Here is a 57671-nt window from a genome sequence, read left to right as displayed (position 1 = left end):
GGCGCGAGGTACTTGAAGCCGGCCGGGTCGGAGGCGGGGGCCGCGACGATGGTCGTGTACTCCATCGCGCCGGCCTCCTCCAGCGAGCGCTTCACCGAAGCGATCGTGGAGCCCTTCTGACCGATGGCGACGTAGATGCAGCGGACCTGCTGCTTGGGGTCGCCCGAGGCCCAGTTGTCCTTCTGGTTGATGATCGTGTCGATCGCGATCGCGGTCTTGCCGGTCTGGCGGTCACCGATGATCAGCTGACGCTGGCCGCGGCCGACGGGGATCATCGCGTCGATGGCCTTGATGCCGGTCTGCAGCGGCTCGCGGACCTCCTGGCGCTGCACGACCGAGGGGGCCTGCAGCTCCAGCGCACGGCGGGTCTCGGCCTCGATCGGGCCCAGGCCGTCGATCGGCGCACCCAGCGGGTCGACGACGCGGCCCAGGAAGTCGTCACCGACGGGCACGGAGAGGACCTCGCCCGTGCGGTGGACCGGCTGGCCCTCCTCGATGCCGGCGGCGTCACCGAGGACGACGACACCGATGTCGCGCACGTCGAGGTTCTGCGCGAGGCCGAGGGTGCCGTCCTCGAAGCGCAGCAGCTCGTTCGCCATGACCGAGGGCAGGCCCTCGACGTGGGCGATGCCGTCGCCCGCGTCGGTCACGCGGCCGACTTCCTCACGCGCGGCGGTGCCGGGGTCGTACGACGCCACGAAGGCGTCGAGAGCGTCCCGGATCTCCTCCGGGCGGATGGTCAGCTCGGCCATGGGATGCCCTGCTCTCCTTCTCGGGTCCTGCGGTTCTCGAAGTCCATCATCCCCCGCGTCCCGCGGGGTGGGGTGTTCAGGGCGGTGCTCAGCCGGCCAGGCGGCGACGCGCCTCGTCGAGGCGGGTCGCGATCGACCCGTCGATGACGTCGTCACCGATGCTCACGCGGAGCCCGCCGACGAGGTCGGGGTCGACGTCGACCGTGACGCTGATGGCCCGGCCGTACTGGCGCGACAGCGAGGCCGCGAGGCGCTCGCGCTGGGCCTCGCTGAGGGGGGTGGCGCTCACGACGTGGGCGACGAACTGGTCGCGGCGCGCGGCCACGACCTCGACCCACTCCTCGAGCAGCCGCTCGGCGCGCACCCCGCGCGGCGAGACCGCCGCGCGACGGGCCAGCTGGACCGTCTCGGGCGCCGCCCTGTCGAGCAGCAGCCGGGAGACCAGCGAGGCGCGGTTGGCGTCCGGTGCGCTGCGGTCGGCGAGGGCGTCGCGCAGCTGCGGGTTGCCGGCGATGGTGCGGGAGAACCGGAAGAGCTCGTCCTCCAGCGCGTCCAGGTGCCCCGACCGCTCCGCCTGCGTCACGACCGCGACGACGGCGAGCCGCTCGGTCGCGTCCGACAGGTCGCGACCGGCCGTCCAGCGGGACGACGCCAGCGCGGCGACCGTCTCGACGGCGGCCGTGCCGATCCTGCCGGTGAAGGTGCGGCGGACGAACTCGGCCTTGGCCGAGCTCTCCCGCGACGGGTCGGTCAGGGCCCGGCGCAACCCCACCGAGGAGTCGAGCAGGCTGGTGACGGCGAAGAGGTCCTCCCCCGTCCGGCCCGCGTCGGCCCCCCCGGTGGCGAGCTGCGCGTCGAGCACCTGCTGCGCGGCGGCGAGGCTCGCCTTCGCGACGCCGGAGTCGAGCTCGCTCATCGGGAGGTCGCCCCCGACTCGCTGCGCTCGAGGTCGGCGAGGAACCGGTCCACGACACCGCTCTGGCGAGCGGAGTCCTGCAGCGACTCACCGACGATGCGGGAGGCCAGGTCGGTCGCCAGGCGACCCACCTCGGCGCGCAGCTGCGCCGTGGCCTGGGCCCGCTCCGCCTCGATCGTGGCGCGAGCCGCGGTCGTGATGCGGTCGGACTCGGCCTGCGCCTGCTCGCGCATCTCGGCGAGGATCTGCGCACCCTGCTGGCGCGCGTCCTCACGGATGCGGTTGGCCTCGCCGCGGGCGTCCGCGAGCTGGGCCTTGTACTCGGCGAGGGCGGCGGCGGCCTCTTCCTGGGCCTTCTCCGCCTTCTCGACGTTGCCCTCGATCGCGGCGCGCCGCTCCTCGTACACCGTCTCCAGCCGCGGGACGATCTTCTTCTGCACGAAGATCAGCAACGCGATGAAGACGATGGCGCCGAAGATCAGCTCACCGATGTGAGGGATGATCGGGTAGCCCGTCGGGTCGACGAGGCCCTCGTCGGCAGCGGCCTGTGCCGTTACTGCGAGCTGCACGGCTCCTCCTTCAGGTCAGCGCTCGGTGGGTGGGAGGTGAGCGCCTGTCAGCGGAAGACGAAGGCGAGCGCCAGACCGAAGATCGCCAGCGCCTCGGTGAGGGCGAAGCCCAGGAAGGCGATGGTCTGCAGCATGCCGCGCGCTTCGGGCTGGCGCGCGACGCCGTTGATGTAGGCGGCGAAGATCAAGCCGACGCCGATACCGGGGCCGATGGCCGAGAGGCCGTAGCCGAGGATTGCGATGTTGCCGTCCATCAGTCTCTCTGCTTCCTTCCGTTGCCGACGCGCGGGCCGCGCCGATCTGCTGGTGGGTGGGTCAGTGCTCGTCGGCGAGGGAGCCGGCGATGTAGAGGGCGGCGAGCAGCGTGAAGATGTACGCCTGGAGGAACTCGACGAGGAGTTCGAACAGCGTCATCACGATGCCCATCGCGAAGGTCGGGATCGAGAAGATCTGCAGGCCCAGGCTCCCCGAGTGCAGGAGCATGTACTCACCGCCGGTGATGAAGAGCACCAGCAGGATGTGCCCCGCGAACATGTTCCCGAAGAGTCGCAGCGCGAGGGTCACCGGGCGGGTGATGAAGTACGTGATGAGCTCGAGCAGGAAGACGAGCGGCTTGATCCAGCCCGGCAGCCCCGGGGGGATCATGTGGCCGATGTGACCCCCCAGACCGCGCTTCTTGATGCCGAGGTAGTGGTACACGCCGTAGACGACGAGGGCCAGCACCAGCGGGAACGCGATGCGGCTCATCGTCGGGTACTGGACCGGCGGGATGATGCCGAAGAGGTTGTTCACCAGGATGAGGGCGAACATCGTGAACAGCATCGGCACGAACTTCAGGAAGTCGCGGGACCCGATGATGTCGCGGGCGATGGAGTTGCGGACCAAGCCGTAGGTGGCCTCCATCCCCATCTGCCGCTTGCCGGGGACGACTTCAAGACGCTTCGTGGCCCAGTTGAGCAGTGCGGCGATGAGGACGGCCGACAACACGAAGACCAGCGCGGGACGCGTGACGTCCAGCCACCCCGAGCCCGAGCCGATGAGGGGCTGCCAGAAGATTGCCTGGGTCGGGGTCTCGAACCCCTCTTCGCCTCCTGCGGCGGCGAGCATTCCGAGGCTCACGTCAACTCCTCCGTGCGAACGTCGTCGTGGGTACGGGTCGGTTCCGCGAGCACACGCGAAAGGACGACCACAGGGACTTCACAAGTGGCCGTCACGCTTTACCGTACCGGAACCACACGTAGTAGATCGCCAGCGCCATGCCGCCGACGATGCCGATGGCGACGATGAAGTCCGTGCCGATCAGGCGGTCGATCAGGTACCCGATGCCGCCGAAGCCCAAGACTCCGGCGAGCAGGTACGAGGGGATGTTCCAGGCCCGCGACTCCTCGAGGCGGCCGTGCTCGCGCTCCTGGTCCGCGCCGGGGCGGGCAGGAGGGGCGGGGTGGCCGTCGTCGGTCATGTCGCGGCGAACGGTAGCAGGGCTCTCGCTCACGACCCACCGTCCGGGTCGCGCGGCGCGGGGGCCCCGAACACGGGGACGCGGAGCTTGACGAACGCGCGCATCTCGGCTGCCAGCCAGCCGACGGCGCACGCGATGACGGACAACCCGAGGGCGGGCCCGTCGATCCACGAGACGCCCATGAGCAGGACCATGGCGACCCCGAGCAGGACGATCTTCACGGTGTAGACGCCGAGCGCGGCGATGAGCACGAGCTGCGGGTTCGACCGGGCGGTGCGCCGCATGACGACGAGCCGCGCGCCGAAGAAGACGAGGACCATCACGGAACCGACGAGCGCCGAGAGGAGCCCCTCGACGCCGGCCAGGACCGCCGCGGCGACGACGCAGACGGCGGCGACGGCAGCCCCGACGGTCAGCGACCGGCGCAGGAGCACGCGGTAGGCGTCCTCCACGTGCGCGGTGGCGACACTGTCACTCAAGGCTGGTCTGCTCTCTGCTCGTCGGCGGGTCGTCCGAAGGGTTCGGCTCGTCGGCGTTCCGGTCCGGCCGCGTGGCGGCCCCGGGAAGACTTCGTGAAAGCTATCACGAACTCAGGGACCTCCTACGCGGCGTCGTGGACGACCTGAGCTCATGTGCGCGACGTCTCAGTCGGGGCCCCGAGGGAGCCACGCTGCGCAGTGTCCTGCTCACCCGGGCCGGGGTCCACCACCGGCCGCTTCCGCCGCCAGTACAGCGGCAGGAAGGTCAGGGCGAGCACGAGGCACCCGGCACCGAAGGCGACGGCGAGCGCCTGAGGCAGCGGCAGGAACGCCGAGGTCGCGGCACCGAAGCTCAGGAAGGCCGCCCAGGAGTACATGGTCAGGACGGCCACCCGGTGGGAGTGGCCGATCTGCAGGAGGCGGTGGTGCAGGTGCTTCTTGTCGGGGTGCCAGAAGGCCTTGCCCGCTCGCGTCCGGCGCACGACGGCCAGCAGCATGTCGCTGAACGGCACGAGCAGGACGGCGATCGGCAGCAGCAGCGGGAAGAAGGCCGGAGCGATCTGCTCGTTCTCGACCGTCGTGGGGTCGACGGTGCTCGTCGCCGCGATCGTCGAGCTGGCCATCAGCAGCCCGAGCAGCATCGACCCGGAGTCGCCCATGAAGACGCGCGCCGGGTGGAAGTTGTGCGGCAGGAACCCCAGGCACACCCCGACGGTGATGGCGGCGATGAGCGTGGCGAGGGAGGAGAAGTCGTCCGGCACGCTCCCCCGCTGCAGCGCGTAGGAGTAGCCGAAGAAGGCGGTGGCGCCGATGCCGACGATGCCCGCGGCGAGGCCGTCGAGGCCGTCGACGAAGTTCACGGCGTTCACCGACACGAGCACGACGAGGATCGTGATGATCATCATGGTGCGCCCGGACAGCAGCGTGACCCCGCCGATGGGCAGTTGCAGCAGGCTCACCCCCTGCCAGCCCATGATCCCCGCGGCGAGCACCTGACCGGCCAGCTTGGTGACGGCGTCGAGCTGGACGATGTCGTCGGCGACCCCGACGGCGACGACCACCGCGGCGCCGACCAGCACCCACAGGGGGCCGGGGTCGGTGTCGAACACCCGGGACAGGAACGGGATGCGGCTGGCCACGACCAGCGCGGCCCCCATCCCCAGGAGCATCGCCAGCCCGCCGAGGCGCGGGATCGGGACGGTGTGCACGTCCCGGTCCCGCAACGGGGTCACGGCCCCGACGCGCTGGGCGAGGCGCCGCACGAGCGGCGTCGTCAGGTACGTCACGGCCGCGGCCACGACGATGACGAGGAGATAGGCCCTCATCCGCTGGTGAGCGGCGCCGTCCCGGACTCCTGCTCCGGCGCGGACCCGGCGGGTCGGTCGTCGGGCCGGTCCGGTTCGGCCCAGCCGTCCGGGACGGCCGCGCGCAGCTCGGCCTCGCTGATCGCCCCCACGCGCAGGACGCGCAGCGGGCCGTCGGAGGCGTCGACGATGGTGGAGGGTGCGCCCTGGGGGCTGGCGCCGGCGTCGAGGTAGACGCGGACCGACTCCCCGAGCTGCTCGACGGCCTCCTCGGCGAGGGTGGCCGCGCGCTGCCCGGACTTGTTGGCGCTGGAGACCGCCATCGGGCCGGTGCGCCCGAGCAGTTCCAACGCCACGGGGTGCAGCGGCATGCGCAGGGCGACCGTCCCGTTCGTCTCCCCCAGGTCCCACGTCAGCGACGGCTGGGCCCGGCACACGATGGTCAGCGCGCCGGGCCAGAACGCGTCGACGAGCTCGCGGACCGCGAAGGGGATCGAGCTGGCCAGTCCGTCGATCGTGCGGACCTCGGGCACGAGGACCGGCGGCGGCATCTCCCGCCCGCGGCCCTTGGCCTCGAGCAGGCGCTGGACCGCGGCGGGGTTGAAGGCGTCCGCACCGATGCCGTAGACGGTGTCGGTCGGCAGGACGACGACCTCACCGCGCTTGATCGCGTTGTGCGCGGCGGACAGGCCGCGGTCGCGGGTGACGGGGTCGGCGCAGTCGAACGGGGGTCTCACGGGGCAAGAGTCTCCCACCGACGGGCCGGCGCGGAACGGCAGCCGTGCGTCGGCGCGTCAGCGACGGCGGGCCGTGGTCGCCCGGGGACGGTCGGTCAGGTCGCGGTGGCTCTCGACGTCCGTCCACGTCCCGGCCGCGAACATCGCCCGGGCCGAGCGTTCCTGCACCTCGGCGTGCTCGACGACCACGCAGCCCCCCGGCCTCAACAAGCGCGCCGCCGTGGCGACGACGCGGCGCGGCACCTGCAGACCGTCGTCGCCCAGGCCGTACAGCGCGACCTCGGGGTCGTGGCGGGCCACCTCCGGGTCCACGGGCACCGCACCCGGCGGGACGTAGGGCGGGTTGCTGACCACGACGTCGACGGTCCCGTCGAGGTCGGCGAACGCCGTGGCGGCGTCACCGAGCCGCAGGTCGACCGAGGGTGAGAGGTCGTCGACGTTGCGCCGGGCCCAGGCGTGCGCCATCGGGTCCAGCTCGACGGCGTGCACGCGCGCGGAGGGGACCTCCGTCGCCACCGCCAGGGCGATGGCCCCGGACCCGGTGCAGAGGTCGACGACGACGGGGTCGGTCAGCCGCTGCGCCTCGGCGACCGCCAGGCCGGCGACGGTCTCGGTCTCGGGCCGGGGGACGAAGACGCCGGGGCCGACCCGCAGCTCCAGCGAGCGGAACCCGGCGCGGCCCGTGAGGTGCTGCAACGGCACCCGCGCCGCGCGCTGGTCGAGCAGGTCGGCGAAAGCCCCCGCCTCCACCGGGTCCCCCAGGGCGGCGAGCACCCCGAGCCGGGAGCGGGTGACGCCCAGCGCGTGCGCGAGGAGCGCCTCGGCGTCCGCAGCGGGGGTGGGGACGCCGGCCTCGGCGAGCCGCCGCCCGGCCTCGACGAGCAGCTGACGCGCGGTGACCACCCGCGCAGGCTAGGCCAGCCCGAGCAGCCGGAACGCCACGGTCTGCGTGTCCGCCTCCCCCGTGCCACCGCTCGGTGAGGTGACGGCGACCCACCGCCCCGTCGCCGGGACGGCCCACACGGACGTGCGCACCCCGGTCGTCGCGCCGTTGACGCCGACCACGGTCCGTCCCGCGAGCTCGGCGGACAGCCAGCCCCAGCCCACCCCCGCCCCGGGGGTCTGCACCACCGCGTCGAGGGCGCGGGCCCCGGGCACGTCACCCCGCGCCACGGCTGCCGCCAGCTCGCCCAGGTCCTCGGCCGTGGAGTAGACCCCGGTGCCCGCCGGGGTGCTGCCGCTGGAGCGCCAGGGGGTGCTGGGCCGGCCGTCCGGACCCAGCTCGCGAGCCCGTCCGGCGGGCAGCGGGTCCGGCGCCGCCTCCGTCGCGGTCGTGCCGAGCGGGTCCAGGACGCGCTCGCGCAGCAGCTGCGGGTAGGGCTGCCCCAGCCGCTGCGCGAGGGCGTTGCCCAGCAGTGCGTAGCCGAGGTTGGAGTAGGCGAACTCGCCCCGCGGTCCGCGCAGGGGCGTCCACGCGGCGTCGCGCAGCAGGTTCTCCGGGGTGTCCCACCGGTACGGATTCCCGTAGGTGAGAGCGGTGATCGGCGCGGCGAGGGCGGCCCGCGTGCTGAGCCGCGGCAACCCGGACGTGTGCGTGGCCAGCTCCTCCAGCGTCGTGGAGGCGAGGGGCCCGGACAGCCACGGGTGGACGTCCCCGAGCGTCGTGGTGGGGGCGACCTCCCCGCGCTCGACGGCGTCGGCGAGGAGCAGACCGGTGAGCCCCTTGGTCACCGAACCGATCTCCTGCGGCGTGGCGGCCGTCAGCGCCCGCCCGGGGGCGGCGGTCCCGATGGCCGCGGACGTGCCGCCGGTGGCGTCGCCGGCGGCCACGGCGAACCCCTGGCCCGCCAGGTCCGCCGTGGCCGCGCGCAGCCGGGCGGCGAGGACCGGGTCCCCGGTGGTGTCGGCGGACGGTGCCGGCGGGGCCGGCGCGGCTGCCCCGGTGAGGGCGAGGACCGCGGCCGTGAGGACGGCGAGCAGGCCGCTCGTGCGCAGTGCGGATCGGAACGGGTCGGCGGGCAACGCGATCACCTCAGTCCAGCGGCGGCGAGCAGGGTCAGGAACGGCACCACGCGCTCGGCCGGGACGTCGTAGCGACCCCGGCCGGACGTGGTCAGCCAGCCTTCGGCGACGAGCTGGCGCAGGTGGTGGTAGAGCTGCCCGGAGGTGCCGAGGCCCTCCCCGAGCTCGGGGACGGTGTGCCGGCCGTGCAGCACCTTGTGCAGCAGCTGCAGCCGGACCGGGTGGGCCAGCGCGGACAGCGCGGCGACGGCCTGCGTCGGGTCGGCCTGCAGCATCGAGGAGACCTCGACGGTCTCCTGCCACTCGAAGGACGCCCCCGTCGGCAGCGTCACGCTGCCGGTGAAGAGGACGTGCGAACGTCCCTCCGCCTGCCGCTTCAGCTCCCGCAGCGCCCAGAACCGGTCGTCGTCCCGCGGGTCCGCCCCGTCGGCGACGCGGGCCTCGAGCGCGGCGAGGCGCTTCTCGAGGAGGGCCCACCGTTCCTCGTCCACCCGTCGATCCTACGCACATCCGTAGTAGCTACGCATCCCCGTCGTGTCTCCCGTGCGCGCAGGACGGGGACGGATCAGTGGGCGGCGAGCTGAGCGGCCTCGTCGGCGTCGATCGCGGACTGGATGACGGGGTCGAGCTCGCCGTCGAGCACGGTGTCGAGGTTGTAGGCCTTGAAGCCGGTGCGGTGGTCGGCGATGCGGTTCTCGCCGTAGTTGTAGGTGCGGATCCGCTCGGAGCGGTCGACCGTGCGCACCTGGGAGCGGCGGGCAGCCGACGCCTGCGCGTCCGCGGCCTCCTGCGCCACCGCGTGCAGCCGCGCGCGCAGGATGCGCAGCGCCTGCTCCTTGTTCTGCAGCTGGGACTTCTCGTTCTGGCAGCTGGCGACGATGCCGGTGGGCAGGTGGGTGATGCGGACGGCGGAGTCGGTGGTGTTGACGCTCTGGCCACCGGGTCCGGAGGAGCGGAAGACGTCGACCCGCAGGTCGTTCGGGTCGAGGTCCACCTCGACCTCCTCGGCCTCGGGCACCACGAGGACGCCGACGGCGGACGTGTGGACGCGACCCTGGGACTCGGTGACGGGCACCCGCTGGACGCGGTGCACGCCGCCCTCGTACTTCAGCCGGTGCCAGACGCCCTCGGCCGCGGCGGCGCGGCTCTTCACGGCCACCGACACGTCCTTGTACCCGCCGAGGTCGCTGGGGGTGGCGTCGAGCAGCTCGGTCGCCCAGCCGCGCTGCTCGGCGTAGCGCAGGTACATCCGCAGCAGGTCGCCGGCGAAGAGGGCGGACTCCTGCCCGCCCTCACCCGCCTTCACCTCGAGGATCACGTCGCGCGCGTCGTCGGGGTCGCGCGGCAGCAGGACCCGGCGCAACCGCTCCCCCGCCGCCGCGGCGGCCTCCTCCAGCGCGGGCAGCTCGGCGGCGAAGCCGGGGTCCTCCGCGGCCAGCTCGCGGGCCGCCTCGGCGTCGTCGACGGCCGTGCGCCAGGCGGTGTGCGCCTCGACGACCTGCTGCAGCTCCGCGTAGCGCCGGCCCAGGCGCCTGGCCAGACCCGCGTCGGCGTGGACGGCGGGGTCACCCAGGCGGCGTTCGAGCTCGGCGTGCTCGTCGAGCAGCGGCTGGACGGTCTCGAACACTCAGGGCTCCTGGGGGCGAGGTGGCGGGAACGCGACAGCGCCGGCCCCGCCACCCCGGAGGGCGGTGGGACCGGCGCTGGGAGCGGACTACTTGGCGGTCTTCTTGCCGTAGCGCTGCTGGAAGCGGGCCACGCGGCCACCGGTGTCCAGGATCTTCTGCTTGCCGGTGTAGAACGGGTGGCAGGCGCTGCACACGTCGGCGCGCATCTCCCCGCTCTTCTCGGTGCTGCGGGTGGTGAACGTCGCGCCGCAGGTGCAGGTGACCTGGGTCTCGACGTAGTCCGGGTGGATGCCAGCCTTCACGGTTCTCTCCTCAAAGCGCTCAGTCGGCACCGGGTCGCCTGGGTCGAGCTGGCGTGAGCCGGTGCCTGCGGTGTCGAAGCAGTCTCCCACAGGAGCCGCCGGTGGTTGACAACCGGCGACCCCCGCGGGTTGTTCCCGTCAGTCCTTGTTGACCAGCGGGGTGGACGTCTGGACCTGGTGCAGGAACTCGAGGTTGCTGCGGGTCTTCTTGAGGCGGTCCAGCAGCAGCTCGATGGAGGCCTGCGCGTCGAGCGCGGTGACCACGCGGCGCAGCTTCCAGACGGTCTGCAGCTCCTCGCGGGACATGAGGATCTCCTCGCGCCGCGTGCCGGAGGCCGGCACGTCGACGGCGGGGAAGATCCGCTTGTCGGCCAGCTGGCGCGACAGGCGGACCTCCATGTTCCCGGTGCCCTTGAACTCCTCGAAGATGACCTCGTCGGCCTTGGAGCCCGTCTCGACCAGGGCCGAGGCCAGGATCGTCAGCGAGCCGCCGTTCTCGACGTTGCGGGCCGCGCCGAAGAACCGCTTCGGCGGGTACAGCGCCGAGGCGTCGACACCACCGGACAGGATGCGACCGCTGGCCGGCGCCGAGATGTTGTACGCGCGGGACAGGCGGGTCAGGGAGTCCAGCAGCACGACGACGTCGTTGCCGAGCTCGACGAGGCGCTTGGCCCGCTCGATGGCGAGCTCGGCGACGGCCGTGTGGTCCGACGCGGGGCGGTCGAAGGTGGAGGCGATGACCTCACCCTTGATCGTCCGCTGCATGTCGGTGACCTCTTCGGGCCGCTCGTCGACGAGGACGACCATGAGGTGGCACTCGGGGTTGTTCGTCGTGATGGCGTTGGCGATGGCCTGCATGACCATCGTCTTGCCGGCCTTCGGGGGCGCGACGATGAGACCGCGCTGACCCTTCCCCAGCGGCGACATCAGGTCGATGATGCGCGTGGTCAGGACGTTGGGCTCGGTCTCCAGGCGCAGCCGCTCCTGCGGGTACAGCGGCGTGAGCTTGGTGAACTCCGGGCGGTGCCGGGCCTGCTCCGGCGGCGCGCCGTTGACGGTGTCGACGCGGACGAGGGCGTTGAACTTGGCCCGCGCCCCCGACTGCTCGCCCTCGCGGGGCTGGCGGACGGCGCCGGTGACGGCGTCGCCGGGACGCAGGTTGTTCTTCTTGACCTGGCCGAGGGAGACGTAGACGTCGTTGGCGCCGGCGAGGTAGCCCGACGTGCGGATGAACGCGTAGTTGTCCAGGACGTCGAGGATGCCCGCGACGGGCAGCAGGACGTCGTCCTCGGAGACGTTCTCGTCGACCTCGGGCGCACCCCCGCCGTCACGGCCGCCGCGGCGGCCCTTGCGGTCGCGGTAGCGGTTGCGCCGGCCGCGACGGCCACCGTCGCCGTCGAAGTCGTCCGGGCCGTTGTTCTGCCCGGCCTGCGGGCGCTCACCGCGCTCGGAGCGCTCACCCCGCTCGTCCCGATCGGCGCGGTTCTCGGTGCGCTCGGGGCGGTCCTGCCGGTCCTGGCGGTCGCGGCGGGACTCGCCCTCGGCGCTCTCGCGTCGGGGCATCGAGGGCAGCTCGACCTGCTGGTCGGGTTCGCGGACGCGGTCGCGGCGCGCGCGCTCGCGGCGGGACAGGCGCGGCTGGGCGTCGTCCTGGCGCTCGGACCGGTCACCCCGGTCGCCCCGGTCACCCCGATCACCCCGGTCGTTGCGCTCCGGACGGTCCCCGCGGCCGCGGGTGAAGTCGTCCAGGGTCGGCTCGCTGCGCGTCGCGGAGGCGGTGTCGGCCTCGGGGGCCTGGGCGGCGGGCTGCTCGTCCGGGACCGGCGCGGTGACCGGCGGCGCACCGGCGGGGGCACCCGCCCGGCGCGAGCGGGTGCGCGGGGCCTGGGCGGGCGGCTGCTCCACCGGGAGCTGCTCGGCGGCGGGCTGCTGCGCGACGGGCTGCTCGGCGGGCTGCTGCGCACCGGTCTGCTCGACCGCCGGGGCGGCGGCCTGCGCGGGGGCCTCGGTGCGGGCGCTGCGCTGCGCCGTGCCGGACTGGTGCTCACGGATGGCGGCCAGCAGGTCCACCTTGCGCATGCGCCCGGTGCCGGAGATGCCCAGCTCGGAGGCCAGGGCCTGCAGCTGCGGGAGCCGCAACGCGGACAGGCTGCCCGTGCGGCGCGCGGGCGCCTCGGACGAACCGCCGGTGGCGGCGATGTCGGTGGTGTCGGTCACGAAGGTCCTTCCCCCTCGTCGGTGCGACTGACCGGCGGATCCGGCGCTTCGTCGGGTCCGGGGGTGTCGCGGTGACTGCCCGATGGGCAGGATGGGAAATCCACGGCCACACGCAGAGGCGCGGCGAGAACGTGGAGACGCACCCGGAGACGGGGAGCGGACGCAGCAGGGACGGTTCTCGACTCGGAAGAGCCCCACCGTGAGTGTCCCGCCGTGGGTGCTGTCGTCGATGCTAACACCCGCCCGGGCGCCCGCGTTCCCGGTCCCCCGTTCGGCGCACGGCGCGTCGCGACCGGACGGTCAGGACCAGTCGACGCCCGCGGCGTGCACGGGCCGGGCGTGCACGTCCCACGCGCCCTGCGCGGCGAGGCCGGACACGCGCCCGACACCCGCCTCGTCCGTCAGCACGAGGACGCTGGGCCCCGCCCCGGACACGACGGCCGCCAGGCCCTCGGCGCGCAGCGCGCGCAGCAGCTCGGCCGACCGCGGCATCGCGGGGGCCCGCTGAGCCTGGTGCAGACGCTCCTCGGTGGCGTCGAGCAGGAGCGAGGGGTCGGTGGTCAGGGCGTGCACGAGCAGACCGGCCCGGCCGGCCGTCAGCGCCGCGTCCCCGTGCGGGACGGTGGCGGGCAGCAGGGCCCGCGCCCTCGAGGTCGCCAGCTCCTCGGCCGGCACGCACACCACGGCGCGGACGTCGGGGTGGACGGCGAGGCGCACCGACCGCACGGCGTCGGGGTGGGTGGGGTCCTCCCCCCGCGTCCAGGCGATGGTGAACCCGCCGTGGACGGCGGGTGCGGCGTTGTCCGGGTGGCCCTCGCGGCGGGACGCCTCCAGCAGGACCCGCGCCCGGGTCTCCTGCTCGTGCTCGGCGACCGCCCCGGCCGCCAGCAGCAGCGCGCGCGCCGCGGCCAGCCCCGCGACGATCGCCGATGCCGACGACCCCAACCCGCGCCCGTGCGGGATCACGTTGCGGCACAGCACATCCAGACCGGGGGCGGTGAACCCGGCGGCGGCCAGCTCCTCGCGCAGCACGCGGACGACGAGGTGACGCTCGTCCGTCGGCACGACACCGGCGCCCTGCCCCTCGACGCGCACCCGCAGGCCCGCGCCGTCGACGACCTCGGCCCGCACCTCGTCGCACAGGTCGAGGGCGAGGCCGAAGGCGTCGAACCCGGGCCCGAGGTTGGCGCTCGTCGCGGGCACCCGGACGGTCGCGGCGGTGCCGGCGGGCAGCGCCGCGAGCCGCTGCGGGCTCGTCACGGGACCGGGGACGGGGCCCACGCGGGTCAGACGTCCACGCCGATGGCGCGGGCGATGGTGACGGCGTCGGGCTGGACGCGGACCGGCTCGACCGACCCCTCGGAGCCGGCGGCCAGCTGCAGCGCCCACTGCGGGTCCTTCAGGCCGTGACCGGTGACCGTGATGACGATCGTCTGACCGGGTTCGACCTCACCGGCCTCGTGGGCGGCCAGCAGACCGGCCACCCCCGCGGCCGAGGCGGGTTCGACGAAGACGCCCTCGCGCGCCGACAGCCAGCGGTGCGCGGCGAGGATCTGCTCGTCGGTGACGGCGTCGATGCGACCGCCGGAGTCGTCGCGGGCCGTGGTGGCCCCCGTCCAGGACGCCGGGTGGCCGATGCGGATGGCCGTGGCGATGGTCTCCGGCTCGTCGACCGGGTGGCCCTTGACGATGGGCGCGGCGCCGGCGGCCTGGAAGCCCCACATCTTCGGGGTGCGGGAGGCGACCCCGTCCTTCGCGTACTCGGTGTAGCCCTTCCAGTACGCCGTGATGTTGCCGGCGTTGCCGACGGGCAGGGCGTGGATGTCGGGGGCGTCGCCGAGGACGTCGACGACCTCGAAGGCCCCGGTCTTCTGGCCCTCGATGCGGTAGGGGTTGACCGAGTTCACCAGCTCGACGGGGTAGGCCTCGGCGAGCTTGCGGGCCTGGTTCAGGCAGTCGTCGAAGTTGCCGTCGACCTGCAGGATCGTCGCGCCGTGGGCGACGGCCTGCGACAGCTTGCCCATGGCGATCTTGCCGTCGGGCACGAGGACGGCGCAGCGGATCCCCGCGGCGGTGGCGTAGGCGGCCGCCGAGGCCGAGGTGTTGCCCGTGGAGGCGCAGATGACGACCTCCGCGCCGTTCTCCTTGGCCTTGCTCATGGCCATCGTCATGCCGCGGTCCTTGAAGGACGCGGTCGGGTTGCAGCCCTCGACCTTGATGAGGACGCGCCCGCGCACGAGCTCGGACAGGTGCCGCGCCGGCACGAGCGGGGTACCGCCCTCGCCCAGCGTGACCACCGGGGTGGCCTCGGTCACGGGCAGCCTGTCCCGGTACTCCTCGACGAGACCTCGCCACACGTGCGCCATCAGGCGTCCCCTCCCTCGACCCGCAGCACACCGGCCACGGAGTCCACGATGTCCAGCTCTCCGAGTTCGTCGACCGTGCCCGACAGGGCCGCGTCGGTGGCGCTGTGCGTCACGACGACGAGGACGGCGCGGCCGGCGTCGTCCTGACGCTGCTGGACGGCCTCGATGGACACGCCGTGCCCGGCGAAGACGCCCGCGACCTGGGCGAGCACGCCCGGCTTGTCGGCCACGTCGAGCCGCACGTGGTAGCGCGTGACCGTCTCGGCCATGGGCTGGACGGCCAGCTGCGCGTACGCCGACTCCCCCGGGCCGCGTCCGCCGACGACCTTGTGCCGGGCCACGGCGACGACGTCACCCATGACCGCGCTGGCCGTGGGCTGCCCGCCGGCGCCGGGGCCGTAGAACATCAGCTGCCCGGCCGACTCGGCCTCGACGTAGACGGCGTTGAACGCGCCGCGGACACCGGCGAGCTGGTGCTCGCGCGGCAGCATCGCCGGGTGCACGCGCACCGAGACGGCCTCGTTGCCGTCGGCGTCCGCGCCGCGTTCGCAGATCGCCAGTAGCTTCACGACGCAGCCCTGCAGCTGGGCCGCGCGCACGTCGGCGGCGCTGACCTCGGTGATGCCCTCGCGGTGCACGTCGTCGAGGCTGACGCGCGTGTGGAAGGCGAGGGAGGCGAGGATCGCGGCCTTCGCGGCCGCGTCGAACGCCTCGACGTCGGCGGTCGGGTCCGCCTCGGCGTACCCGAGGGCCTGGGCCTGCTCGACGGCCTCGGAGAAGCCCATGCCCGCGGTGTCCATCTGGTCCAGGACGTAGTTCGTGGTCCCGTTGACGATGCCGAGCACGCGGGTGACGCGGTCGCCGACGAGGGACTCGCGCAGGGGACGCAGCAGCGGGATGGCGCCCGCGACGGAGGCCTCGTAGTACAGGTCGACACCGGCCTTGGCGGCCGCCTCGTACAGCGCCGGGCCGTCGGCGGCCAGGAGCGCCTTGTTGGCGGTCACGACGGAGGCCCCGTGCTCGACGGCGCGCAGGATGAGCGAGCGCGCCGGCTCGATGCCGCCGATGACCTCCACGACCACGTCGGCGCGGGTCACGAGCTCCTCGGCGTCGGTCGTGAACAGCGAGGGGTCCAGGCCCAGCCCGCGGTCGCGGCCCAGGCGGCGCACCGCGATGCCCACCAGCTCCAGCGGCGCGCCCACGCGCGCCGCCAGGTCGTCGGCCTGCGTCGTCAGCAACCGCGCCACCTCGGTGCCCACGACACCGCACCCGAGCAGCGCGACCTTCACCGGCTCCACCGCGTGTGCTCCCCACATCCGTCCAGCATCGTCCCGCCCGTCCGTCTCGACTCGTCGTCCCGGCCCGTCCCGCGGGAACCCGGGCCAACCCTCTCACCCGCCCGCGGCGGGCCCGCTCAGCCCGCGTCGAGCGCGAGCAGGTCCTCCGGCGTCTCCCGGCGGACCAGCAGCGAGGTCACCCCGTCGCGCACGGCCACCACCGCCGGTCGCGGCACCTGGTTGTAGTTGCTCGCCATGCTGCGGCAGTAGGCCCCCGTGCCGGGGACGGCGAGCAGGTCCCCCGCACCGGCGTCGTCGGGCAGGAACTCGTCGCGCACGACCACGTCCCCGCTCTCGCAGTGCTTGCCGACGACGCGGGACAGGACCCCGGTGGCGGTCGAGGCGCGCGAGGCGATCGTCGCGGAGTAGTCCGCGTCGTAGAGCGCGGTGCGGATGTTGTCGCTCATCCCGCCGTCGACCGAGACGTAGCGGCGGCGCGTCCCGCCGTCCAGCTCGACGTCCTTCGTCGCGCCGACCTCGTAGAGCGTGAACGTGCTCGGGGCCGCGATGGCCCGCCCCGGCTCGACCGAGACGCGCGGGACGGCGATGCCCTGCACGAGGCACTCCCGGGCCACGATCTCGGCCAGCCGGCCGGCGATCTCGGTGGGCGCCAACGGCTTGTCCTCGGAGGTGTAGGCCACGCCGTAGCCGCCGCCGAGGTCGACCTCGGGCAGCTCGACCCCGTGCTCGCGCTCCACCCGGCGGTGCAGCTCCAGCAGCCGGCGGGCCGAGACCTCGAACCCGCCGAGGTCGAAGATCTGCGAGCCGATGTGGCTGTGCAGGCCGAGCAGCTGCAGCTCGGGCCGGGCCAGGGCCCGGGCGACGGCGACCTCCGCCTGCCCCGAGGCCAGCGAGAGCCCGAACTTCTGGTCCTCGTGCGCCGTCGCGACGTACTGGTGGGTGTGGGCCTCCACGCCCACCGTGACCCGGAGCATGACGGGGGCCACGACTCCGCGCTCGCGCGCCAGGTCGGCGACCAGGTCGATCTCGCCGAGGGAGTCCACGACGATCCGGCCCACCCCGGCTTCGAGCGCGGTCGCGATCTCACGACGCGACTTGTTGTTGCCGTGCAACGCGATCCGCGCGGGCAGGACGCCACCGCGCAAGCCCAGCGCGAGCTCGCCGCCGGAGGCGGTGTCCAGGTGCAGACCGTCCTGGGCGATCCAGCGCGCCACGCCGGTGGCGAGGAACGCCTTGGACGCGTAGTAGACGTCGGCCCCCCCGCACAGGTCGGCGAAGGCGTCGGCGAAGGCGTCGCGGAAGGCCAGCGCCCGCGAGCGGAAGTCCAGCTCGTCGACGACGAACAGCGGCGTGCCGTGCTCGCGCGCGAGGTCGGCCACGCCCACGCCGCCGACGCGCAGCGCCCCGTCGGCGTCGCGGGCGACGGTGCGCGCCCACAGCTGCGGGAGCAGTTCGTTGACGTCGGCCGGCGGCGTGAGCCACGCGGGGACGACGGCGATGTCCGCCACGGGTGTCCCTCTCCTCACATGCGTTCCGGCGCCGAGACGCCGAGCAGGGCCAGACCGTTGGCCAGCACCTGGCGGGTGGCGTCGTTCAGCCACAGCCGGGTGCGGTGCACGTCGGTGACGTCCTCGCCCGCGCGGGGCGTGACGCGGCAGGCGTCGTAGAACTTGTGGAACCGGCCGGCCAGCTCCTCCAGGTACCGCGCGACGCGGTGCGGTTCGCGCAGTTCCCCGGCGCGGCGCACGACCTCGCCGAACTCGGCGAGGGCGGCCAGCAGCAGGGACTCCGTCTCGTCGGTCAGCAGGGCGGGGTCGAAGGCGTCCTCGCGGCGCACCCCGGCCGCCGCCGCGTTGACGGCGACGTTGGCCGTGCGGGCGTGGGCGTACTGCACGTAGAAGACGGGGTTGTCGTTCGTGCGCCGCGTCAGCAGGTCCAGGTCGACGTCGATGCTGGAGTCCACGCTGGAGCGCACGAGCGAGTACCGGGCCGCGTCGACGCCGACCGCCCCGACGAGGTCCTCCATCGTCACGACCGTGCCGGCGCGCTTGCTCATCCGGACGGGCACGCCGTCGCGGACGAGGTTGACCATCTGGCCGATGAGGATCTCGAGGTTGACGCCGGGTTCGTCGCCGAACGCCGCGCACATCGCCATCATCCGGCCGACGTAGCCGTGGTGGTCGGCGCCGAGCATGAGCACGCAGCGGTCGAAACCGCGCTCGCGCTTGTCGAGGTAGTAGGCGAGGTCGCCGGAGATGTAGGCCGGGTTCCCGTCGCTCTTGAGGACCACGCGGTCCTTGTCGTCGCCGAAGTCGCTGGTGCGCAACCAGGTCGCGCCGTCGGCCTCGTACATCCGGCCGAGGTCGCGCAGCCGCTGGACGGCGCGGTCGACGGCACCGGAGGTGTGCAGGGAGTCCTCGTGGAAGTAGACGTCGAACTCGACGCCGAACTCCGCCAGGGACTGCTTGATCTCGCCGAACATGAGGTCGACGCCCTCGCGGCGGAACGCCTCCTGCTGCTGGTCGCGGGGCAGGTCGAGCAGGCCGGGGACGCGGGCCAGCACGGCGTCGGCGATGTCGCCGACGTAGTCGCCCCCGTAACCGTCCTCGGGGGCGGGTTCGGAGTGGGCGCGGGCCAGCAGCGAGCGGGCGAACCGGTCGATCTGCGCGCCGTGGTCGTTGAAGTAGTACTCGCGCGTCACCTGCGCGCCGGCGGCCTCCAGGACCCGGGCCAGGGAGTCGCCGACGGCGGCCCACCGGGTGCCGCCGAGGTGGATGGGGCCGGTGGGGTTGGCCGAGACGAACTCGAGGTTCACCTTCTCGCCGCTGGGCACCGCGGCCCGGCCGAAGGCGGCACCGGCCTCGACGACGACGCGGGCGAGGTCGCCGGCGGCGGCGGCGTCGAGGGTGATGTTGAGGAACCCCGGGCCGGCGACGTCGACGGCCCGCACGCCCTGGACCTGCACCAGGCGGCGCTGCACGACGGCGGCGACCTCGCGCGGCGCGGTCCCGGCCTTCTTGGCCAGCTGCAGGGCGACGTTGGTGGCCCAGTCGCCGTGGTCGCGGTTCTTCGGGCGCTCCACGCGGACCTCGGCCGGGACGTCGGCGGGGTCGAGGGACAGCTCTCCGGCCGTCACGGCCGTGGTCAGGGCGTCCCTCAGGGCAGCTGAGAGCTCGGCGGGAGTCACGAGTGGCAAGCCTACCGGCGCACCGCCTCACCTCCGTCCGCCACCCGCGGGGCCGACCAGGAGCCGGTCAGGGGGGCCGGGGGGTGGTGCTGGTCGGGGCGGGCGCCCATCGCTGGTAGTGTCGGCGTCGCACCGCAGGGCCCCCGTAGCTCAGCGGATAGAGCATCGGCCTCCGGAGCCGTGTGCGCAGGTTCGAGTCCTGCCGGGGGCACCAGCGCGAAGGGCGCCGCACACCGTGCGGCGCCCTTCGGCGTTCCCGGGCCGCACCGCCGCTGCGGTCCCCGTGTCCGACGGCTGTGCTCGGATGTGGCGCGGGATCGGGCCGGGGCGGGACGGGCGAGGGGTGCGGGTGGACGTGCGCGAGGCGCTGGTGGTGGCGCGGGAGCTCTGCGCCCGGCACGGGCTGGACGACTGGACGGTGGTGCTCGACCGGGCCAGGACCCGGGCCGGGGTCTGCCGGGCCGACCGGCGCGAGATCGGGCTGAGCGGCCCGCTGACGGCCCTGCACGACGAGGCCGAGGTCCGGGACACGGTGCTGCACGAGATCGCCCACGCGCTGGTCGGGCCCCGGCACGGCCACGACGCGGTGTGGCGGGAGACGGCGCTGCGCATCGGGTGCTCCGGGGAACGGACGTCGCGGGCGCCCCGCCCGCCCGGGCCGTGGACCGGCACGTGCCCGGCCGGCCACGTCGTCACCCGCCACCGCCGCCCGACGCGGGTCCTCGCGTGCGCGCGCTGCGGACCGTGGTTCGACCCGGACCACGTCGTGAGCTGGAGCCTGCACGGCCGGCCGGTCGCCCCGTCGGCGCTGCCCGCCAGCTACCAGGAGGACTGGGCCCACCTGTCCGCCGGGAGCGTCGGCCCCGTGGTGCGGGACCGGCTGCCGGTCGGCACCCGCGTGCGGGTCGGGGGCGGCGGTCCGCACGCGGGCAGCACCGGGGAGGTCGTGAAGGTGGGCCGGTCCCGGTACCACGTCCGGGTCCGGCGGGGCGTCCTCGCGGTGCCGTTCGCCCTCGCCGAACCCGTGCGCCCGTGAGCGCGGCTCAGCCGGGCAGGGTCGCCTCGACCGCCGACCGCAGCGCCGGGTCCTCCGGCGTGGTGCGCGGGCGGAAGCGGCCCACCACCTGCCCGTCGGGGGCCACGAGGAACTTCTCGAAGTTCCAGGCCACGTCCCCGGCCTCGCCGTCGGCGTCGGGCGTGGCGGCCAGCACGTCGTACAGCGGGTGGCGGTCCGGCCCGTTGACGTCGGCCTTCGCCGTCATGGGGAACGTCGTGCCCCAGGTGGCCGAGCAGTACTCGGCGATCTCGGCGTCGGTGCCCGGTTCCTGGCCGTTGAACTGGTTGCACGGCACGCCGAGCACGGTGAACCCCCGGCCGGCGAACTCCCGGTGCAGGGCCTCCAGCGCCTCGTACTGCGGGGTCAGCCCGCACCGGGAGGCGACGTTGACGACGAGGACGGCGCGGCCGTCGAGGGCGTCCGCGGGCAGCGGTCCGCCGGCGAGCGCCGTGAGGGGTACGGAGAAGGGGGAGCTCATGGGCGCAGAACGTACCCGCGGCGCCTCAGCGTCCCGCCAGCACCTCGTGGACGGCCTGGCGGGCGGCGCGGCTCGCCCCGACGGTGCTGGCCGACGGGCCGTAGCCGATCAGGTGCAGCCGCGGTTCGCGCACGACCCGGGTGCCGTCGACGAGGATCCCGCCGCCGGGTTCGCGCAGGTGCAGGCTCCGCAGGTGGTCCAGGGCCGGGCGGAACCCGGTCGCCCACAGGATCGCGTCGGCGCCCTGGCGGGAGCCGTCGGCCCACGCGACGCCGTCGGGCGCGATGCGCGAGAACGCCGGGTGGCGCTTGAGCACGCCGCGGTCGCGCAGGGCCGCGACCTGCGGGGTCAGGACGAGACCGGTGGCCGAGACGACGCTGCCGGGCGGCTCCCCCGCCGCCACCCGGCGGGCCACGACCTCCACGGCCGTGCGGCGCGCGTCGACGTCGAAGTCCTCGCGGAAGACCGGTTCGCGGCGCGTGACCCACGTCGTGCCCACGCCGTGCGCGGCGAGGTCCTCGAGGTGCTGCACGGCCGAGATGCCGCCCCCCACGACGACGACGTGCTGCCCCGTGAACTCCTCCGGCCCGGCGTAGTCGGCGGTGTGCAGCTGCCGGCCGCGGAACGTCTCCCGGCCGGGGTAGGACGGCCAGAACGGCCGCGTCCACGTCCCGGTCGCGTTGAGGACCGCCCGCGCGGCGAAGGTCCCCGCCGAGGAGGTCACGAGCAGCCGGGCCCCCGCGGGCCGGACGTCGCCGACGACGACGGGCCGGCGCACGGGCTGCCCGAGGCGCAGCTCGTACTCGGCGAAGTAGGCGGGGACCACGTCGCGGGCCGCCGCGGCGGGGTCGATCGCGCCGAGCGGGAAACCGGGCAGGTCGTGGACCCCGTTGACGCGGGCCATGACCAGCCCGGGCCAGCGGTGGCGCCAGGCGCCGCCGGGTTCGTCGTCGGCGTCGAGGACGACGTACCCCCGCCCCGGGTCCAGCCCGGCGCGGTCGAGGAAGGCGGCGGCCGACAGGCCGCCCTGGCCGGCGCCCACGACGACGACGTCGACCGTGTGCAGGGCCGGGCTCACACCCGTCCCCCCGGTCGACGCGGCGCACCAGTGGTCACAGCCAGTGATCGTAGTGTCCCGGCGCCCGGCGCGTCGGGAAGCGGGCGCCCGGGGTCCCCACCGGCCGTGCTCAGGACGACTAGCCTCGCCGCGTGACCGACGCCCCCGCCCCCGCGCCCGCCGACACCCGGACGCGGGAGGTGCTGACGTGGTCGACCTTCGGCGACGCCGTCCGCGACCTCGCCACGAGCATCGCCCGGGACGGCTTCCGGCCCGGCGTCGTGCTCGGCATCGCCCGGGGCGGGCTCCCCCTGGCCGCGGGCCTGGCCTACGCGCTCGACGTGAAGGAGACGGCCACCATCAACGTCGAGTTCTACACGGGGGTCGACTCCCGGCTCCCCGAGCCGGTCGTGCTCGCACCGTCGGTGGACCTCGCCGAACTGGCCGGCCGGGACGTGCTCGTCGTCGACGACGTCGCCGACACCGGCCGCACCCTGGGGGTCGTCGTCGAGATGTGCGCCGACGCCGGGGTGCGGGCACGGTCGGTCGTCGTCTACCGCAAGCCGACGACGACCCGGGAGCCGGACTGGGCCTGGCGCGGGACCGACCGGTGGATCGAGTTCCCCTGGTCCTCGCAGGGCCCCGTCCCGGGGGTCGCCTCAGCCTGAGCCGCGGGCGGAGCGCGCCGTGCGGGCCGTGGGGACGGCCGTCAGCGGGTCCTCCGGCCACGGGTGCCTGGGGTAGCGGCCGCGGTTCTCCGCCCGCACGGACGGGTAGACGCCGCGCCAGAACGACCCCAGGTCCGCCGTGACCGCGAGCGGGCGGCCCGCGGGTGAGAGCAGGTGCAGGACGACGGGCACCCGCCCGTCCACCAGCCGGGGGGTGGCCGTCCAGCCGAACACCTCCTGCAGCTTCACCGCGAGCACGGGGGCGGCCGGGTCGGCGTAGTCGAGCGCGACGCGCCGCCCGGCCGGCACCGGCAGGTCGGTGGGGGCCAGCTCGTCGAGGCGGCCGGCCCACGGCCAGGGCAGGAGCGCGCGCAGCGCCGTCAGCACGTCGACGCGGGCGAGGTCGCGGCGCGAGCGGACCCCCGCCAGCGGCCCGCCCAGCCACTGCGGCAGGGTCGCCAGCAGGTGCTCGTCCCCGAGGTCCGGCCACGGGTCCCCCTGCGCCGCGCGGCAGCACGCGACGCGGGCGCGCAGCGAGCGGGCTGCGGCGCCGAACGTCAGCAGCTCCAGCCCCTCGCGCCGGACCCCGTCGGCGACCGCCGCGGCCACCGCGTGCGCGGGTGGGTCCGCCAGCGGGCGGGACGACAGCTCCAGCGCCCCGAGGCGCTCGACGCGGCGGGCGCGCACGTCCCCGTCCCAGCCGACCTCGTCGACCACCTCGACGCCGACGACCTCGCGGGCGGTGCCCTCGTCGAGGGGTGCGGCGGCCCGCACGCACGCGGCGGCCCGGCCGGGGGCGCGGTCGGCGACGGCCACCGCCAGCCACGGCGCGCCGCGCAGACCGCTGCCGGACCCCAGTTCGACGCCCGTCCCGCCCGCGGTGGCGTAGGCCGTCCCGTCCCGGTCGCCGTCACGGGTGCGGCGCCGCGCGACCCGTTCGGGGTGGGCGAGCGCGACGACGAGGCCGGCCGCCAGGTCCCGGGGCACCGCCGCCGCCGTCCGGCCCGCGCCCCCGGGGAGCGCGGCGAGCAGCCGCTCGACCTCGCGGCGCCACTGCGGCCACCGTTCCCGGCCCGCGGCGCGCCAGCGCGCGACGAGGTCGTCGCCGGACCCGGGGCCGCCGTCCTCGGACAGCAGGGCGACCACCTCCGCGGCGGGGCGGCGCCCGACCCGGTCGGCGCCCTCGAGCAGGGCCCGGGCCAGCCGCGGGTGCAGCCCGACGTCGGCCATCCGCCGGCCCAGCGGCGTGAGCGCCCCGTCCGCGAGCGCCCCCAGGCGGTGCAGGGTCTCCCGGGCGGCGGCCAGGGGTCCCGGTGGCGGCGCGTCGAGCAGCGGGAGGTCGGCCACGTCGCCCCACCCGGCGCACAGGAGGGCGAACCCGGTGAGGTCGGCCGTGAGGACCTCCGGGACCGCGTGCGGGGACAGCAGGGCGTGCTCGGCGCCCGACCACGCCCGGTAGACCGTGCCGGGGGCCTCGCGGGCGGCGCGACCGGCGCGCTGGTCGGCTCCGGCGCGCGAGACCCGGACGGTGTCGAGCCCGCCGAGGCCGCGGGCGTGGTCGAAGCGGGGGACGCGGGCCAGCCCGGCGTCGACGACGACGCGCACCCCCGGGACGGTGAGGCTGGACTCGGCCACCGCGGTGGCCAGCACGACGCGGCGCCGGGTCCCCGGCCGCAGGGCGGCGTCCTGCTCGGCGGCGGACCGCCCGCCGTGCAGCGAGACCACGTCGACGTCGGGGGCGGTGCCCGCCAGCCGCCCCTCGACGGCACGGATCTCCCCGGTGCCCGGCAGGAAGACGAGGACGTCCCCGTCCCGCTCGGCCAGCGCCCGGCGCACGAGCGCGCCGACGTGGTCGAGCAGCGCCGGGTCCACGCGCAACCCGTCGGGCGGGCGCACCGGCCGCGCGGGCGGGCACCACTGCACGTCGAGGGGGTGGACGGGGGCGGTCGCGGTGACGACGGGCGCGGCGAGCAGCTCGGCCAGGCGCGGGACGTCGAGGGTCGCCGAGGCGGCCACCAGGTGCAGGTCCTCGCGCAGCAGCTCCCTGGCCTGCAGCGCGAAGGCCAGGGCGAGGTCGGCGTCGAGCTGGCGCTCGTGCACCTCGTCGAGCAGGAGGACCGACACGCCGGGCAGCTCCGGGTCGCGCAGCAGCCGGCGCAGCAGCAGCCCCGTCGTCACGACCTCGACGCGCGTGGAGGGCCCGACCCGCCGGTCCCCGCGGACGGCGTACCCGACCGTGGCGCCCACCGGTTCACCCAGCAGCGCGGCCATCCGGGCGGCCGCCGCGCGGGCGGCGACCCGGCGCGGCTCGGCGACGAGGACCCGCCCCCGGTCCCGGTGGGCGGCGAGGGCGAGCGGGACGAGCGTCGTCTTCCCGGTGCCCGGCGGGGCCTGCAGCACCGCGGTCCCGTGCGCGTCGAGGGCCGTGAGGAGCCCGGGGACCGCCGCGGCGACGGGCAGCGCGTCGCGGTGGGCGGCCAGGAGCCGGCCCACCACGGGCCCCGGGGGGTCGGTCGGCGGTCCCGTCGGCACGAGGTCATCCTGCCCCGGCGGGGTCCGCGCGCCGACGGCGGCGGCGTCGTCGGCGGGCCCGGCGCACCGCGAACGCCGTCACCGCGGCCCCGAGCGCGGCGAGGACCACGACCTGCGGCGCACCCAGCACCGGGCCGGTGCCCTCGGGCTCGTACCCGCCCTCGGCGAGGCCGGCGAGGCGCTCGAAGTGGTTGCGGGCGCCGGGGAAGAAGAAGTCGTCGACGCCGTAGGCGAGCGGGAACGCGGCCGGGCCGGCCAGGACCGTGGCGACGGCCCACTGCGGGCGGTGCCGCGACTCGTGCCGGGCCAGCGCGGCGGCCTCGGCCGGGACCGTCGGGAAGCGCGGGGAGACGACCATGTCGCCGAAGTTCGTCGTGCGCTTGCCGGCGACGGCGACGGGCACGACCCCCACGTAGTAGTCCGCCGCCGCGTAGCGGCACACGGACAGGCCCCGGGCGTCGGCGTAGAGCATCGCGAGCCCCGTCTCGGGCCAGGTGGCGACCTTCTGCGCCAGGACGCTCGGCGTCAGCGCCCCGACGTCGGCCGTGGACTCCCACTCCTCCCCCGGCGGGGCCGAGCAGACGGGGGCGTCGCCGAGGTCGGTCACGCTGCGCCAGGTGGTCCCGACGAGGACCAGGCCCACGGCGAGCCCGGCGGCGACCCCTTGCGCCACCCGCACGGGCGCGGACCGCAGGGGCGCGTGCCGGCCGCGGGACCACCACCACAGGGCGCCCACGACCCCCGTGAGCAGGACCCAGAAGGCGAGGTGGACGGCGGCGCGGCTGTGCGGGTGGGTGTACCCCCACCAGCGACGCCGCCCGCCCACCTCAGCAACCTAGGACGGCACGGCTCAGCGTGTCGCGCTGCCCGGGGACCCGGCACCGCCGCGGCCGCCGCGACCCCCGCGGCGACGGCGGCGCGGCGCACCGCCGGGGGCCGCACCCGCACCGGCCGCGGCCGGACGGATCCCGGACGCCCGGCCCCCGCTGCCCGGCGTCGCCTGCGCCGTCGTGGCCGTCGTGGTGCGCTGCTTCGGCGCCCGCTGCGGCTGCGCCGGGGCCGTGGGGACGGGCGAGTCGGCGGGGTCGACGTAGGCGGCGGTCGGCCCGACGAGGCGGGCGGTGAGCGCGTGCCCGGTGCCGACCGGCGTCCACTCGGGCGAGATGCCGGCCTGGCGCGCCAGGGTGCGGACGTCGCCGCGCTGGTCCGGCGTCGCGACCGTCACCACGAGCCCCCCGGCGCCGGCGCGGGCGGTGCGGCCCGACCGGTGCAGGTAGGCCTTGTGCTCGGTGGGCGGGTCCACGTGCACGACGAGGCCGACCTTGTCGACGTGGATGCCGCGGGCGGCGATGTCGGTGGCGCACAGCACGCGCACCGAACCGTCGGAGAAGGCCCCGAGGTTGCGCTCGCGGGCGTTCTGGCTGAGGTTGCCGTGCAGGTCGACGGCGGGGATGCCCGCCGCGGTGAGCTGCTTGGCCAGCTTCTTCGCCGCGTGCTTGGTCCGGGTGAACAGGACGGTGCGGCCCCGGCCGGCGGCCAGCTCGCGCACGAGGGCGGCCTTGGTGTCGGTGGCGACCTCGAGGACGTGGTGCTCCATCGTCGACACGGGCGCGACCGCCGGGTCGACGGAGTGCACGACGGGTTCGGACAGGTAGCGCTTGACGAGGACGTCGATGCCGTTGTCCAGCGTGGCCGAGAACAGCAGGCGCTGCCCCACGACGGGGGTGGCGTCCATGAGCCGCTTGACGCCGGGCAGGAAGCCGAGGTCGGCCATGTGGTCGGCCTCGTCGAGCACGGTGACCTCGACGGCGTCGAGGCGGCAGTGGCCCTGGCCGATGAGGTCCTCCAGCCGGCCCGGGCAGGCGATGAGGACGTCCACGCCCTGCGCCAGCGCCGTGACCTGCGGGTTCTGGCCGACGCCGCCGAAGACGACGGCGGTGCGCAGACCGGCCGCCTGGGCCAGCGGTGTCACGCTCGCCGCGACCTGGTTGGCGAGCTCGCGCGTGGGCACGAGGACGAGGGAGCGGGGGCGCGTGCTGCGACGGGGACGCTGCGAGGCGGCGAGGCGGGCCACGAGCGGCAGCGCGAAGGCGATGGTCTTGCCGCTGCCGGTGCGGCCGCGGCCCAGGACGTCGCGGCCCGCGAGGGAGTCCGGCAGCGTCGCGCTCTGGATGGGGAAGGGGCTGGAGACCCCGCGGGCGGCGAGGACGTCGACGAGGGCCTGCGGGACGCCGAGCTCGGCGAAGGACCGGCCGTCGGGCACGACCTCGGTCGCGGTGTCGGGGACGACGTCCGGGCGGGCGGGGCGCGCGGCCCGCCCGTCCTGGACGGGTGCGCTCCCCTGGGCGGGACGGCGGCGACGGCGCGGCTGGGGGACGGAACCCTCGACGGGGCGCGAGCCGGTCGTGGACGTGCGGGAGCCGCGGGGCGCGGACGAAGTCACGGAGAACCTTCCGGTGGTCGGACACGGGGATCGGCCGTGGTGCCCGACCGCACCCGTGGACCACGGGGGACCTGCGCCCGGGCGCACCCGGACTGAACACTCGACCGCGGCCACCTCCGGTGACCGCCGGCGACCACCCTAGTGGGCCTGGGCCGGGGTGGGTGCCACCCCTCCATCGGCGGCCGGCCGCGGGACCTCAGTGCCCGGCGGTGCGGACCCGAGGGTGGAGAGGCTAACCTCACTCGCCGTGCCCACCTCGACGACGCCGCGGTCGGCCGGTCCCGCGCCCGGCCCCGCGCCCGGCCGCCCCGCGAGCCGTCCACCGGACCGGCGCCGGCGCGTGCACCGCCCCACGGCCCTGGCGGTGGCGCTCGCCCTGCTCCTGGTCGCCGTGCTGGCCAGCCTCGCCGTCGGGTCCCGCGAGATCCCCCTCGGCTCCGTCCTCGACGCGCTGCGCGGGAGCGGCGGGGACCCGCAGGACGTCCTCGTGGTCCGCGAGCTGCGGGTGCCGCGCACGCTCGTCGGCCTCGCCGTCGGCACCGCCCTCGGCCTGTCCGGCGCCCTCATGCAGGCCTTGACGCGCAACCCGCTGGCCGACCCCGGCCTGCTGGGGGTCAACGCCGGGGCGGCCGCCGCGATGGTCACCGCGGTCGGCGTCCTCGGCCTCACCTCGCGCCTGCAGCTGGTGTGGGCGGCGGTCGCGGGAGCCGCCGTCGTCTCGGTGCTCGTCTACCTGCTCGGCGCCACGGGGCGCGGTGGGGCGACCCCGGTCCGGCTGGCCCTGGCCGGCACGGCGATCTCGGCCGCGCTGCACGCCTACGTCAGCGGGACGGTCCTGCTGGACACCCGCACCTTCGACCGGTTCCGGTTCTGGCAGGTCGGCACGCTCGCCGGCCAGGACCTGTCCGTCGTCGGGCAGCTGCTGCCGTTCTTCGTCGTGGGGACCGCGCTCGGGCTCAGCCAGGCCCGGCCGTTGAACGCCCTCGCCCTCGGCGCGGACTCCGGCCGGGCCCTCGGCGCGCACGTGGGCCGCACCCGCGTCCTGACGGCGCTCGCCGTCACCCTGCTGTGCGGCGCGGCGACCGCGGCCGCCGGGCCCATCGCCTTCGTCGGGCTGGCCGTGCCGCACCTGGTCCGGGCCCTGACCGGCCCGGACCAGCGCTGGGTCCTGTCCCTGTCCTGCGTCGCGGCCCCCGCGCTGCTGCTGCTCGGGGACGTCCTGGGCCGGGTCGTCGTCCGCCCCGGCGAGCTGGAGGTCAGCATCGTCGCGGCGGTCCTGGGGGCACCCGTCCTCATCGCCCTCGTCCGCCGCCGCCGGCTGGCCCAGCTGTGAGCGCCCCCGGCGTGGACGTCGGTCTGGACGGCGCCGTCCCCCGCCCGCGCGTCGCCGACCGGGCGCGGGCCGGGCGCACCGTCCGGGCCGGGCGGGGGCTGTCGGTGCGCGTCGAGGGCCGCACGGTCACCGTCTGCGTCGTGCTCCTCGCGCTGCTCGCCGCCGTCGTGGCGGTGAGCCTCACGACGGGCGACTACCCGATCTCCGTGCCCGACGTCCTGCGCACCCTGGCCGGTCGCGGCGACCGGGCCGAGGAGTTCATCGTCACCGGGTTGCGCCTGCCGCGCGTGGTCACGGGCCTGCTCGTGGGGGTGGCCCTCGGGGTCGCCGGTGCGGTGTTCCAGCTCGTGACGCGCAACCCGCTGGGGTCCCCGGACGTCATCGGGTTCACCTCCGGCGCCGTCACCGGGGCCCTCGTGGTCCTGCTGGTGCTGCAGCTCGGCGGGTGGTCGGTGTCGTTCGGGGCGTTGGCCGGCGGCGGCCTCACCGCGGTGCTCGTCCACCTGCTCTCCCGCCGCGGCGGCGTGCAGGGCTACCGGCTGATCCTCGTCGGGATCGGCGCCTCGGCGGTGCTGCAGGCGGTCAACAGCTACCTGCTCACCCGTGCCCGCGTCGAGGACGCCCAGGGCGCCCAGCTGTGGATCGCCGGGTCCCTCAACGGCCGCGGCTGGGAGCAGGCGGCCCCGCTCGGCGCCGGCCTGGTGCTCCTGCTGCCGGTGCTGCTGGTCGCGGGCCGGTCGCTGACGCTGCTGGACCTCGGTGACGACGCGGCCCGCGCGCTCGGCCTCGACGTCGGCCGCACCCGGGGTCTGGTGCTGGTGCTGGCCACCGCGCTGACGGCCCTGGCCGCCATGGCCGCCGGGCCCATCGCCTTCGTCGCGCTCGCCGCCCCGCAGATCGCCCGCCGGCTCACCGGCGCGGTGGGCGCCGGCCTCGTGGCGGCCGGTCTCACCGGCGCGCTCATGCTGCTCGTCAGCGACCTGGCCGCCCAGCGCGTCTTCGCCCCCACCCAGCTGCCCGTCGGCGTCGTCACCGGCGCCGTGGGCGGCCTCTACCTCGCCTGGCTGCTGGTCTCGCAGTGGCGCCGCGGGCGCGGTTGACCCCGTGCGACCCCGGAGAACGGAGCACCCCGTGGACACGCGCCTGCACGCGCAGGACCTCACCCTCGCCTACGACGACCGCACGATCGTGCGCGACCTCGACGTGGAGATCCCCGACGGGTCCTTCACCGTCGTCATCGGCCCCAACGCGTGCGGGAAGTCCACGCTGCTGCGGGCCCTGGCGCGGATGCTCAAGCCGAAGCGGGGCGCGGTCCTGCTCGACGGGCAGCAGATCCACTCCCTGCCCGGCAAGGAGGTCGCCCGCCGGCTCGGCCTGCTGCCGCAGACGGCCACGGCCCCGGACGGCATCACCGTGGCCGACCTCGTCGCCCGCGGCCGGTTCCCGCACCAGAAGCTGCTGCGCCAGTGGTCGGCCGACGACGAGCGCGCCGTGGACGCCGCGATGGCGTGGACGCGGGTGGAGGACCTGGCGGAACGGACCGTCGACGAGCTGTCCGGGGGTCAGCGCCAACGCGTGTGGATCGCGATGGCGCTGGCCCAGGACACCCCCCTGCTGCTGCTCGACGAGCCGACGACGTACCTCGACGTCGCGCACCAGATCGAGGTGCTCGACCTGTGCGCCCAGCTGCACGAGGAGCAGGACCGGACGCTGGTCGCCGTCCTGCACGACCTGAACCACGCCGCGCGCTACGCCACCCACCTCGTCGCGATGCAGGACGGCGCGGTGGTGGCCCAGGGCGACCCGTCCGAGGTGGTCACCGCCGAGCTCGTCGAGGCCGTCTTCGGCCTGCCGTGCGTCGTCGTGCCGGACCCGGAGACGGGCACGCCCCTGGTCGTGCCCCGCGCCCGCACGAGCCGGCGGGGGCGCGCGCCCGGGCGACCCCCCGGTGAGCACCCCGACCGGCCCGCCGACGTCCACGCCCCTTAGCGTGTCGCAGGTGCCCACCGGACCCGTCGGACGCCTCGGTCTCGTCGTGCACCCCGTGCGCGACACCGTCGAGCAGGCCCGGGTCGTGGAGCGGTGGGCCGCCGAGCACGGCAAGGAGGTCGTGGGGCTGCGCACGGACGCGACCCGGCTGCCGCCGACGGTGACGCGCGTGGGGGTCGAGGAGTTCGCCGCCACGGTGGACGCCGTCGTCAGCCTCGGCGGGGACGGCACGATGCTCGGCGCGCTGCGCCTGCTGGCGGGCCGGCCCGTGCCCGTGCTGGGCGTGAACCTCGGCCACCTCGGGTTCCTCGTCGAGCTGGAACCCCGCGAGCTGCCCGCCGCCCTGGAACGCATCTCCGCCGGCGACTTCACCGTCGAACCGCACCTGTCGCTGCGCACCGAGCTGCACACGGGCGACCACCGGCGCGAGGCCGTGGCGTTCAACGACATCGCCCTGGCCCGCACCCCCGGCAAGGGCACCGTCACCGCCGCCCTGTCCGTCGCCGACCAGCGGATCGGGTACCTGCGCTGCGACGCGATCGTCCTGGCCACCCCGACGGGCTCGACGGCCTATAGCTACGCCGCGGGCGGTCCCGTGGTCTCCCCCGGCGCCGACACCCTGCTCGTGACGCCCGTCGCGCCCATGTCCGGCATCGGGCGGCCCATCGTCCTCGGCGTCGACGAGCCCGTCCGGCTGGAGCTGCTGGAGGGGTCCGGCCCGCCCGTCGTCGAGGTGGACGGCATCGCCGCCGGGGAACTGCCGCCCGGGTCGGTCATCGAGGTCCGCGCCGAACGTGACGCCGGCCACGTCATCCGCCTCGACGCCGCCGGTCACGGTCGGCGGGCGCGGGTCAAGCTCAGCCTGCTCGACCTGCCGCTGCTGCCCGAGGAGATGCTCGAGCTGGTCCCCCGGGAGCTGCGCCGCGGCGAGGGCACCCGCTCCCGCTGACCCCGCGACCGGCGGGAGCCGGTCTCACGGGGTCGCGCTCACGGGGTCGTGCTCGCCCCGGTGGCCGGGGGCTCGGCCGCGTCGTCCCGCGTCGCGGAGCGGCCCGTCGCCGTGGGCCCGCCGCTCGGCCGGGCGCCCGGGGTGGCGGTGCCGTCGGCCGCGCTCGTCGGCTCCTCCGTCGCGGTGGCCGTCGCCTGCGGGCTCCGGGTGGGCTGCGCCGCGCCCGGGACGGTCGCGGTGGCGGTCGCGGTACCGGTCGCGGTGGCCGAGGCGGTGCTCGTGGGCTCGGCGGTGGTCTCGGTAGTGGGGGCGGTGGGCGTGCCCGGCGGGGCGACCGCCGGGACCGGGGTGGCCGGGGCCTTCGTCACCGGCGTGCCCAGCACGGTCCGGCTGACCGCCGTCGTGCTGCCCTGCCGCTGGGCGGCGAGGCTCTCCCCCGAGACCGACTCGTACGCGAAGATCCCGCCGACGCTCAGGACGAAGGCGAGCGCCCCCAGCGCGACGACGCCGCGCGCCCCGGACCGGGGACGCGGCGGGGGGCCGGGCACCGGCTCGGCGGGCGGTGGTGCCGGGACCACCACGTCGTCCTGCGCGGGCGGCACCGTCCCGGTGCGCCGCTGCCGCGCCCGGCGGGCGGCCTCGCGCACGCGGTCTCGGCTCGCGCCCAGGTAGTGCCCGTACACCGCCGCCGCGGTGGAGGCGGTGACGCTGCCGAGGGCGGCGCCGACGAGGGTGCCGTAGGTGCCGAAGGTCCTCAGCCCGGCCAGCAGCACGGCGGAGGTCACGGCCGCGCCGGCTCCGCCCGCGATCTGCAGCCAGTTGATGGTCAGGGTCGTCCGGGGTGGGGTCTGCTCGCTCATGCCGTCAGCCATCGTGGCAGGCCGCTCACGGGGGTCCCGGCAGCGTGGCGGTCAGGTCCTGTGAAGGCTCCTGTCGCGCCGCGGCGCCCGCCCCGCCAGAGTGTGCCCATGACGATCCTCGTGCAGGACCTGAACCAGTGGAAGGGCGCCCCCGTCCTCGACGTGAGCGACGCGAAGGTCGGCAACCTCGCCTCGGTCTACGTGGACGCGGCGACCGACGAGTGGCTGTTCGCCGCCGTGGAGACGGGGCTCGTGGGGTTCCGCAAGGTCGTCCTGGTCCCCCTGGAGGGTGCGGCCGTCGGCCGGCACGACGTCCGCGTGGCCTTCCCCCGCGAGACCGTGAAGGGCGCGCCGGAGTTCGGCACCGACGAGGAGCTCGGCCCGGACGACGAACCCCGCATCTACGCCCACTACGGGATGGACTACGCCCCCGCTGACACCCCGAGCGGGCGCCGGCTCGCCCGCCGCTGACCCCCGGCGCCCGCTCCCGACGGTGCCGTCAGGAGCGGGCGCGCTGCATGGCGTCGCTGACCTCGCCGACGAGCTCCTCCAGGACGTCCTCGAGGAAGACGACCCCCGTGACCGCGCCCCCCGCGTCCACGACGCGGGCCAGGTGCGCGCCGGTGCGGCGCATGGCGGCCAGCGCGTCCTCCACCTCCTCGGCCACGCCCAGCGTCCCCAGCGCGCGGATCCGCTTCTCGGGCACCGGCTCGGCGTAGCGGTCCGGGTGCTCGCCGGGGTCGGCGTAGAGGATGTCCTTCAGGTGCAGGTACCCGTGCAGGTCGCCGCCGTCGTCCACGAGCGGGAACCGGCTGAAACCCGTGCGGGCCACGAGCGCCTCGACGTCGGCCGGTGAGGAACCGACCGGCAGCGTGCGCAGGTCCGCCAGCGCGACGGCGATGTCGCCGACGGTGCGGTCGGAGAACTCCAGCGCGCCGGTGACCAGGCCGCCGGAGTCCTCCAGGGTCCCCTCCCGCTGGGACTCGGCGACGATGGACTGGACCTCCTCGACCGTGAAGGCGCTGGAGACCTCGTCCTTCGGCTCGACCCCCATGAGCCGCAGCGCGGCGTTGGTCAGGGCGTTCAGGGCCCGGATGAGCGGGCCGATGACGCGGCCGATCGCGACCAGCGGCGGGGCGAGGACGAGGACCGCGCGGTCCGGGCCCGCGATCGAGAGGTTCTTCGGGATCATCTCCCCGACCACGACGTGCAGGTACGTCACGATCGACAGCGCGATGACGAGCGAGACGGGGTGCACCAGCACCTCGGGCAGGTGCACGGCGTGGAACAGCGGCTCCAGCAGGTGGGCGATGGCCGGTTCGGCCACGGCGCCGAGGCCGAGGGAGCACAGCGTGACCCCGAGCTGGCAGGCCGCCAGCATGAGGGAGACGTGCTCCATCGCGGCCAGCGCCGAGCGGGCGCGCGCGCTGGTCTCGGCCAGCGGCTCGATCTGGCTGCGCCGGGCGGACAGGACCGCGAACTCGGCGCCGACGAAGAACGCGTTGCCGAGGATCAGCAGCACGGCCACGAGGAGGGCGGCCTGGTCGCTCACCGGGCACCCCCCTCGCCCACCGCGGCGGCCGGTGCCGCGCCGGCCGCCGCGGTCGGCCGCAGGCGCAACCGCTCGACCCGCCGGCCCTCCATCCGCGCCACCCGCAGGACGGCGCCGTCGACCTCGACCTCGTCGCCGACGGCGGGGATGCGACCCAGCCGGGCCATGACGAAACCGCCGACGGTCTCGTAGGCGGGGTCGTCGGGGACGTCGACGCCGGTGGCGTCGCGGACCTCGTCCGGGCGGGCCAGCCCGGGGACCGTCCACGTCGCGTCGCGGTGCTGGCGCAGGCCCCCCCGGTCGCGGTCGTGCTCGTCGGAGACGTCGCCGACGATCTCCTCCACGAGGTCCTCCAGCGTCACCACGCCGGCGGTCCCGCCGTACTCGTCCACGACCACGGCGAGCTGCAACCCCTTCTGCCGCAGCTGGACCAGCAGCGGTTCGAGCGTCAGGGAGTCCGGCACGCGCCGGGCGTCGGTCATGAGCGCCGCCGCGGGCACGTCGTGGCGCCGGTCGGCCGGGACGGCCACGGCCGCCTTGAGGTGGACGACCCCGCGCACGTCGTCGTCGTCGTCGCCCGTCACCGGGAAGCGGGAGTGCCCCGTCGCCCGGGCGCGCGCGACGACGTCGGCGGCGGACTCCCCCAACCGGACGACCTCCATCCGCACCCGCGGGGTCATGACGTCGGCGGCGGTCTGGTCGCCGAACAGCAGCGAGCGGCTGATGAGGTTCGCGGTGCCCTCGTCGAGGGTCCCCAGGTCGGCCGAGCGGCGGACCAGGGCCGCCAGCTCGCGGGCCGAGCGGGCCCCGGACAGCTCCTCCTGCGGTTCGACGCCGATCAGGCGCAGGAACCGGTTCGCGCTGCCGTTCAGGACGCGGATGAGCGGGCCGGTGAACCAGGTGAACCCGCGCTGCAGGGGCGCGACGACGCCGGCCGTCCGCAGCGGCACTGACAGCGCGAGGTTCTTGGGGATGAGCTCGCCGACGACCATCGAGAACGCGGCCGCGATGACGACGCTGACCACCCCGGCGACGGTGCCCGCGAGCCGCTCACCGAGCCCGAGGGAGGTGAGCGGGCCGCTCAGCAGGGACGCGAGGGATGGTTCGGTGAGGTAGCCGACGAGCAGGGTCGTGAGGGTGATGCCGACCTGGGCCCCGGACAGCTGGGTCGACAGGGTGCGCAGCGCGGGCAGGACACCGGCGGCGCGGCGGTCACCGTCCTCGACGGCCTTCTCGACGGTGAAGCGGTCGAGGGTGACGAACGCGAACTCGGCCGCGACGAACACGGCGGTCCCGAGGGTGAGGACGATCCCGACGAGCAGGAGGAGCCACTCGGTCAGCACCCGGGGGCCCCCGGCGAGAGCTCCCCGGCGAGCGCCGGGCGCGGGTGGTGGCGGGAGGGGGGGTCGGGGTCGACCCGGGCACTTGAGCTCATGGCGTCCACGATCGTAGTGGCAGGTGCGCCGAGCGGGCCCGGTCGACCCGTGGCCCCGACGGGCCGGCGCCGACCCCGACCTCGTCGCGTCCCCGAGGACGGCTCAGAACAGGGTGTCCCCGCCGAGGAACGTCTCCAGCGGGATGACGCAGCGCCGCGCGGCGCGCAGCAGCGAGTCGTGCCCGCACCCGCCCGCGACCAGGGCCGTGGCGGTCGGGACGGCGGCGGCCATGGCGTGGGCGGCCTCGCCGAAGAACGCCGGGGACCGCTCCCCCGTCAGCAGCAGCGCCCGCGCGGGCAGGTCGGCGTAGACCTCGGCGGGCCCGTCGAACTGCAACCCGGCCCGGGTCTCGGCGAGCACCTGCGGCAGCCGGGCCGCCGTGGAGCGGCCCCACTCGGTCCGGGCCAGCACCCCGCCGAGCAGGCGCTGGACGCGTTCGCTGCGGGCGACGGCCTGCAGCGAGGACGTGCGCAGGTGGCGGTCCAGGTGGGCCAGGGCGAGGTCCGGGGCGTTCGTCGCGAGCGCCCGCGCGGCCTGCTCCAGGGCCTCCTCCGGCACCGAGCCGTCGATGGGAAGGACGGCGTCGTAGACGGCGACGCGGTCGACGCACCGGTCGAGCAGGCCGGCCGTGGCCAGCAGCGCGACGAGCCCGCCGAGGCCGTGACCGAGCACGAGCCGGGCCCGGGTGCGCGTCAGGACCGCGCCGAGCAGGGCGACGTCGTCGGCGACGGCGTACCGGGCCCCGTCCCGGCCGGTCTGCTCGCGGTCGTAGCGGTGGACGGTGAAGCGGCCCGCCAGCCGGTCGGCGAGCCTGCCGTAGTCGGCCGCGGGCCGGGCCCCGTGGACGAGGACGAGCCCGGGTCCGGCCCCGGACGTGACGACGTCGACGGGTGAGCCGTCCGCGTGTCGCACGCCCTCGAGGATCAACCGGTCACCACCCCGTGGGGAGCGGGCGGCCCTCGTCGTAGCCGGCCGAGGACTGCAGGCCCACGACGGCGCGGTCGGCGAACTCGGGGACCGTGCGGGCCCCGACGTAGGTGAAGGACGAGCGGACGCCGGAGGTGATCTGGTCCAGCAGGTCCTCGACACCGGGCCGGGCGGGGTCCAGGTGCATGCGCGAGGAGGAGATGCCCTCCTCGAACAACCCCTTGCGGGCGCGCTGGAACGGGGAGTCGGCGCGGGTGCGGGCCGCGACCGCGCGGGCCGAGGCCATCCCGAAGCTCTCCTTGTACTCCCGGCCGCCGGCGTCGACGGCCAGGTCGCCCGGGCTCTCGTGGGTGCCCGCGAACCAGGAGCCCACCATGACCTGGCTGGCGCCGGCCGCGAGCGCGAGGGCGACGTCGCGGGGGTGGCGGACGCCGCCGTCGGCCCACACGTGCGCCCCGAGCTCGCGCGCCGCGGCGGCGCACTCCAGGACGGCGGAGAACTGCGGGCGCCCCACGCCGGTCATCATCCGCGTCGTGCACATGGCCCCGGGCCCCACGCCCACCTTGACGATGTCGGCGCCGGCCTCGACGAGGTCGCGCACGCCCTGGGCCGTGACGACGTTGCCGGCGACGACCGGGACGGCCGGGTCCACGCCCCGCACGGCGCGCAGCGCCTCGATCATCTTCTCCTGGTGCCCGTGCGCGGTGTCGACGACGAGGGCGTCGACACCGGTGTCCAGCAACGCCTTCGCGGTGGCCGCGACGTCGCCGTTGATGCCGACGGCGGCGGCGACGCGCAACCGGCCGCGCGCGTCGAGGGCGGGGCGGTAGACGGTGGAGCGCAGCGCGCCGGTGCGGGTGAGGGCGCCGACGAGCACGGGCCCGGCGCCCTCGTCGCGCACGACGGGGGCGAACCGGCGGCGGGAGGCGTGCAGCACGCCGAACGCGGCCTCGAGGTCGTCCTCGGCGGCGGCGTCGACGGTGACCGGCTCACGGCTCATGACCGCGCCGACCTGGGTGAAGCGGTCCACGTCGGCGCAGTCGGCCGGGGTGACGACGCCGAGGACGTGCCGGTGCTCGTCGAGGACGACGGCCGCGCCGTGGGAGCGCTTGGGGATGAGCGCGAGGGCGTCGGCGACCGTGTCGTGCTCGCGGAGCACGACGGGGGTCTCGAAGACCGGGTGCCGGTCCTTGACCCAGGCGACGACCTCGGCGACCACGTCGAGCGGGAGGTCCTGGGGCAGGACGGCCATCCCGCCGCGGCGGGCCACGGTCTCGGCCATCCGCCGGCCCGAGACCGCGGTCATGTTGGCCACGACGACGGGGACGGTCGTGCCCGTGCCGTCCCCGGTGGAGAGGTCGACGTCGAGCCGGGAGGTCACCGCCGACCGCGACGGCGCCAGGAAGACGTCGTTGTAGGTGAGGTCGTGGCGGGGCTGCTGTCCGTCGAGGAAGTGCACGGCACCAGGGTAGGCGGCGGCACCGGATCGGGAGAGCGTGTGCAGGGCTCGTGCACGCAGCGGCGCCGCGGCTCCCGTCCGGGTCCGCGGGGCCGGGACGGTCCTACGCTGGCCGTCATGAGCATCGGAACCACGCCGGCGCCCCAGGGTGGCGGGCACCAGAGCGGTCAGCCGCCGCGGACGGCCGTCGTCGTCGAGGACGAACCCACCATCGCCGACGCCGTGGCCCGCCGGTTGCGCGCCGAGGGGTACGCGGTGGAGACGGCCGGGGACGGCCCCTCCGGCGTCGAGCTCTGCGAGCGCGTGTCCCCCGACGTCGTCGTGCTCGACGTGATGCTCCCCGGCTTCGACGGCCTGGAGGTGTGCCGCCGGGTCCAGGCCTCGCGGCCGGTGCCGGTGCTCATGCTCACCGCGCGCGACGACGAGACCGACAAGCTCGTCGGCCTCGGCGTCGGCGCCGACGACTACATGACCAAGCCGTTCTCGATGCGCGAGCTGGTCGCGCGCGTCAACGGCCTCGTGCGCCGCGTCGAGCGGGCCCGGGCCCTCGTGGGCGCCCCGCAGCAGTCGGCGGAGGCCATGCGGTTCACCGTCTCCGACGGTGAGCTGGTGGTCGACCGCGCCCAGCGCCGCGTGCGGCGGGCCGGCGACGAGGTGCACCTGACCCCGACGGAGTTCGACCTGCTCGTGTGCCTGGCCGAGTCCCCGCGCACCGTCCTGACCCGCGAGAAGCTGCTGGAGGAGGTCTGGGACTGGGTCGACGCCTCCGGCACCCGGACCGTCGACAGCCACGTGAAGGCGTTGCGCCGCAAGCTGGGTGCCGACCTCGTGCGCACCGTGCACGGCGTCGGCTACGCGTTCGAGCCCTCCGGCGCGCAGGAGGCCCCGTGACGGGCCCCTCGCACGACCCCGCCGGCACCGGGCTGACGGGGCCCATCCCCATCAGCGGGGCCGCCCACGACGCCCGGGTGCGCGCGGCGAGGACCGCGACCCGGCGGCCGTGGCCCGACGTGCGCCCGCTGGACCCGGTGCACTCGATCAAGACCAAGCTGGGCCTGCTGGTGGCGGCCTCGGTGACGCTGGCGTCGCTGCTGGTGTGGGCGGGGCTGCGGCTGGCCGAGATCCACATCGGCCCCCGCTACACGCTGCCCGCCTCCATCGTGGTCACGCTCGTGTTCACGCAGCTCCTGGCGCGCGGGATGACCTCCCCGCTGCGGGAGATGACGGCCGCCGCCCGCGCGATGGCGACGGGGGACTACTCCCGGCGCGTGCGCTCGACCTCCAGCGACGAGGTCGGTGAGCTGGCCGACGCGTTCAACCGGATGGCCGAGGACCTCGAGGCCGTCGACCGCGAGCGCCGGGAGCTGGTGGCGAACGTGAGCCACGAGCTGCGCACGCCCGTCTCGGCGCTGCACGCGGTGGTGGAGAACCTCGTCGACGGGGTGAGCGAGCCCGACCAGGAGACGCTGAACACGGCCCTGGCGCAGACGGAGCGGCTGGGCCGCCTCGTCGAGCAGCTGCTGGACCTGTCGCGCCTGGACGCCGGGGCCGTGGAGCTGGACCGGGAGTACCTGGCGCTGGAGCCCTTCTTGGCGCAGGCCACGCGGGCGATGGGGATGGCCGGGCGCGACGTGGAGTTCGTCCTGGACGTCGACCCGCCCGGCCTGGACGTCCTCGTCGACTCGGCGCGGTTGCACCAGGTCGTGGCGAACCTGCTGGACAACGCCTCGCGGCACTCCCCGCCCGGCGGCAGGGTCTTCGTCTCGGCCGTGGCCGCGGGGCAGGTCGTGCGGATCACCGTGCAGGACCAGGGGCCGGGCATCGCCGACGCCGACCGCGAACGCGTCTTCGAGCGCTTCCAGCGCGGCAGCGCGCGCACCGACGGCGGGACGGGGCTGGGCCTGGCCATCGCGCGCTGGGCGGTGCAGCTGCACGGCGGCACGATCCGCGTGGCGCCGACCCCGCCGGAGGGCGGGTGCCGCATCGACGTGCACCTGCCCAGAGTCACCGAGGAGGCACCGGGTGTGACCAAGACCGGAGGAGCGGCGACGGCCCGGCCGTAGGGCGGCAGACAGGCGCATACCACACCGGGATAGGGTGAACGGGCGCCCGCAGTCGAGCACGAACACCCGTTCGGTCACCCAGGAAGAAGGCGACACCGCCGTGCCATCACAGCCCTCGCACCACGAGGACAAGATCGCAGCCACCTTCGGTCCCAACGAGTGGCTCGTGGACGAGCTGTTCGAGCAGTACCAGGCCGACAAGAACTCCGTCGACGAGGCGTGGTGGGACTTCTTCGAGGACTACTCCCCCGCCGACAACCCGGCGGGCACGACGAGGTCGGCGGGCGCGAACGGCACGAACGGCACCACGCAGGGCGCGACGACGGGGTCGACCACCCCGCCGGCCCCGGCCCCTCAGGAGGAGCCCGCCGCGAAGGCCCCCGAGGAGCCGGCCGCCGAGCCCGCCCCGAAGGCCGCCCCGAAGGCGACGCCGAAGCCCGCCTCGAAGGCCGCTCCGAAGGCCGCTCCGAAGGCGACCCCGAAGCCCGCCCCGAAGCCCGCCCCGAAGCCCGCCCCGAAGCCCGCTGAGGAGCCGGCGGCCCCGGCGCAGGACACCGTCTCCCCGCTGCGCGGCCCCGCCGCCCGGGTCGTGACGAACATGGAGGACTCCCTGGAGGTCCCCACCGCGACGAGCGTGCGCGCGGTCCCGGCCAAGCTGCTGGTCGACAACCGCATCGTCATCAACAACCACCTCAAGCGCGCCCGCGGCGGCAAGGTCTCCTTCACCCACCTCATCGGCTTCGCCGTCGTGGAGGCCCTGTCGGCGATGCCGACGATGAACGCCGCGTACACGACCGACGCCAAGGGCAAGCCGGCCGTCCTGCAGCCCGCGCACGTCAACCTCGGCATCGCGATCGACCTGCCCAAGCCCGACGGGTCGCGCCAGCTCATGGTGCCCGCGGTCAAGGGGTGCGAGAGCAAGGACTTCGGCGAGTTCTGGGCCGCCTACGAGGACGTCGTGCGGCGCGCCCGCGGCGGCAAGCTCACGACCGAGGACTTCGCCGGGACGACGATCTCGCTGACCAACCCCGGCACGATCGGGACCGTCCACTCGGTGCCCCGCCTGGTCAAGGGCCAGGGCGCCATCATCGGCGTCGGCGCGATGGAGTACCCGGCCGAGTACCAGGGCGCCAGCGAGGAGACGCTGACGCGCCTGGCCGTCAGCAAGGTCATCACGCTGACCTCGACGTACGACCACCGGATCATCCAGGGCGCCGGGTCCGGGGAGTTCCTGCGGATCGTGCACTCCAAGCTGCTGGGTGAGGACGGGTTCTACGACCGCGTCTTCCAGGCGCTGCACATCCCGTACCAGCCGATCCGCTGGACGCCGGACATCTCCATCAGCCACGACGACCAGATCAACAAGACGGCGCGGCTGGTCGAGCTCATCCACGCGTTCCGCGTGCGCGGTCACCTCATGGCCGACACCGACCCGCTGGAGTACAAGCAGCGGATGCACCCCGACCTCGAGATCGAGACCCACGGCCTCACGCTGTGGGACCTCGACCGGGAGTTCCCCACCGGCGGCTTCGGCGGCAAGGCGCACATGAAGCTGCGCGACGTCCTGGGCGTCCTGCGCGACTCCTACTGCCGCACCGTCGGCATCGAGTACATGCACATCCAGGAACCGGACCAGCGCCAGTGGATCCAGGACCGGGTGGAGCGCCCGTACGCCAAGCCGACCGCGGCCGAGCAGCTGCGCGTCCTGCGCCGCCTCAACGCCGCCGAGGCGTTCGAGACGTTCCTGCAGACGAAGTACGTGGGGCAGAAGCGCTTCTCCCTCGAGGGCGGGGAGTCCGTCATCGCCCTGCTCGACGCGCTGCTCTCGCGCGCGGCGACGAACGGCATGGACGAGGTCTGCCTCGGGATGGCCCACCGCGGCCGGCTGAACGTGCTGACGAACATCGCGGGCAAGAGCTACTCGCAGGTGTTCCGCGAGTTCGAGGGCATGCAGGACCCGCGCACCGTCCAGGGCTCGGGGGACGTGAAGTACCACCTCGGCACCGAGGGGACGTTCACCGGCGAGGACGGTGAGCGGACGAAGGTCTACGTCGCCGCGAACCCCTCCCACCTCGAGGCCGTCGACCCGGTCCTGGAGGGCGTGGCCCGGGCCAAGCAGGACCGCATCAACCTCGCCGGCGCCTCGTTCCCGGTGCTGCCCGTCCTCATCCACGGGGACGCGGCGTTCGCCGGTCAGGGCGTCGTCGCCGAGACGCTCAACCTGTCGCAGCTGCGCGGGTACCGCACGGGCGGCACGGTCCACGTCGTCATCAACAACCAGGTCGGGTTCACCACGGCCCCGGCGTCCTCGCGCTCGTCGGTGTACTGCACCGACGTCGGCCGGATGATCCAGGCGCCGATCTTCCACGTGAACGGCGACGACCCCGAGGCGTGCGTCCGGGTGGCGCAGCTGGCGTTCGAGTTCCGCCAGGAGTTCGACAAGGACGTCGTCATCGACATGGTCTGCTACCGCCGCCGCGGTCACAACGAGGGCGACGACCCCTCGATGACGCAGCCGCTCATGTACAACCTCATCGAGAAGAAGCGCTCGGTGCGCAAGAGCTACACCGAGGGCCTCATCGGCCGCGGCGACATCTCCGTCGAGGAGGCCGAGGAGGCGCTGCGCGACTACTCCGCCCAGCTCGAGCGCGCGTTCGCCGAGACCAGGGGCACGAAGAACGGCGGGTCCGGGGACGGCGACAGCCGCGGCGGCCTGGAGAAGCCGTCCGCGCAGGAGGCCGACGAGCAGACCCCGGCGCAGGCGCGCGAGACCGCCGTCGAGGCGGCCGTGCTGAAGCACATCGGCGAGGTGCAGGCGAACCCGCCGGAGGGCTTCACCGTGCACCCCAAGCTGCGCCAGCTGCTCGACAAGCGCGCGCAGATGTCGACCGAGGGCGGGATCGACTGGGGCTGGGGCGAACTGCTCGCCTTCGGTTCCCTGCTCATGGAGGGCACCCCGATCCGGTTGTCCGGTCAGGACTCCCGGCGCGGCACGTTCGTCTCCCGCCACGCGGTGCTCACCGACCGGGTGACCGGTGACGAGTGGACCCCGCTGCTGTACCTGGGGCGCGAGGGGGCCGAGCAGGCGAAGTTCTGGATCTACGACTCCCTGCTGTCCGAGTACGCCGCGATGGGTTTCGAGTACGGCTACTCGGTCGAGCGGCCCGACGCGCTCGTGCTGTGGGAGGCCCAGTTCGGCGACTTCTTCAACGGCGCGCAGACCGTCATCGACGAGTTCATCGCCGCCGGTGAGCAGAAGTGGGGCCAGCGCTCCTCCGTCGTGCTCCTGCTGCCGCACGGGTACGAGGGTCAGGGCCCGGACCACTCCTCGGGGCGCATCGAGCGCTTCCTGCAGCTGTGCGCCGAGGAGAACATGACGGTGGCCGTCCCCTCGACGCCCGCCAGCTACTTCCACCTGCTGCGGCGCCAGGCCTACGCCCGCCCCCGCAAGCCCCTGGTCGTCTTCACCCCGAAGTCGATGCTGCGCCTGAAGGCCGCGACCTCGGACGTCGAGGACTTCACGTCGGGCACGTTCCAGGAGGTCGTCGGCGACCAGGGCGGGCTGGACCCGGCGAAGGTCGACCGGGTGCTGCTGTGCTCGGGGAAGGTCTACTGGGACCTCGTCGCCGAGCGCGCGTCCCGCGGCGACACGTCCACCGCGGTCGTGCGCCTGGAGCAGCTCGCCCCGCTGCCCGTGCAGCAGGTCCTGTCCGTCCTGTCGCAGTTCCCGAACGCCGAACCGGTGTGGGTGCAGGAGGAGCCGGCGAACCAGGGCGGCTGGTGGCACGTCGCGATGGGCCTGTTCCCGTCGCTGGCCGCCAAGCTGCGCCTCGTGTCGCGGCCGGCGTCGGCCTCGCCCGCGGCCGGGTCGGCCAAGCGCCACCAGGCCGAGCAGCGCGAGATCGTCGAGGCCGCGTTCACGCGCTGACCCCCGCGCCCACGGACCCCGTCACCCGTGAGGGTGGCGGGGTCCGTGCGTGCGAGCGACTATCCTCGCCCCGACCGCGGGGCGCCGCACCGGACCCGCAGCGCAGACCACCCCGACCACCCTGACGACGAGGAGCACGACCCGCGTGAGCGAGGACCAGCAGTGAACGGCCGCTACGACGTGCGGGTGTGCCTCGTCGGCGACGAGTTCGTCACGGGGGTCGGCGACCCCCGCGCGCTGGGCTGGGTGGGCCGCGTCTCGGCCCGCACCCCGCGCGAGGACCGCGACGTGACCTTCTTCCCGCTCGGCGTGCCGGGTGAGACGACCACCGAGCTGAACGGCCGCTGGCGCGAGGAGACCTCCCGCCGGTTCGTCGGCGGCGACGAGCACCGCCTCGTCGTGGGCCTGGGCCACGCCGACCTCGACGCGGGCACGACGCTCGCGCGCAGCCGCCTCAACCTCGCCAACGTCCTCGACGAGTGCGAGGCACGGGGGTTGCCGACGCTCGTCGTGGGCCCCACCCCCGTCTCCGACGCCGAGCGCAACGACCGCATCGGTGACCTCGCCGACGCGTTCGCCGACGTGTGCGCGCGCCGCCGGATCGCCTACGTCGACACCTTCTCCCCGCTGCTGGAGCACGAGGACTGGTACGCCGACCTCGCCGCCTCCGACGGCACCCACCCCGGCCAGGCCGGGTACGGGCTGCTGGCGTGGCTGGTGCTGCACAGCGGCTGGTACGACTGGCTGGGCGTCCCCCAGCCGTGACCGGCGCCTGAGGTCCCGGTGAGGCTGCACGACGGGGAACCGGCCGCCGGGCCGTGGCGTCGCGCCGCGGGCGGTGAGGTCCTCGTCGAGCTCCTGGCCGGGCTGGACCTCGCGGGGCGGGTCGTCGCCGCCGTCGACGGCCGCAGCGCCGCGGGGAAGACGACGCTCACCGCTGCCCTGCACGCCGAGGCGACGCACCGCGGTGTGCCCTGCGCGGTCGTCCACACCGACGACCTCGCCTGGCACCACTCGTTCTTCGACTGGGCCGACCTCCTCGCCGACGGGGTCCTGCGCCCCTTCCGGGCGGGCGGGGCCGTGCGGTTCGTCCCGCCGGGCTGGCGGCCGAACGGCCGCGACGGGGCCGTCGAGGTGCCCGCCGGGACCCGGCTGCTGCTCGTCGAGGGCGTCGGGGCGGCCCGGCGCGACGTCACCGGCCTCCTCGACGCCGTCGCGTGGGTGCAGTCCGACGTCGAGGTGGCCCGTGCGCGCGGCCTGGCCCGGGACGTCGCCTCCGGCGTGAACGGCGACCCGGAGCAGGCGGAGGCGTTCTGGGACGAGTGGGACCGCGAGGAGGTGCCGTTCCAGGCCGCCCAGCGGCCCTGGGAGCGCGCACGCCTCGTCGTGGCGGGCACCGGGGGCGCCGGCGTCCCGGGGACGTTCCTCGTGAGCACCCGACCGCTCGCGGGCTGAACCGGGCGGACGTCGCACCCGCACCGCACCCGCACCGCACCCGCACCGCACGCGGCTCCGCCCCGGGGTCCACGATGGGGCCCGTGCCCGTCCCCCTCCTCGGTCCGGTCCTGCGCCACGTCGACGCCACCAGCGCCACGGTGTGGGTGGAGGTGGACGGACCCGGCCTCGTGCACGTCGACGTCCGGTTGCCCGACGGCACCGGGCGGACCGCCTCGAGCCCGACCCTGACGCTGCACGGGCACCACTTCGCCCTCGTCGTCGTGACGGAGCTGCCGGCCGGCGCGTCCCTGCCCTACGCCGTCCGGCTCGACGACACGCCGCTGTGGCCGCCGCCGGCCGGGACCTGGGCGTGGCCGGAGAGCCACATCCGCACCCCGGCGCCCGGTGCCGCGGTCCGGATCGCCTTCGGCTCCTGCCGTCGCGCGGGCGACGACGGGGAGGGGTCCACGCGGCTCGTCGGCGTCGACGCGCTGTCGGCGCTGGCCCACCGGCTGCGGGACGAGGCACCGGCCCCGCACCCGGACCTGCTGCTCTTCGTGGGCGACCAGGTCTACGCCGACGACCCCAACCCCGGCATCGTGGACCGGCTGCGGGAACGGCACGCGGGCCGCCCCGACGAGGACGCCGCGGTCCGCGACGAGATCGGGGACTTCGAGGAGTACACCTGGCTCTACCGGGAGACGTGGGGGCCGGACCCGGTGCGCTGGCTGCTGTCGACGGTGCCGACGTGCATGCTGCTGGACGACCACGACCTGCGCGACGACTGGAACACCTCCGACGTGTGGCGCGCGGAGGTCTCGCGCCGGCCGTGGTGGCGCGAGCGCGTCACCGGCGCCTTCGGCAGCTACTGGATCTACCAGCACCTGGGGAACCTCTCCCCCGACGAGCTGGCCCGCGACCACCTGCTGGCCGCGCTGCGCGCGATCGAGGACGACGCCGAGCGCGACGCGGTCCTGGACGAGTTCGCCCGCACCGCCGACGCCGAGCCCACCTCCGCGCGGTGGAGCTTCACCCGCGAGCTGGGCTCGACGCGACTGGTGGCGATCGACTCCCGGTGCGCCCGGCAGCTGACACCCGGTGCCCGGCGGATGACCGACGCGGCCGAGTGGGAGTGGGTCCGCGAGCGGGCCCTGGCCCCCGGCGCCCGGCACCTGCTGCTGGCCACGACGCTGCCCGCCTTCCTGCTGCACGGCATCCACCACGCCGAGACCTTCGACGCCGCGCTCGCCGACGGGCGGTTCGGCCGCCGGGCGGCGCGCTGGGGAGAGTGGCTGCGGCAGGCCGCGGACCTGGAGCACTGGGCGGCGTTCCACCCCTCGTTCGTCGACCTCGTCGCCCTGCTGGGCCAGGTGGGCCGAACCCCCGAACCACCCGCCAGCGTGCTGCTGCTGTCCGGTGACGTGCACTGCAGCTACACGGCGCGCGTCGACGTCCCGGGGCTCGACCCGGCCCGCACGGTGGTCCACCAGCTCGTCATGTCCCCCTTCCGCAACCCCCTCGAACGTGGCATGCAGGTCGCCAACCGCGTCCTGGACCGCATCCCGATGCGGGCCCTGCTCCGGGGCCTGGCCCTGCTGGCGGGGGTCCGGGAGGCCGACGTCGCCTGGGAGGTCGAGCACGGCCCCTGGTTCGACAACGGCGTCATGACCGTCGTGCTCGGCGCCGACGGGACGGCGGACGTCGAGGTGGAGCACGCGGGCCGGTGCCAGGGCGTGCCCCGGCTGCGGCGCACCCTCACCCGCACCCTCACGCGCACCTGACCCGCACGCGCTGGGTGGGGCGCGCCGTCCACGTGTGACGTCTCAGGACATCGGTGACAGTTCTGCATCAAGACATCGGTGGCACTTCCAGCCCTCGTGGTGATGACACTCCTCGGTCTTCGGAGCCCGCCGGGCTTGCCTCAGCTGGCCACCGCGCGGCGCGGACCCCCTGCGTCCGGCGACCCACACGCGGTGCGCACGTCGATGGGCGGACCCGGCCACGCGAGCAACACCGCTGGAGCCAGGCCGCGGCCCACCCGGGCCGGCCCCGACTTCACGGTCACGGACGTCACGGTCATGCCGATCTGCGGATGGCTCGGCACATCGAGTGCCCACCGGATGCAAGAGGTTGCATTTGACGGACCTCTTGCGCAACATGCAAGTGATAGATCAGGATGGCGTCATGGACGACACCTCCATGCACACCGAGCGGGCCCGTGCCGACCTGGTCCGCGCTGAGCAGGCCCTCCGACAGGCGCAGGCCCCGCGGTCCTTCCCCGCCTGGCTGCCCCCAGCTGCCGGGGCGCTGTTCGCCGCGGGGCTGGCGTGCGGAGCCGCCGCGATCGGCGACTGGCGGCCGCGGGCGCTCTACCTCCTCGCCGCGGCGGCCTGCCTTGCAGGCTTCCTGCTGCTCATGGTCGTGGCGAGCCGTGCTGGTGGGCTGGTGCAGCTGCCCGTCGGCACGTCCCGGCAGCGCTGGTTGCGCCAGCTGCCCGAGCTGGCTGCCCTGCTCCTGGGTCTGGTCGTGGGCCTGGGCGTCGGGTGGGCGGCGGGGGTGCTGACGTGGGGCGTCACCGGCGGAGCCGCCCTGTGGTGGCGGCTGGCGCACCAGCAGCGTGGTGCGGTGTGAGCACTCCCGAGCCGCAGCTGCAAGAGGCCGTGCAGCACCCGACCAAGCTGGCCGTAGCCGCCTTCCTCTCCGGCTGTGCCGAGGCGGAGTTCCAGGCCGTGCGCGACCGCCTGCACCTGACCGACTCCACCCTCAGCCGCACCGTCTCGGCCCTGGAGGACGCCGGCTTCGTCGACGTGCGCCGCGGTCACGTCGGCAAGCGCTCCCGCGTGTGGATCGCCCTCAGCCGCGAGGGCCGACGAAGGCTGGCCGCGCACCTAGCAGCGCTCCAGCAGATCGCCCAGCAGGCCGCCGACCTCGGCGCTGAGGACCGTGGCCCCGTCCTGGGCTCCGCCCCCGGCAACTGAGCCCGCACCACGTGGGCCACGTCGCCCACCCCGCCGGAGCCAAGCCCGCCTCGAGCCAGCAGCTGCCCAGCCGCGATGCAGGAGGGGTCTCACCACGCAAGCCGGTTGCGCAGTGCCCGCTCATGCCGCGTTGTGCGCGATCTCGGACGGCCGGCAACGACCTGACCTGACGATGGCCGGACGTCGCCCAGAGCTTGCTCGCGTCCCCGTCGGCATGGAGTAGACAGTCTTTACAGCCGGCGCCACCCGTGGTGGACGTGGTGCGTGGAGCTGTCGAAGCTGTACCAGCTGCCTTGCCCGGGCTGGTCGAAGCTTCGCGCGATCGCTGTTCTACGCAACGAACACTGCAGCAAGGTGCCCACACCACCGTGGGTGGCGATGACCACCTGACTGTCCTCCGGGACGCCGGCGAGCCGCGCACCCCCCAAGACCCGGTCCACCGCCGCCACGATGCGCCGCTGAGCATCGGCCGCCATCTCCCATCCGCGCACGCTGCGCTCGGGCTCGGCGAAGAAGGCATCAGCCAGTGCCTCGAACTGCTGCGGGGGGACGAAGCCCGTCGCGCTGCGGTCGTTCTCCCCCAACTCCTCCTCGACATGCACGGCGCACTGACTGATCTGGGCCACCGCTTGCGCCGTCTGTACCGCCTTGCGTTCCGCGCTGGAGGCCACGAACGACGCCGACCGCACCCACGGCATCACCAGCAGCCGCTGCAGCCGCTCGTACCCAGCTGGCGACAGACCCCACTGCGGCACTGGAACGGCGGGGTCCACCAGTACCTCGGGGTGGGAGACCACGTAGACGATCACCCCGGCAGCCTGCCAGGCCACCGGGCGACCCTCACCGCGCAGCCACTCCGCAGTGGAAGGTCGTGGCTCGGCGCGGGCTCACGGTCATCCCGCGGTGCGCGCGCAGCGCACGGTCATCCCGCGTAGCGCGCGGCCATGAGCGGCCCCTGAGGTCGCGGTCTTGACGAAGAGCGAGCTGTCGCCGGGTACGGGCGAGCATCTGGAAGCCGACTGGATGAGAGGGCTCATGGGCCCGTGTGAGTGATCGTCGCCCGCCCAAGTCGCCCGACGCACCCGCTACCGAGATGCTCCGTTGGTGACGTCCTCGCTCGTGATCATCGCGATGGTTGCCGGTCTCGGCTGGTACTTCTCGACCAAGCGCGGCAACCCGATGCGCTCGAACGTCAACGGCGCCATCTACTGCCTGGGCGCGACGGCCGTACTTCTGGGCTTCGCCATCTACTCCATCGTGGTCACCGCCAGCAGCAATGGGGAAGGCGGCAGCGCCGGCTATGCCGTGGCCGTCCTAACGGTCCCGGTCGCGGCAGCCTTTGCTGCAGGAGGCTGGGTTTTCGCCAGGCGCGCGAAGTCAGCGAGGCACCAGCGACCCGACGACTCACCCGACTCCATGGGCGGCTCCGACGGCTGAGGCGGCACGCTCGTTCGCACATCCCGCGTCGTGCGCGCAGTCGTGGGCGTCGGCACCGGCTTGGAGCGACCGGCAGTGGGGAAGGGCGATGGCGAGGCTGGTGCGCTCCGCGCGCCGAGGAGCCCCCTGCGACGCCGGCGTCGAGCAGTCCGTCGCGGTGCAGTCAGGCCGGTCGGCGGCCCTACTGCCGGTCGCTCTCAATCCCACGACTGTCACCGATGTCCGGATACATCACAGGCGTGCCGTCCACGTGTGACGACTGCGTTACGAACGGGGGGTCGACCGGGCGGCGTGCACACCCGGGCGTTCACCTGGTCCACACTGTGCTCGCTCGCCACCTGCCACCGGAGGTACCTGTGCCCGTTCGCCCCACCGCCCGCCGCTCCCTGCTGTTCACCGTCGGCGCCCTCGCCGCGGTCGGCCTCACCGCCGCCGGCTGCGGCTCCGACTCCCTGTCCGGGGGGTCCACCTCCTCCTCGTCCACCACCTCGGCCGCCCCCACGGGCAGCGCCGACGCGGCGCTGACGGCGATGCTGCCGCAGAGCGTCCGGGACAGCGGCGTCCTGCGGGTGGGCACCAACGCCGAGTACGCCCCGAACGAGTTCCTCCAGGGCACGACGATCACGGGCATGGACATCGACATCATGAACGCCGTGGGCGCCAAGCTCGGCGTGCAGGTGGAGTACTCCGACGCCAGCTTCGACTCCCTCATCACCGGCGTCACCGGCAACCGCTACGACGCGGCCATCTCCTCGTTCACCATCACGCCCGAGCGGCTCGAGCAGGTGAACATGGTCCAGTACTACGACGCGGGCACCCAGTGGGTCGTCGCGAAGGGGAACCCCGAGGGCATCGACCCCGACAACGCCTGCGGGCAGACCGTCTCGGTCCAGACCGGCACCACCCAGTCCAACGACGACCTGCCCGCGCGCCAGCAGCAGTGCGCCTCCGAGGGCGAGCCGCAGATCGACGTGCTGTCCTTCGACTCCCAGGAGGACGCCACCGCGGCCGTCGTCCAGGGCCGCGCCAAGGCCATGCTCGCCGACTCCCCGATCTCCGCCTACGCCGTGGAGCAGACCGGCGACCAGCTCGAACTCGCCGGTGACGTCTACGACTCCGCCCCCTACGGCATCGTCGTGCCGAAGGCCGAGACGGACGCCGCGCAGGCCATCTCGAGCGCCCTGGAGGAGATCGCGAAGGACGGCCAGTACGAGGCGGCCCTCGCCCCGTGGGGCGGGGAGAACGGGGCCGTCACCGAGTTCCCGGTCAACCCCGCCGTCTCGTGAGCGCCCCGGAGGCGACGCGCACCGGGGAGGAGGAACGCCCCGGGCGCATCGACGCCGTCGAGGTGCGCCACCCGTGGCGCTGGGTCACCGTGGCCGTCATCGCGGTGCTCGCGCTCATGCTCGTGCACCTGCTGGTGACGAACCCGGCGTTCGACTGGCCCTTCACCCTGGAGGTGATGAACCAGAGCATCGTCATCCGCGGTCTGCTCGTCGGCACGCTGTTCACGACGGTGTGCGCGATGGTCATCGGGATCACCGGCGGGGTGCTCCTGGCGGTCCTGCGCCTGTCGGACAACCGCGTCCTGGCCGGGGCGGCGTGGACGTTCACCTGGTTCTTCCGCGCGATCCCGCGCTACGTGCTGCTGTCCATCACCGGCGGCCTGGGGGCGTTGTTCGCGACGGGTCTGTCGATCGGCGTGCCGTTCGACTTCCTGCTGCAGCAGTGGTTCGGGACGCCGGACCTGCGGTTGCTGACGGTCTCGCAGACGACCTTGTACGCCCTGTTGGGAACGGTCCTCGGCGGCATCCTCGGGCTGGGGGTGTCCGAGGCCGCGTACATGGCCGAGATCGCCCGCGCGGGTCTGCTGAGCGTCGACAAGGGCCAGCACGAGGCCGCTGAGGCCCTGGGCATGTCCAAGCGGCTCGCCATGCGCCGGGTCGTGCTGCCGCAGGCGATGCGCGTCATCGTGCCCCCCACGGGCAACGAGGTCATCGCCATGCTCAAGGACACCTCGCTGCTCGCGGCGATCCCCGTCTCGACCGAGCTGTTCTTCCGGGTGAGCCAGATCAAGAACACGACCTACCAGGTGATGGCCGGGAACATGGCCGCCGTCCTCTACTACCTCGTCGCCACCTCGATCCTCATGGTGGGGCAGTACTTCCTGGAGAAGCGGTTCGGCCGCGGGTACGGCGCGACGCCCGCGCGCAGGACCGCGGCCGCCGGGGTCTCCCTGGGCCCGGGGGGTGCCAAGTGAGCGAACCGCCGGGAACACCACTGGTGAAGGCGCGCAACGTCCACAAGAACTTCGGCCACGTCGAGGTGCTCAAGGGCATCGACCTCGACGTCCACGCCGGGCAGGTCGTCTGCCTGCTCGGTCCGTCCGGGTCGGGCAAGACGACGTTCCTGCGCTGCATCAACTCCCTGGAACGCATCGACGCCGGCCGGATCTGGGTCGACGGCGACCTCGTCGGGCTGGCCGAGCGGGGCGGGCGGCTGCACCGGCTGAAGGACACCGAGATCGCGCGGCAGCGTCGGGACATCGGCATGGTGTTCCAGCGCTTCAACCTGTTCCCGCACCTGAGCGCCCTGGAGAACGTCGTCGAGGCGCCGATCCGGGTCCGGGGGGTGCCCAAGGCCGAAGCGCACCGCCGCGCGCACGACCTGCTCGAACGAGTGGGCCTGGCCGACCGGGCGCAGAACTACCCCGCCCAGTTGTCCGGGGGCCAGCAGCAGCGCGTCGCGATCGCGCGGGCCCTGGCCATGCAGCCCAAGCTCATGCTCTTCGACGAACCGACCTCGGCCCTGGACCCCGAACTCGTGGGCGAGGTGCTGGCCGTCATGCGCGAACTGGCCGCCGACGGGACGACGATGGTCGTCGTGACCCACGAGGTGGCGTTCGCGCGGGACGTCGCCGACCAGGTCGTCTTCATGGACGGCGGGGTCGTGGTGGAGCACGGCGCCCCGGCCGACGTCATCGGAAACCCCCGCGAGGAGCGCACCCGGACCTTCCTGGCCCGGATGCTGCACGAGGGGTCGGCCTAGGACAGCCAGAACTCCCGCAGGCTCCCGGCGACGACGCCGGGGGCCGAGGCCGCCGCGAGGTGCGACCGGCCCTCCCACACGACCCGGCGGGCGTGCGGGAGGACCGCGGCGAGGGCGTCCATCCCGGCCGGCAGCGGTTCGGCGCTGTCGGCCCCTTGCGCCAGCAGGACCGGCAGCCCGGGGCGCAGCGCCGCCCAGCGCGCCACGTCGTCCTCGTCGGAGGCGAGGGCCTCCAGGTCGTGCGTCCAGCCCTCCGCCAGCCCCGCCGCGCGCGCCGGGTCGGCGTGCAGGTCGGGACCGCCCAGGGTCGACAGCGCCGCCAGCTGGGGCTCGGGCACCCGCGTGACCTCCCGGGCCAGCAGCTCCTCCGCGGCCCGGTGCTCCCCGGCCGCCACGAGCGCGCGGTAGCGGGCCAGGACGTCCTCCAGGGGCGGTCCGGCCAGCAGGACCGGCGGTTCGAGGAGGGCGAGGGAACGGATGCCGGCCGGTTCGGCGAGCGCGGTGTGCAGCGCCAGCGTCGCGCCGTAGCCGACGCCGACCAGGTGGACGTCGGACTCGGTGACGGCCCGCACGGTCTCCAGCAGCGTCCGCACGTCCCGCACCTCGGCCCCGAAGCTCTTGCGGCCGAACCCGTTCGGGCTCGGCGGGTAGCCGCGGCGGGCGAACCGCCACACCTCGAAGTCCGCCAGCCGCGCCGCCAGCGGGGCCAGGGAGTGCAGCCCCCCGCCGGAGCCGTGCAGCGCCAGCACGGGTTCACCGGTCCCGGTCCGCCGCACGGCGAGCCCGCCGACGCGGTCGGTGGTGACGGTGTCCACGAACCGCAGCGTCCCACCGACACCGGGCACCTGGCTAGGGTCCGAGCACCAGCTCGTCGTCGAGCGCGCGCGAGACGCAGGGCATGACGTGGTCCGCGCGCTGCTCGGCGGTCAGGACGAGGTCGCGGTGGTCGGCCGCGCCGGCCAGCAACCGCAGCCGGCAGGTGCCGCACGTGCCCGAGCGGCACGAGGCGTCGACGGCGATCCCCGCCCCCTCCAGGGCGTCGAGCGCCGTGCGGTCGGCCGGGACCTCCACCCGCGCGCCCGTGGGCGCCCAGACCACGGTGAACGGCGTGCGCCGGCCGCCGAGGGGGTCGACCCCGGCGAAGTCCTCGACGTGGACGCGGCTGGGCCGCCAGTGCGCGGTGAGGGCGAGGACCTCCTCGACGAGGGCGGTGGGCCCGCAGCAGTAGACCCGCGCGTCGTCGTCGGGGTCCGCCAGGAACGGCCACAGGTCGAGGCGGCCGTGCTCGGCGCTGTGGTGCAGGAGCGTGCCGTCGACGCCCGAGAACTCGTCGAGGAACACGGTGTCCTCGCGGTCGCGGGTGAGGTAGAGGAGCCGGACGTCCGCACCGCCGCGGGCCCGCGCCTCGGCGACGAGCGCCCGGACCGGTGTGATGCCGATGCCCCCGGCGATGAACAGGTAGCGCTTCGCGCGCTTGAGCCCGAACCCGTTCGACGGCCAGGTGACCTCGAGCGTGTCGCCCGGGCGGACGTCGTCGTGCAGGCTGACCGACCCGCCCCGGCCACCGGGGTCGCGGCGCACGCAGACGACGTACTCGACCGGCCGGCGCCCGCCGGGTTCGACGAGGCTGTAGCTGCGCCGCTCTCCCGAGGGCGTCGTGACGGTGACGTGCGCCCCGCCGCGGTAGCCCGGCAGCGGCGCACCGTCGGGGTCGCGCAGCACGAAGCGGGCCACGGCCGGGGTGAGGTCGGACCTCTCGGCGACGACGAGGCGCATCGGGTCGGGCTGCACGTCGGGCCGCGCGTCAGGCACGGACGTCCTCCCGCACGGGGTCCCCCACCGCGAGCTCGCCACCACCGACGACCTCGACGTAGAACCCCATGACGTCGTGCCCGTAGGTGCGCGAGAGCAGCTGCGGCACCGGCAGGTCGCGCCGGCCGGTGGCCGGGTCCACCTCCGTCGCGGCGCAGCGGACGGTGGGCCGCGCGCCGCGCACGCGCACCCCGCCGAGGGAGAACTCCCGCCCCACCAGGTCCAGCTCGCTCCACGCCGGCAGGCCGTCGAGGTGGACGTTGGCGCGGAACCGGCCCGGATCGAGCGGGTCCCCCGTGCGCTGCTCGACGTCGCGCACCGAGGCGAGGTTGAGGACGGAGACCAGCTCCATCGCCTCGTCCGAGGCGTGGGCGGTGTCGGTGAACCGGCGGCCGGGATCGCGGGCCACGACGGGTTCGGTGCCGGGCGGCAGGTCCAGGACGCGGGCGTAGAACGCGCGCAGCCGCGCGAGCCCGTCGTCGGTGCCGAGGTCGGCCTCCAGGACGCGGTGCCCGCGCACGTCCACGGTGAACACCCCCGTCGCCGGGTCCAGGTGCGTCGTGAGGGCGGCGAGCCGCTCCTCGGCGACGAGGACGAAGAACTCGTGCTTGGAGACCCCGTGCCGCATCCCCGGTTCGTACCGCCCGCCGGGACGGGCCAGCGCGATCGTCCGGTCGTGCGGGACGCCGCGGCCGGCGGTGAGCGTGACGCGGTCCAACGGCTGCGCCGTCATCCCCTTGACGGGGAAGACGAACAGGCCCTCGACGTGCGCGGTCACGACGGCAGCCTACGGGCGGGGCGTCGGCGCGCGGGAGGAGCCGACCGGGCGGCCGCGGGACGAGCCCGGCGCGTCCTGCTTGAGTTCCGGCGGTCGTCGGCCGATCGAGTGACCATGGCCTTCTCCCTGCGTCCCCGCTCGCTGCGGTCCCAGCTGCTGGTTCCCGGCGTGGGTGCCGTGGTCGTCACCGCCGCTCTCATGAGCGGTCTGTCCGCCCTGCAGGTCCACGACCTGTCCCACGACACCGCCGGTGACGTGCAGGCCATGTCCGAGCGCTCCCTGCGCGACACCGGGGCCCAGGTGCAGGCCACCGTCACGACGCAGGCCGCGGCCGTGCAGAGCTGGCTGGACTCCGACCTGCGGGTGACCACCGACCGGCTGACCGGGTTCGGGCCGGCCGCGGTGAACCCCGCGCAGACGGCGACGTGGACGGCGACGAACCAGACCACCAAGGACCAGCGCACGCTCACGCTGCCGCGGCTGGAGTTCGGCGGCACCTGGCTCGGCCAGCAGGCCGACCCCGCGGCACTCGTCCCGGCCATCGACGAGTCCGCGCGCCTGACCGGAGCCGCCGTCACCGTCTTCCAGAAGATGAACGACGACGGGGACATGCTGCGCGTCGCCACGACCGTCGTGGGTGCGAGCGGCTCCCGGGCCATCGGGACCTACATCCCCGCCACGGGCGCGGACGGCAGCAAGAACGCCGTCGTCGCCTCGCTGCTGGCGGGCCAGACGTACCACGGCACCGCCACCGTCGTGGACAAGCCCTACGTGACCGTCTACGAACCCCTGAAGGTGGGGGACGAGGTCGTCGGCGCCGTGTTCGTCGGGCTGCCGCAGGCCGACGTCACCGCCCCGCTGCGCACGGCCCTGTCCTCCTCCGTCCTGGGCAGCGACGGGTTCTTCGCGGTGTTCTCCGACGCGGCCGCGAGCGCCGGGACCGCGGTCGTGGCCCCCGACGGCGGCCAGGACGGGCAGCCGATGATCGACGCCACCGACGCCGACGGCAGGCCCTACGTCGAGGACATCCTCGCCGCGGCGAAGGCGCTGCCCGCCGACGGTTCCACGACGACGGCCGTCCGGCTCCCCTCCGGCAGCTACACCGTCGGCGTCTCACGCTACCCCGCCTACAACTGGGTCGTCACGAGCTGGCTGCCCGACGCCGACACCGCCGCCGTCACCGACCGGGTCACCGGGGGCGGTGCGGCCCTGGTCCGGCACACCGCGCTGCTCGGCCTCGCCATCGCGGTGCTCATGGCCGTCGTCATCGGGCTGCTGGCCCGGACCCTCGTGCGCCGCATCGGCCGCCTCACCGCCGTCCTGCGCCGCGTCGCGGCCCGCGACCTGTCGGCGACCACCCTGGCCGAGGGCGAACGCCACGGCGACGACGAGATCGGCACCATGGGCTGCGCCCTGGACGCGGCCACGCACGCCGTGCGCGAGGCCCTGGCGGCCGTGAGCGACGGCGCGGCCCGCGTCACGCGGGCCGCGGGGTCCCTCGACGGCGCCAGCGACCGCCTCGCGGGCGCCGCGGGCTCCACCGCCGCCGAGATCGACCAGGTCACCGGGGACGCCACGACGGTCTCCAACGGGGTGCACGAGGTGTCGGCGGCCGTGGAGCAGCTGCGTGCCGCGGCCGACGAGGTCTCCGCGACCGCCAGCAACGTCACCGTCGTCGCCGCCGACGCGGTCCAGCTCGCCGAGGCCGCGACGGGCACCGTCGAACGTCTCGGCGACAGCTCCCAGCAGATCGCCGACGTCCTGCGGACCATCACGGCGATCGCCGCGCAGACGAACCTGCTGGCGCTCAACGCGACCATCGAGGCCGCCCGCGCCGGCGAGGCCGGCGCCGGGTTCGCCGTCGTCGCCGAGGAGGTCAAGGAACTGGCCCGGCAGACCGCGCAGGCGACCGAGGAGATCGCCCCCACCCTGACGGCGGTCCAGTCCGAGGCCGCCGCGGTGCGCTCGGACATCGCCCGGATCACCGAGACGATCGCCCACATCGACGAGCTGCAGACGACGATCGCGGCGGCCGTGGCCGAGCAGCTCGCCACGACGACGTCGGTCAGCGGGACCCTGCACACCGCCGCCGACCGCTCCTCCGGCATCGCCTCGGCCCTGGCGGGCACCGCGGGTGCGGTGCAGGGCACCACCGAGGAGGTCCGCGCGGTGCGGGGGTCGGTGAGCGAGCTCGCCGCCGTCGCCGGGTCCCTC

At 74.9% G+C, this 57671-nt stretch carries 54 protein-coding genes and 1 tRNA gene (2 of these 55 running past the window's edge); 21 read left to right on the top strand and 34 right to left on the bottom strand.

Annotated elements, in window-relative coordinates:
• From atpA to argS, 20 genes are all read right to left on the bottom strand, one after another.
• Positions 1-752: the start of a F0F1 ATP synthase subunit alpha gene (gene atpA, locus AB2L28_RS08625; RefSeq protein ID WP_370718330.1), read on the bottom strand. 886 nt of this gene lie to the left of the window's left edge; the window shows 752 of its 1638 coding nt (coding positions 1-752); it begins with the start codon at positions 750-752; the stop codon falls past the left edge of the window.
• 88 nt (positions 753-840) lie between these two features.
• On the bottom strand, positions 841-1668 hold the full coding sequence (locus AB2L28_RS08620) for a F0F1 ATP synthase subunit delta (protein ID WP_370718329.1): 828 nt from the start codon (positions 1666-1668) through the stop codon (positions 841-843).
• The gene (locus AB2L28_RS08615) at positions 1665-2237 is read right to left on the bottom strand and encodes a F0F1 ATP synthase subunit B (RefSeq protein WP_370718328.1); all 573 of its coding nucleotides are present in this window, start codon (positions 2235-2237) and stop codon (positions 1665-1667) included. Before AB2L28_RS08615 ends, AB2L28_RS08620 begins: the two co-directional genes overlap by 4 nt.
• A gap of 47 nt (positions 2238-2284) precedes the next feature.
• Positions 2285-2491, bottom strand: coding sequence for an ATP synthase F0 subunit C (atpE, locus tag AB2L28_RS08610; protein ID WP_370718327.1), 207 nt, complete (start codon positions 2489-2491; stop codon positions 2285-2287).
• 61 nt (positions 2492-2552) lie between these two features.
• A complete protein-coding gene (atpB, locus tag AB2L28_RS08605; RefSeq protein ID WP_370718326.1) occupies positions 2553-3356 on the bottom strand; it encodes a F0F1 ATP synthase subunit A in 804 nt (267 codons plus the stop codon).
• Positions 3357-3447: 91 nt separating this feature from the next.
• The gene (locus AB2L28_RS08600) at positions 3448-3729 is read right to left on the bottom strand and encodes an AtpZ/AtpI family protein (protein ID WP_370718325.1); all 282 of its coding nucleotides are present in this window, start codon (positions 3727-3729) and stop codon (positions 3448-3450) included.
• A complete protein-coding gene (locus tag AB2L28_RS08595; RefSeq protein WP_370718324.1) occupies positions 3726-4175 on the bottom strand; it encodes a Cg1360 family ATP-synthase-associated protein in 450 nt (149 codons plus the stop codon). The genes AB2L28_RS08600 and AB2L28_RS08595 overlap by 4 nt, the downstream gene beginning before the upstream one ends.
• Positions 4176-4324: 149 nt before the next feature.
• Positions 4325-5500, bottom strand: a complete 1176-nt coding sequence (locus tag AB2L28_RS08590; RefSeq protein ID WP_370718323.1) for an MraY family glycosyltransferase — start codon at positions 5498-5500, stop codon at positions 4325-4327.
• Positions 5497-6216, bottom strand: coding sequence for an L-threonylcarbamoyladenylate synthase (locus AB2L28_RS08585; protein ID WP_370718322.1), 720 nt, complete (start codon positions 6214-6216; stop codon positions 5497-5499). The genes AB2L28_RS08590 and AB2L28_RS08585 overlap by 4 nt, the downstream gene beginning before the upstream one ends.
• A 57-nt stretch (positions 6217-6273) precedes the next feature.
• The gene (prmC, locus tag AB2L28_RS08580) at positions 6274-7119 is read right to left on the bottom strand and encodes a peptide chain release factor N(5)-glutamine methyltransferase (protein WP_370718321.1); all 846 of its coding nucleotides are present in this window, start codon (positions 7117-7119) and stop codon (positions 6274-6276) included.
• A gap of 9 nt (positions 7120-7128) precedes the next feature.
• Positions 7129-8247, bottom strand: a complete 1119-nt coding sequence (locus tag AB2L28_RS08575; RefSeq protein ID WP_370718320.1) for a serine hydrolase domain-containing protein — start codon at positions 8245-8247, stop codon at positions 7129-7131.
• A complete protein-coding gene (locus tag AB2L28_RS08570; RefSeq protein ID WP_370718319.1) occupies positions 8244-8729 on the bottom strand; it encodes an ArsR/SmtB family transcription factor in 486 nt (161 codons plus the stop codon). Before AB2L28_RS08570 ends, AB2L28_RS08575 begins: the two co-directional genes overlap by 4 nt.
• 74 nt (positions 8730-8803) lie before the next feature.
• Complete coding sequence (prfA, locus tag AB2L28_RS08565; protein ID WP_370718318.1) at positions 8804-9865, bottom strand: peptide chain release factor 1; 1062 nt, start codon at positions 9863-9865, stop codon at positions 8804-8806.
• Between the two features lie 87 nt (positions 9866-9952).
• The gene (gene rpmE / locus AB2L28_RS08560) at positions 9953-10168 is read right to left on the bottom strand and encodes a 50S ribosomal protein L31 (RefSeq protein ID WP_367639502.1); all 216 of its coding nucleotides are present in this window, start codon (positions 10166-10168) and stop codon (positions 9953-9955) included.
• A gap of 138 nt (positions 10169-10306) precedes the next feature.
• Positions 10307-12385, bottom strand: a complete 2079-nt coding sequence (rho, locus tag AB2L28_RS08555; RefSeq protein ID WP_370718317.1) for a transcription termination factor Rho — start codon at positions 12383-12385, stop codon at positions 10307-10309.
• 300 nt (positions 12386-12685) lie between these two features.
• Positions 12686-13645, bottom strand: coding sequence for a homoserine kinase (gene thrB / locus AB2L28_RS08550; protein WP_370718316.1), 960 nt, complete (start codon positions 13643-13645; stop codon positions 12686-12688).
• Positions 13646-13671: 26 nt separating this feature from the next.
• A complete protein-coding gene (gene thrC / locus AB2L28_RS08545) occupies positions 13672-14751 on the bottom strand; it encodes a threonine synthase (protein WP_370718315.1) in 1080 nt (359 codons plus the stop codon).
• Entirely contained in the window at positions 14751-16067 is a 1317-nt protein-coding gene (locus AB2L28_RS08540) for a homoserine dehydrogenase (RefSeq protein ID WP_370718314.1), read from the bottom strand. Before AB2L28_RS08540 ends, thrC begins: the two co-directional genes overlap by 1 nt.
• 98 nt (positions 16068-16165) lie before the next feature.
• Complete coding sequence (gene lysA, locus AB2L28_RS08535) at positions 16166-17557, bottom strand: diaminopimelate decarboxylase (protein WP_370718313.1); 1392 nt, start codon at positions 17555-17557, stop codon at positions 16166-16168.
• A gap of 14 nt (positions 17558-17571) precedes the next feature.
• A complete protein-coding gene (gene argS / locus AB2L28_RS08530; RefSeq protein WP_370718312.1) occupies positions 17572-19236 on the bottom strand; it encodes an arginine--tRNA ligase in 1665 nt (554 codons plus the stop codon).
• 139 nt (positions 19237-19375) lie between these two features.
• Here argS and AB2L28_RS08525 point away from each other — a divergent pair.
• Both AB2L28_RS08525 and AB2L28_RS08520 read left to right on the top strand, forming a co-directional pair.
• Positions 19376-19450: transfer RNA gene (locus tag AB2L28_RS08525), tRNA-Arg, on the top strand.
• A gap of 135 nt (positions 19451-19585) precedes the next feature.
• Positions 19586-20272, top strand: a complete 687-nt coding sequence (locus tag AB2L28_RS08520) for a SprT-like domain-containing protein (RefSeq protein WP_370718311.1) — start codon at positions 19586-19588, stop codon at positions 20270-20272.
• A gap of 7 nt (positions 20273-20279) precedes the next feature.
• On the opposite strand, the gene AB2L28_RS08515 is transcribed toward AB2L28_RS08520, so the two are convergent.
• Complete coding sequence (locus AB2L28_RS08515; protein WP_370718310.1) at positions 20280-20771, bottom strand: glutathione peroxidase; 492 nt, start codon at positions 20769-20771, stop codon at positions 20280-20282.
• A 25-nt stretch (positions 20772-20796) separates the two neighbouring features.
• Positions 20797-21849: an FAD-dependent oxidoreductase gene (locus AB2L28_RS08510; RefSeq protein ID WP_370718309.1), complete on the bottom strand. Its 1053-nt coding sequence runs from the start codon at positions 21847-21849 to the stop codon at positions 20797-20799.
• Positions 21850-21980: 131 nt separating this feature from the next.
• Here AB2L28_RS08510 and AB2L28_RS08505 point away from each other — a divergent pair, with 131 nt between their 5' ends.
• Positions 21981-22496, top strand: coding sequence for a phosphoribosyltransferase (locus AB2L28_RS08505; protein WP_370718308.1), 516 nt, complete (start codon positions 21981-21983; stop codon positions 22494-22496).
• On the opposite strand, the gene hrpB is transcribed toward AB2L28_RS08505, so the two are convergent.
• The 3 genes from hrpB to AB2L28_RS08490 are packed head-to-tail and all read right to left on the bottom strand — an operon-like array spanning position 22488 to position 27471.
• On the bottom strand, positions 22488-24989 hold the full coding sequence (gene hrpB / locus AB2L28_RS08500) for an ATP-dependent helicase HrpB (protein WP_370718394.1): 2502 nt from the start codon (positions 24987-24989) through the stop codon (positions 22488-22490). The genes AB2L28_RS08505 and hrpB overlap by 9 nt on opposite strands.
• A gap of 43 nt (positions 24990-25032) precedes the next feature.
• Entirely contained in the window at positions 25033-25854 is an 822-nt protein-coding gene (locus AB2L28_RS08495; RefSeq protein ID WP_370718307.1) for a hypothetical protein, read from the bottom strand.
• Between the two features lie 24 nt (positions 25855-25878).
• Positions 25879-27471: a DEAD/DEAH box helicase gene (locus AB2L28_RS08490; protein WP_370718306.1), complete on the bottom strand. Its 1593-nt coding sequence runs from the start codon at positions 27469-27471 to the stop codon at positions 25879-25881.
• Between the two features lie 247 nt (positions 27472-27718).
• On the opposite strand from AB2L28_RS08490, the gene AB2L28_RS08485 reads away from it, so the two are divergent.
• From AB2L28_RS08485 to AB2L28_RS08470, 4 genes are read left to right on the top strand one after another with little or no spacing between them, the layout of a single operon-like run.
• Positions 27719-28804, top strand: coding sequence for a FecCD family ABC transporter permease (locus tag AB2L28_RS08485; protein ID WP_370718305.1), 1086 nt, complete (start codon positions 27719-27721; stop codon positions 28802-28804).
• A gap of 11 nt (positions 28805-28815) precedes the next feature.
• Positions 28816-29904 carry a FecCD family ABC transporter permease gene (locus tag AB2L28_RS08480; RefSeq protein WP_370718304.1) on the top strand — a complete coding sequence of 363 codons (1089 nt, stop codon included), beginning with the start codon at positions 28816-28818 and terminating at the stop codon, positions 29902-29904.
• 31 nt (positions 29905-29935) lie between these two features.
• On the top strand, positions 29936-30793 hold the full coding sequence (locus AB2L28_RS08475; RefSeq protein WP_370718303.1) for an ABC transporter ATP-binding protein: 858 nt from the start codon (positions 29936-29938) through the stop codon (positions 30791-30793).
• A gap of 10 nt (positions 30794-30803) precedes the next feature.
• A complete protein-coding gene (locus AB2L28_RS08470) occupies positions 30804-31742 on the top strand; it encodes an NAD(+)/NADH kinase (protein ID WP_370718302.1) in 939 nt (312 codons plus the stop codon).
• A gap of 38 nt (positions 31743-31780) precedes the next feature.
• Here AB2L28_RS08470 and AB2L28_RS08465 read toward each other — a convergent pair whose 3' ends face one another.
• Positions 31781-32602: a hypothetical protein gene (locus tag AB2L28_RS08465; RefSeq protein ID WP_370718300.1), complete on the bottom strand. Its 822-nt coding sequence runs from the start codon at positions 32600-32602 to the stop codon at positions 31781-31783.
• A 108-nt stretch (positions 32603-32710) separates the two neighbouring features.
• On the opposite strand from AB2L28_RS08465, the gene AB2L28_RS08460 reads away from it, so the two are divergent.
• Entirely contained in the window at positions 32711-33073 is a 363-nt protein-coding gene (locus AB2L28_RS08460; RefSeq protein WP_370718299.1) for a PRC-barrel domain-containing protein, read from the top strand.
• 28 nt (positions 33074-33101) lie between these two features.
• On the opposite strand, the gene AB2L28_RS08455 is transcribed toward AB2L28_RS08460, so the two are convergent.
• The 4 genes from AB2L28_RS08455 to AB2L28_RS08440 form a co-directional block, all read right to left on the bottom strand.
• Complete coding sequence (locus AB2L28_RS08455) at positions 33102-34154, bottom strand: hemolysin family protein (RefSeq protein ID WP_370718298.1); 1053 nt, start codon at positions 34152-34154, stop codon at positions 33102-33104.
• Entirely contained in the window at positions 34151-35497 is a 1347-nt protein-coding gene (locus AB2L28_RS08450; protein ID WP_370718297.1) for a hemolysin family protein, read from the bottom strand. The genes AB2L28_RS08455 and AB2L28_RS08450 overlap by 4 nt, the downstream gene beginning before the upstream one ends.
• Positions 35498-35692: 195 nt before the next feature.
• Entirely contained in the window at positions 35693-36502 is an 810-nt protein-coding gene (locus AB2L28_RS08445; protein WP_370718296.1) for an alpha/beta fold hydrolase, read from the bottom strand.
• Positions 36503-36521: 19 nt separating this feature from the next.
• Positions 36522-37976 carry a GuaB1 family IMP dehydrogenase-related protein gene (locus AB2L28_RS08440; protein WP_370718295.1) on the bottom strand — a complete coding sequence of 485 codons (1455 nt, stop codon included), beginning with the start codon at positions 37974-37976 and terminating at the stop codon, positions 36522-36524.
• A 117-nt stretch (positions 37977-38093) separates the two neighbouring features.
• Between AB2L28_RS08440 and AB2L28_RS08435 the strand changes: the two genes are divergently transcribed.
• The 8 genes from AB2L28_RS08435 (at position 38094) to AB2L28_RS08400 (ending at position 48382) form a co-directional block, all read left to right on the top strand.
• Positions 38094-38867, top strand: a complete 774-nt coding sequence (locus AB2L28_RS08435) for a response regulator transcription factor (protein ID WP_370718294.1) — start codon at positions 38094-38096, stop codon at positions 38865-38867.
• A complete protein-coding gene (locus AB2L28_RS08430) occupies positions 38864-40039 on the top strand; it encodes a sensor histidine kinase (RefSeq protein WP_370718293.1) in 1176 nt (391 codons plus the stop codon). Before AB2L28_RS08435 ends, AB2L28_RS08430 begins: the two co-directional genes overlap by 4 nt.
• A gap of 100 nt (positions 40040-40139) precedes the next feature.
• A complete protein-coding gene (locus AB2L28_RS08425) occupies positions 40140-43967 on the top strand; it encodes a multifunctional oxoglutarate decarboxylase/oxoglutarate dehydrogenase thiamine pyrophosphate-binding subunit/dihydrolipoyllysine-residue succinyltransferase subunit (protein WP_370718292.1) in 3828 nt (1275 codons plus the stop codon).
• Between the two features lie 162 nt (positions 43968-44129).
• Positions 44130-44732 carry a GDSL-type esterase/lipase family protein gene (locus tag AB2L28_RS08420; protein WP_370718291.1) on the top strand — a complete coding sequence of 201 codons (603 nt, stop codon included), beginning with the start codon at positions 44130-44132 and terminating at the stop codon, positions 44730-44732.
• 18 nt (positions 44733-44750) lie between these two features.
• The gene (locus AB2L28_RS08415; RefSeq protein ID WP_370718290.1) at positions 44751-45422 is read left to right on the top strand and encodes a hypothetical protein; all 672 of its coding nucleotides are present in this window, start codon (positions 44751-44753) and stop codon (positions 45420-45422) included.
• Between the two features lie 83 nt (positions 45423-45505).
• A complete protein-coding gene (locus AB2L28_RS08410) occupies positions 45506-47185 on the top strand; it encodes a DUF7800 domain-containing protein (protein ID WP_370718289.1) in 1680 nt (559 codons plus the stop codon).
• 403 nt (positions 47186-47588) lie between these two features.
• Positions 47589-48035, top strand: coding sequence for a hypothetical protein (locus AB2L28_RS08405; RefSeq protein ID WP_370718288.1), 447 nt, complete (start codon positions 47589-47591; stop codon positions 48033-48035).
• Entirely contained in the window at positions 48032-48382 is a 351-nt protein-coding gene (locus AB2L28_RS08400) for a transcriptional regulator (protein ID WP_370718287.1), read from the top strand. The genes AB2L28_RS08405 and AB2L28_RS08400 overlap by 4 nt, the downstream gene beginning before the upstream one ends.
• A gap of 230 nt (positions 48383-48612) precedes the next feature.
• Here the strand turns inward: AB2L28_RS08400 and AB2L28_RS08395 are convergent, their stop codons facing one another.
• Positions 48613-49191, bottom strand: a complete 579-nt coding sequence (locus AB2L28_RS08395; protein WP_370718286.1) for a histidine phosphatase family protein — start codon at positions 49189-49191, stop codon at positions 48613-48615.
• Positions 49192-49486: 295 nt separating this feature from the next.
• On the opposite strand from AB2L28_RS08395, the gene AB2L28_RS08390 reads away from it, so the two are divergent.
• From AB2L28_RS08390 to AB2L28_RS08375, 4 genes are all read left to right on the top strand, one after another.
• Entirely contained in the window at positions 49487-49819 is a 333-nt protein-coding gene (locus AB2L28_RS08390) for a hypothetical protein (protein WP_370718285.1), read from the top strand.
• Between the two features lie 356 nt (positions 49820-50175).
• On the top strand, positions 50176-51105 hold the full coding sequence (locus tag AB2L28_RS08385; RefSeq protein ID WP_370718284.1) for an ABC transporter substrate-binding protein: 930 nt from the start codon (positions 50176-50178) through the stop codon (positions 51103-51105).
• Complete coding sequence (locus tag AB2L28_RS08380; RefSeq protein WP_370718283.1) at positions 51102-52079, top strand: amino acid ABC transporter permease; 978 nt, start codon at positions 51102-51104, stop codon at positions 52077-52079. The genes AB2L28_RS08385 and AB2L28_RS08380 overlap by 4 nt, the downstream gene beginning before the upstream one ends.
• 20 nt (positions 52080-52099) lie before the next feature.
• A complete protein-coding gene (locus tag AB2L28_RS08375; RefSeq protein ID WP_370718393.1) occupies positions 52100-52867 on the top strand; it encodes an amino acid ABC transporter ATP-binding protein in 768 nt (255 codons plus the stop codon).
• Here the strand turns inward: AB2L28_RS08375 and AB2L28_RS08370 are convergent.
• From AB2L28_RS08370 to AB2L28_RS08360, 3 genes are read right to left on the bottom strand one after another with little or no spacing between them, the layout of a single operon-like run.
• Positions 52864-53712: an alpha/beta fold hydrolase gene (locus AB2L28_RS08370; RefSeq protein ID WP_370718282.1), complete on the bottom strand. Its 849-nt coding sequence runs from the start codon at positions 53710-53712 to the stop codon at positions 52864-52866. The genes AB2L28_RS08375 and AB2L28_RS08370 overlap by 4 nt on opposite strands.
• 4 nt (positions 53713-53716) lie before the next feature.
• Entirely contained in the window at positions 53717-54679 is a 963-nt protein-coding gene (locus tag AB2L28_RS08365; protein ID WP_370718281.1) for a PDR/VanB family oxidoreductase, read from the bottom strand.
• A complete protein-coding gene (locus AB2L28_RS08360) occupies positions 54672-55457 on the bottom strand; it encodes an MOSC domain-containing protein (RefSeq protein WP_370718280.1) in 786 nt (261 codons plus the stop codon). Before AB2L28_RS08360 ends, AB2L28_RS08365 begins: the two co-directional genes overlap by 8 nt.
• A 114-nt stretch (positions 55458-55571) precedes the next feature.
• Between AB2L28_RS08360 and AB2L28_RS08355 the strand changes: the two genes are divergently transcribed.
• Positions 55572-57671: the 5' portion of a methyl-accepting chemotaxis protein gene (locus AB2L28_RS08355; protein ID WP_370718279.1), read on the top strand. 33 nt of this gene lie beyond the right edge of the window; only the first 2100 of its 2133 coding nucleotides appear in the window; the start codon lies at positions 55572-55574; its stop codon lies off the right edge, out of view.

The organism is Kineococcus mangrovi (assembly GCF_041320705.1).
GTDB classification, from domain to species: Bacteria; Actinomycetota; Actinomycetes; order Actinomycetales; family Kineococcaceae; genus Kineococcus; species Kineococcus mangrovi.
Note: the sequence above shows the minus strand (reverse complement) of the source record. Positions and strands in the feature narration are given on the sequence as shown.

Bases quoted from the DNA above. Each gene is read 5' to 3' on its own strand.
- thrC (WP_370718315.1), bottom strand. From the start codon at position 14,751: ATGGCGCACGTGTGGCGAGGTCTCGTCGAGGAGTACCGGGACAGGCTG.
- AB2L28_RS08620 (WP_370718329.1), bottom strand. From the start codon at position 1,668: ATGAGCGAGCTCGACTCCGGCGTCGCGAAGGCGAGCCTCGCCGCCGCG.
- AB2L28_RS08435 (WP_370718294.1), top strand. From the start codon at position 38,094: ATGAGCATCGGAACCACGCCGGCGCCCCAGGGTGGCGGGCACCAGAGC.
- AB2L28_RS08405 (WP_370718288.1), top strand. From the start codon at position 47,589: ATGGACGACACCTCCATGCACACCGAGCGGGCCCGTGCCGACCTGGTC.
- atpE (WP_370718327.1), bottom strand. From the start codon at position 2,491: ATGGACGGCAACATCGCAATCCTCGGCTACGGCCTCTCGGCCATCGGC.
- AB2L28_RS08515 (WP_370718310.1), bottom strand. From the start codon at position 20,771: ATGAGCTCCCCCTTCTCCGTACCCCTCACGGCGCTCGCCGGCGGACCG.
- AB2L28_RS08540 (WP_370718314.1), bottom strand. From the start codon at position 16,067: ATGTGGGGAGCACACGCGGTGGAGCCGGTGAAGGTCGCGCTGCTCGGG.
- AB2L28_RS08465 (WP_370718300.1), bottom strand. From the start codon at position 32,602: ATGAGCGAGCAGACCCCACCCCGGACGACCCTGACCATCAACTGGCTG.
- AB2L28_RS08590 (WP_370718323.1), bottom strand. From the start codon at position 5,500: ATGAGGGCCTATCTCCTCGTCATCGTCGTGGCCGCGGCCGTGACGTAC.
- AB2L28_RS08460 (WP_370718299.1), top strand. From the start codon at position 32,711: ATGACGATCCTCGTGCAGGACCTGAACCAGTGGAAGGGCGCCCCCGTC.